This window comes from Vibrio sp. 1402 (assembly GCF_033340275.1).
This window is the reverse complement of the sequence record NZ_JAWOWE010000014.1, coordinates 1-57,671: the sequence shown is the minus strand read 5'-3', so window position 1 is coordinate 57,671 and position 57,671 is coordinate 1. Positions and strand designations below refer to the sequence as shown.

Genomic DNA, 57,671 nt, shown 5'->3' with positions numbered 1-57,671 from the left:
CCGCGATTCAGGGCGGTAAAGTGAACACAGCGAAATTGTTGTGGTATGGCGAGTTAGGTGATTTTCCTTACAAAGAACATAATGGCATGTTCCAAGCTTGGGTTGGATTAAAAGACGCGAAATTTAGCTTTGATACGGCATGGCCAACCATCACGGATTTGCAGCTAGACTTGCTGTTTGAAAATGATGCCATGTATTTGGATTCAAAATCAGCCACACTAAATGGCGTTCATGCCAAGCGTATCACTGGGCGAATCCCTGAGTTGGCAGAAGGTGGACACATCGAGATTGAAGCGAAAGCAAGCGCGCCGGGTAATGAAGTCCGTGACTACATGATGGCGACGCCATTAGTGGATTCAGTCGGTGCCGCATTGACAGCGCTGCAAGTGAGTGGGCCCGTTTACTCTGAGTTTCAACTCAACATACCGTTTGATTTTGAGAAAGACTCTCGCGCTTGGGGTTATGCCGATTTAACAGAAAATCGTGTTGATATTGAAGCGCCGCCAATGACGCTTGAAAACGCCACAGGACGTATCACCTTCGACAATGATGTGGTTACCACATCGGGTTTGTCGGCCGAATTATTACAACAGCCTATCTCTCTTGATTTCCATGGAGAGAGTGCGGAGCAAGGCTACAACGTGACAATTAATACACTAGGAGATTGGGATGTCGAGCCGCTCAAACCCTATGTCGGTGAGCGTTGGTTAAACCTTGTTTCTGGCCATGCGCCGTGGCAAATGGACATTGACTTGCAACTCAATGATGTTGGTTTCACTTATCAGCTTGAAGTGCTGGCGCAGCTAAATCGTCTGGCTAGTCAATATCCTTATCCTTTAGCGAAAAAAATTGGTGAGTCTGGGCAAGCGAAACTGCAAGCATCCGGCAACCAAGAGAGTATTTCAGCACGACTACAGATCCCAAATGTGAAGTATCAAACTGAGATAGATATCGCTGGCGATGTCCCGGTTCTGACTGCGACTCATTTAATGGTTGGCAAAGGTGGCTTCCGGATTAGTCCTATTGTCGGGCACGATGCTTCGGTGCGTGTCGAAGAACTGAATTTAGACCAATGGGCGGAGCTTGCGCAGGTCTCTGAGAGCAAGCCTTCATCGTCTGTTTTGGCAAGCATGAAAACGCCGACCATTCCATTGCCGACACGCATTGAAGTTGAAACGCCAAACTTGCAGCTCGGTGGGATTGAGTTTCATGATGTGGGTTTTTCAGCAAGCAAGAAAAATTTGAGTTGGCAACTCGATGTGGACAGTCAAGAGGTTAAAGGGAAAGCTAACTATCTGAAACCCTATGATCTATCGGTCTCTCTAGAGCACTTGCATCTGTACATCCCAGGGTTTGAAGAGATGACCAAAGAGCGCAGTTCAATCTTTGCGAGTGAAGATCAAAACGCACCTTTGATTACCAATTTTGACCGCAAGTTTCACGCAGAGATGCCAAACTTAACTTTGAACATCGATGATTTTTGGCTGCAAGGTTACAAAGTGGGCAAAGTTAATGTTGATTTGCAGCGTCGCGAGAACCGCTTGGAGTGGAAAAATATCACCTTTAGTAGCGGCAAAAACCGCATTGATATGAGTGGTTGGTGGGACCTGACGAAAGAGAGTAGTCATTCCAACTTAACCATGAAAATGAAAGGTGATAACAACACCGATCTTATGGAGCGCTTTGGTATTACATCAGGCATTCAACAAGCACCATTTGAGATCAATGCCAATATGGAATGGGACGGCGCACCTTGGTCAATGAAGACACAAACCTTGCAAGGAAACGTCTCAACGGAATTTGGTAAAGGCGTGATCAGTGAAGTTAGTGGTGCGGCACGCTTGTTAGGCTTGTTTAGCTTGGATTCTATCATCCGTAAGATGCAGCTCGACTTTACCGACGTATTCGATAAAGGCATGGCATTCAACTCGATCACGGGAACGGGCAAAATCCAAGACGGTGTGTTTATCACCAATGATATTGTAATGGATGCGTTAGCAGGGGAAATGCAAATCCGCGGCATCGCTAATATGAACAGCAGAATGGTTGATGCGGAAGTGAAATTCACACCAGACATCACATCAGGCCTACCAATGCTGACCGCGTTTGCCGTTGCGCCTCAAACTGCTTTGTATGTCTTGGCCATCTCTACGGTGATATCTCCGGTGGTTGAGGTCTTCACTCAAGTCAATTATGAAGTGAAAGGCCCACTAGATTCACCAACGGTGAAAGAAATTTCGCGAAGTAAAGGTGAATATAAGCTGCCAGAAAAACTGCGTGAACAGGCCAAATAACTCACCGAATATAATGGAATAGGGAGGAAACACATGGAGCGTGTTGGCATTATTCAAATGACTTCGGGTCCGGATATTAACGCGAATTTGGACTTCATTGAAAAACAGTGTGCTTTAGCGAGCAAGCAAGGTGCCAAACTTGTTCTTACTCCTGAAAATACAGTGCTATTTTCCAGTCGCGAAGCTTATCATCAACATGCAGAGCCACTTGGCAGTGGCATGATTCAACAGCGGCTCTGTGAAATCGCTAGAAAGAACCAGTTAACGCTAATTGTCGGAAGCATGCCCATTCAAACCGCAAAAGGTGTCACCACCACAACACTTGTATTTCCGCCGCACGGTAAATGCATTGCTCACTATGACAAACTGCATATGTTTGATGTCGACGTAGCCGATGGTTATGGTAGTTATCGTGAGTCGGATACGTTTATGGCGGGTAATCAAATAGTCGTTGCGGAAACTGATATCGGCAGTGTTGGATTGAGTATTTGTTATGATTTACGTTTCCCAGAACTTTATAAAGTATTGCGTCAAGAAGGGGCGGATATCATTGTGGTGCCCGCTGCGTTTACCGCTGTGACGGGGCAAGCTCACTGGGAAGTATTATTGCGAGCTAGAGCGATTGAGACACAATGTTGGATTTTGGCAAGCGGACAAACTGGAACGCATCCATGTGGACGAAAAACATGGGGACACTCAATGGTCGTTGACCCTTGGGGACGTATCCATAAACAGCTTCAGGATGAAGTAGGTTTATTGGTGACTGAGATAGATTTGTCACAAAGCCAACAAGTAAGGCAGAATATGCCGCTGACTCAACACAGTCGCTTTCAAAATGAATTGAGACGGAAATAAAAGAGCTAACTATGAGCACAAACCAAATAGAACAGGCACTCCTTGCCCCAAATGGTCTGACAGAACAAGACATTGCTGACACGCTTGCCAGCATTGCGACGCGCCAGATCGATTATGCGGACATTTACTTTCAGTCCAGCTGGCATGAGTCTCTGGTTCTAGAAGACAGCATCATCAAAGATGGCTCTTTTAACATTGATTGTGGTGTTGGTGTCCGTGCAGTAACTGGCGAGAAAACAGGCTTTGCCTACTCTGATCAAATCCAGCCTGAAGGCCTGAAGCAGAGTGCAATGGCGGCGCGCGGTATTGCTCAGCAAGGGCAAAATGGCAAAGTCCAAGCGTTTAAACGCACCGAAAACCAAGCGTACTACGCGGCTGTGAATCCACTAGCTGAATGGGAAAAGCAGCAAAAAACAGAATTACTCAAATCTCTAGATGCTTACATCCGCACTAAAGAACCATTGATTAAAGAAGTTTCGATCAGCATCAGCGGTGTGCATGAGCAGATGCTTGTTGCGGCAACAGACGGTACTTATGCAGGCGATATTCGTCCTTTGGTGCGTTTGTCTATTAGCGTGCTCGCACAAAAAGGTGAACGACGTGAACGCGGTAGTGCTGGTGGCGGCGGCCGTTTCGGTTACGATTTCTTTTTAACGGAAAGCAATGGTGTGAAACAAGCTTTTCATTACGCAGACGAAGCGATTCGCATGGCGTTAATCAACCTTGAAGCAGAAGCAGCACCAGCTGGCATGATGCCAGTGGTATTGGGTTCTGGCTGGCCTGGCGTGTTGCTACACGAAGCGGTAGGTCATGGCCTAGAAGGTGATTTTAACCGGAAGGAATCTTCGGTTTTCTCTGGCAAAATGGGTCAACAAGTGACGTCTTCGCTGTGTACCATCGTCGATGACGGCACGTTAAAAGACCTTCGTGGTTCACTGAATGTGGATGATGAAGGGGTAAACGGTCAGTACAACACGCTTATCGAAAATGGTGTGCTGAAAGGTTACATGCAAGACAAGCTAAACGCGCGGTTAATGGGTGTGAACCCAACAGGTAACGGTCGTCGTGAGTCTTATGCACATTTACCAATGCCGCGTATGACCAACACCTACATGCTACCAGGTGAACATACGCCAGAAGAAATAATCTCGACGGTCGAGAAAGGGTTGTATGCGCCAAACTTTGGTGGCGGCCAGGTGGACATTACTTCGGGTAAGTTTGTGTTCTCTGCATCCGAAGCATACTTGATTGAAAACGGTAAAATTACGCGCCCTGTTAAAGGTGCGACGTTGATTGGCTCAGGTATCGAAGCAATGCAGCAAGTCTCTATGGTCGGTAACGACCTAAGTATCGACAAGGGCGTTGGCGTATGTGGTAAAGCAGGTCAAAGTGTGCCAGTTGGTGTTGGTCAGCCGACCTTGAAGCTGGACTCACTGACAGTGGGTGGCACTGAGTAACTCAGTCGAATCGTTATAAAAAGAGCGCTCATTAGAGCGCTCTTTTGCTTTGCGAGTCGGTGTCAATTACAGGTTTTCTTCAGCAAATTCCGCCAAGCGGCTACGAACCACGCCGTTGAGGTGAATATTTGCGCTGCCTTCAAAGTTCTTGAAGCGCTCAACCATGTACGTCAATCCTGATGTCACTGGGGTGAGGTAATGAGAGTCAATCTGCGCCAAGTTACCGGAGCAGACGATTTTGGTTCCTTCACCACAGCGGGTAATGATGGTTTTGATTTGTGATGCAGTGAGGTTTTGACACTCATCAAGCAGTACAAACGCATTTTGAATCGAACGGCCACGCATAAAGTTGATCGATTTAAATTGAATGTTGGCTTTATCGCAGATGTACTTCAATGAGCCTTCAGTGCAGTGATCGTGTTTATGTAGTGCTTCCAAGGTATCGGTCACCGCCGCTAACCACGGCATCATTTTCTCCTCTTCGGATCCGGGTAAGAAGCCGATGGATTCACCGATATCTGGCGTGTTACGTGTTACGATAATTTTATCGAACATGCTTTTTTCAATGGTTTGTTCCAATGCTGCAGCCATTGCCAGTAATGTCTTACCACTACCCGCCGCACCCGTTAGAATCACCAAGTCAATTTCTGGATCGAGTAAGGCATCTAACGCCATTCCCTGGTAGATATTTTTAGGTGTGATGTCCCAAGCCTTGCGATGCATTAGGCGTTCGCGGCTCAGGTCGAGAAGCGTTAACTTGTCTTCATTGATGGTTTCTACGCGACCAGCAAAGTCACTGTCTTCATCAATAACGTATTGGTTGATAAAGGTTGGGTCGAAGGGTTCGCGACTGAGTTTATGGTAAGTTTTTCCACCCAGTGCATAGCTTTCTACTTCCTCAATACCGCTCCAGAAATCACCTTCACGCAATTGAAAGCCCTTGGTTAGGTATTGAATGTCGTCAATCAGTTGGTCGGTTCTATAATCCTCAACAAAGCGTACACCAGCCCCTTTGGCTCGCAGACGCATGTTGATGTCTTTCGTGATCAGTACCACTTCGCGTGGTGCACGTTTATTTTGCAGATAAAGCACCGCGTTGAGAATACGGTTGTCACCGGCTTTGTCGGCGAAGGCTTTGACGGTTTCCTGCAGTTCAAAATCCGCCAAAATGGAAATAGTACCTTGGTCGGGGTTGTCTTTAGAAACAGGAATGCCTTCAGAGATTTCATCTGGCGTTGCTTCTTTAAACAAATCTTCCAAGGTGCGAATAGCCACGCGCGCATCTCTTGCAACGTCGCGCTTACTGTCTTTGATTCGGTCGAGTTCTTCCAACACGGTCATGGGGATAACGACATCGTGTTCTTGGAAAGAGAAGATGGCAAAGGGTTCATGAAGAAGAATGTTGGTATCGAGTACAAACAGTTTCCGATCGGTATCGCCCATAGCGTCTCCTTGCCGTAGTACGGCTCTGCATGCGAGTTGTTAGGTCGTTTCCAAATAGGTGTGAAGTGACCTAACTCTGATTGCTTGCAATAGAGGTTGTCGGGCTGATGTCGGCTAGTGTGCAACCGAGTAGCAAGACAACTTACTGCAAACCCGTGTTGATCCTAATCGTGTACTAACGCGCTTAAATCATATGCAATGGTTTTAAACGCCCCTCATTAGAAGTATACGTAATATTTACGTTCTACAACTTAATAATTGGCATGAGTATTTTACAATTTGATTGCATTTAGAGTTTGGGAAAAAAAGTTTCTGCTTGGTGCGGTTTCGGCGTGACCTAAATCACAGCTTCAAGTAAGATTAGCGACCTTTTTCTGCGTATAGGCTACGTCCGATTTATCATGTTGAGCTGGCTTAAAAAATACTCAGTTCATACTGAAATGACGAATGCTATCGGCATAGCAGAAGCCAGAATCAGATCTAAACTATTATCCATGCCCACGGGCATGAGTAGACCAACAAGAAATACGAATCAAGAACTAATAACGAGGTAGTCAATTCATGACATTTGCTTTGGGGCAGCGCTGGATTAGCGATACGGAAAGCGATTTAGGTTTAGGTACCGTTGTAGCAATGGATGCTCGTACTGTGACATTGATGTTTGCAGCGTCAGAGGAAAACCGAGTTTACGCACGTAACGATGCACCTGTTACCCGAGTCACCTTTAATGTTGGGGATGTCATCGATTGCCAAGAAGGTTGGTCTCTAAAAGTAGAAGAAGTACTGGAAGATGAAGGTCTTTACACCTATTTCGGTACTCGTGAAGACACGCAAGAAACCGCTGTTGTTCTGCGTGAGATTTTCCTTAGCAACCAAATTCGTTTTAACAAACCTCAAGATAAGTTGTACGCCGGTCAAATCGACCGTATGGACAACTTTGTTCTGCGTTACCGTGCGCTAACCAACCAGTTTGAGCAGCATAAGAGCCCAATGCGTGGCCTATGTGGTATGCGTGCAGGTTTGATCCCTCATCAGCTTTACATCGCGCACGAAGTTGGCCGTCGTCACGCGCCACGCGTCTTATTGGCGGATGAGGTAGGTTTGGGTAAAACCATCGAAGCGGGCATGATCATCCACCAACAAGTTCTGTCTGGTCGTGCCGAACGCATTTTGATTGTGGTGCCTGAAACACTGCAGCATCAATGGCTGGTTGAGATGATGCGTCGTTTCAATCTGCATTTCTCTATCTTTGACGAAGAGCGCTGTATCGAAGCGTTTGCGGATGCAGAAAACCCATTTGATACTCAGCAATATGTGCTGTGTTCTTTGGATTTCCTACGCAAGAGCCGCAAGCGTTTTGAACAAGCACTGGAAGGTGAATGGGACCTACTGGTTGTCGATGAAGCGCATCACCTTGAATGGAGCCAAGATAAACCGAGCCGTGAATACCAAGTGGTAGAAGGCTTGGCTGAACGTACTCCAGGTGTGTTGCTACTGACTGCAACGCCAGAGCAGCTTGGTCGTGAGAGTCACTTTGCTCGTCTGCGTTTGTTGGATCCAGACCGCTTCTATGCTTACGAAGCATTCGTTGAGGAAGAAGAGCAATACGCGCCCGTAGCAGATGCGATTACTTCACTCTTTTCCGGTGAAAAGCTACCTAATGAAGCAAAAAACCAAATTACTGAACTGCTTTCTGAGCAAGACGTAGAACCACTTTTCCGTATTATTGAAAGTGAAGCGGACGAAGAAGCTAAAGCGTCGGCACGCCAAGAGCTGATCGATAACTTGATGGATCGTCATGGTACAGGGCGTGTTTTGTTCCGTAACACGCGCGCGGCCATCAAAGGCTTCCCTACGCGTAACGTGCATCTGATGCCAATGGATATTCCACCGCAATACACTACATCAATGCGTGTTGCTGGAATGATTGGCGGTAAGATGAGTTCTGAAGCACGTGCGATGAAGAACCTTTACCCGGAAGAAATTTTCCAAGAATTTGAAGGCGATGACGCGAGCTGGTGGCAGTTTGACTCGCGTGTTAATTGGTTGCTTGAAAAAGTAAAAGAGAAGCGCAGCGAGAAAATCCTCGTGATTGCTTCTCGTGCGAGTACCGCACTGCAATTGGAGCAAGCACTGCGTGAGCGTGAAGGTATCCGCGCCACCGTTTTCCACGAAGGTATGTCGATTCTTGAACGTGACAAAGCGGCGGCTTACTTTGCGCAAGAAGAAGGTGGAGCACAAGTTCTTATCTGTAGCGAAATCGGCTCTGAAGGTCGTAACTTCCAGTTTGCCAACCAACTTGTCATGTTCGACTTGCCATTTAACCCAGACTTGCTTGAGCAACGTATTGGTCGTTTGGACCGTATCGGTCAAAATCGCGATATCGACATTCATGTTCCTTACCTGAAAGGCACATCGCAAGCGATCCTAGCACGTTGGTTCGATGAAGGCCTGAGCGCTTTTGCGGAAACCTGCCCAACAGGCCGTGCTGTTTACGATAAGTACTCCGATGATCTGATTGAAATTCTTGCCTCTGGTGATACCAGCACGCTAGATGAGATCATTGAAGCGTCAGCAAAAATGAATAAAGAGCTGAAATCCCAATTGGAGCAAGGCCGTGATCGCCTATTAGAAATGCATTCAAATGGCGGGGAAAAAGCACAACAAATCGTTGAGAAAATTGAATCAACTGACGGCGATACCAATCTGGTCACCTTCGCACTTTCTCTTTTTGACACGATTGGCTTGAATCAAGACGATAAAGGTGAAAACGCCCTGATTGTGACCCCATCTGAGCACATGATGGTGCCAAGCTACCCAGGTCTGCCATACGAAGGAGCGACGATCACGTTTGATCGTGATACGGCTTTATCTCGTGAAGATATGCACTTTATCAGTTGGGAACACCCAATGATCCAGGGTGGTATCGATCTTCTTATGAGTGAAGGGGTGGGGACGTCTGCGGTATCTCTATTGAAAAACAAAGCGTTACCAGTCGGGACTATTCTTCTTGAGTTGATTTACGCGGTAGATGCGCAAGCGCCAAAACGCAGTGGTATCGCGCGCTTCTTACCGAAAACGCCAATCCGTTTAATGATGGACTCGCGTGGTAATGATTTGTCTGCTCAAGTGGAGTTTGAAAGCTTTAACCGCCAGCTCAGCCCTGTAAACCGTCACTTAGGTAGCAAGTTGGTTACGTCGGTACAGAAAGACGTACACCGCTTAATTGAAGCCGGTGATGTTCTTATTGAAGAGAAGGTCGAAGAAGTACGCAAACAAGCTCATCAAGATATGCAGCACAGTTTGAATGCAGAGCTTGAGCGTTTGCAAGCACTGAAAGCGGTGAACCCAAATATTCGTGACGAAGAAATTGAAGCTATCGACGCACAAATTAAAGAGCTCACTGGTTACATCAACCAAGCTCAGGTTCAGCTCGACTCGCTGCGTTTGATTGTGGTGAGCCACAACTAAGTAAGTATTTATTGCTCATTAAAAAAGGTCTTCAGTTGAAGACCTTTTTCTTTATTTACGGTTTAGTTTCTTTAAGCGGAATGCATTAATCACTGATAGCTATCTCATTTACATCAACCACTTCCACCAGATAAATACAGCCAAGAAGCCAAACAAGTAAATCAGGCCTGCAATCGACAACCACTTTAGTTTAGGTCCAACAGCCAAAGGCTCAGGTAACTCAGTTTTGCTCACTAATGTGTAATTTAGCAGAGCAAAGAATGGCGTGGTCATAAAGGCGAGGATCATCGCAAAGTTCAGCATAGGCAATAACGCAGAAGCCCAGAAAACCACAATACCCAATGCAAGTAAGGAGACTACCAGCATGATCGCTGAAGTGGTTTTAGGGTTAGTGTCTGGTTGTGAGCGCAGTAGGCGTTGAGAATCCGAAATAACGCGAGAATAGCCATCAATAACGGTAATCGTGCTGCCAAAGATACAGAAAAACGCAATTACCGCGATCAAGTAACGAGACCATTCGCCAATCGTTGCCGCATATAAGCCAACCAATTGGTGGGAGAAGCCAACACCAGAGCTTTCAAGCGCAACGCCAGATCCATAAAGCATCAAAGAGCCTAGCGATACAAAGATAATGGCAAGAAACGCCGTGCCAATATAACCGACATTAAAGTCAAATAGAGCAGAGCGGTATGTTACTTCTTGCTGGCTTGATTGGCGTTTTAGCCATGCTGAGGTTAAACAGGAGATCTCTATCGGTGCAGGCATCCACCCCATTGTCACAACGATAAAACCAATAGCCGCAATAGACCAAGGTGACGGTGGCTCGAAGTTGGCCACTTGTTCAACAGGGTTACCAAAGGCGATAGAAACAGCGAGTAAAGTCGCGATGGTTAACACCGACATGATCACTTTAGATAGCGTATCGAGCGCTTTGTAATGGCCAGCAAATAATATGAGCAGGCAGGTAACAATCACAATGATACTGAGTGATGCCATTGATAGTGAAAACGGAATGAAGTAGCCCAGCAAGCTAGCGCTAAACATCAACAAAGCGGCGGTATTGATGACGGCCGATACCACGCTCAGAAATAGAAATAGCCATAGATAAGGCCGGCCTAATTTCGCGTAGCCCTCAACCAAGGTGAGCCCTGTCCCCATGGTGTACTGTACGCCTGCTCGGAAAAAAGGGTATTTAAACAGGTTTACGAGCAGAATCAGTGCAGCCAATTGCCAACCATAAATCGCACCAGCCTTGGTTGATGCCACGAGGTGAGAGCCACCGACCGCAGCAGATGCCATTAATATGCCGGGGCCTAGCGAACGAAAAAATAAGGAAAGTTTGGATTGGGGTTTATCTATAACGGCGGAGTCCATTGCTTATTGTCCTTTTTATCTTATGTATCTTTCTAAAGAGATACATACCGCAGTACATGACAAGCTGAGCGATCGCCCTATACTGCGCAACGGTAATGTCTTTTAAATGCTGTGTTTTGGTGTATTTATTTTAAGTATTCTTTGCGAATATCATGCTGTGTGCATCTAGCACTCTATTCAGTTATGCGTCTTGTTGTCAAACTAAATTTACAACGTGCTATTTTTAGTTTTTATGCTAAAGGATTGACTTTGTTTTATTAGGTTGAACTTTTCTTCAGAATCCTGCATCTGGGTGCTATTTGGGTATATAATCGCGGCGTTTTTATTTTGTAGAGATCTCCCATGGCAATGCTTGAATATACCCCTCCCACCGACCCTTGGGTCGATATCGTTTTTGAGGATGACGACATTCTGGCAGTGAATAAGCCATCAGGGCTGCTGTCTGTCCCTGGTCGCCTTGCAGAGCATTACGACAGCATGTGGAGCCGCCTCAAAGAGTTGCATCCAGAAATTCAAGTTGTGCATCGCTTGGATATGTCGACATCAGGGTTGATGTTGCTGGCGAAAAACAAACCCGCGGAGCGAGCATTAAAAAAGCAGTTCCAATATCGCCTCACTCACAAGGTGTATTACGCACGTGTTTGGGGGCATGTTGAGCCGCAAGAAGGGAATATTGATCTTCCATTAATTTGTGATTGGCCAAATCGTCCACGACAAAAAGTATGTTTTGACGACGGCAAACCATCTCAAACTTTATTCCAAGTAGTGAAGCGTGAAGTGCACCCTGATGGCACCCATACGACCGTTGTGCGACTACTGCCCATTACTGGTCGATCGCATCAGTTACGCGTGCATTTGATGGCGATTGGTCATGCGATTATTGGTGATGAGTTTTATGCAACTGAAGAGGCGTATCAGTTTTCAGAGCGTTTAGAGTTGCACGCTGCGGAGTTAAGTTTTTATCACCCAGTCACAGAACAGTTGAGCAGTATTTTTGTACCCTGTGACTTTTCTCCTGAAGCCGAGGCGATGATCTTTAACTATTTTTCGCCAGAGCGTACATTGCCTGATTATAAAACGTTGCCACACCCTTAATGCCAATTGCACTCAACAGCGGTTCTTTCTAGTTCGCTATTTTTGGCTATTTCGTTACTGTGGTTGATGTATCCTGTCTTTCAGCCGTGAACAAGGAGTTGTTATGTCTTTGCCAAGCATCGTATTTTTAGACCGAGCGACCATCCCAGAACATATTGAGGTCCCACGACCTGGCTTTCCGCACCACTGGCGTGAGTACGACCTAACTGCGCCTGAGCAGGTAATAGAAAGGTTAGCAGATGCCGATATCGTGATTAGCAATAAAGTCCTGCTTGACCAACATGTATTAGAGCAACTACCAAAATTACGGATGATCGCGGTTGCCGCAACTGGTTTTAACAACGTCGATGTGAACTACTGTGCTAATCATGATATTGCGGTTGCTAATGTACGTGGTTACGCGACGCGTTCGGTGCCCGAGCATGTGATGTCAATGTTATTCGCTTTAAGACGGAATTTATTTGGGTACCACCAAGATATTGCCGCAGGTGAGTGGCAGCGTAACCAGCAGTTTTGTTTTTTTACGCACCCAATCGGGGATATTGGTGGTAGCACGTTAGGTGTTGTTGGTAGCGGGGCACTAGGGCAAGCGACGGCGAATCTGGCTCAAGCGTTAGGAATGACCGTGTTGTTTTCTGAGCGTAAAGGGGCGGCAGAATGTCGGCCTGGTTATGTGCCGTTTGAGGAAGTATTAAAACGCTCCGATGCGCTGACCTTGCATTGCCCGCTCAACGATCATACTCAGAATTTAATTGGTCAAGCAGAGTTGCAACAAATGAAGTCCAACTCCATTTTGATTAATACAGGGCGTGGAGGTTTGGTGGATGAGAGCGCACTGGTGGATGCCTTAAAACAGCAAGAAATTGCAGCGGCTGGTTTTGATGTTTTTACACAAGAACCGGCTGATGAGAGCAATCCGCTGATTGCCAATATGAGTTTACCTAATTTGTTACTGACACCGCATGTTGCATGGGGCAGCGACTCATCTATTCAACGTTTAGCGGAAATCTTGATTGAGAACATTAACGCTTTCGAGCGCGGAGACCGCGTTAATCGCTTAGTGTAACGCTGACTGTAAAACCAAAGATAAAAAAAGCAGACATTGACGTCTGCTTTTTGCGTTTAAATCGAATGCTCATTGCGTGAGCCCTCGAATTAAAACTCTTCTTCGTTTAGACCTTTAAGGAGCTGAAAGATTTCGCGGTACGCTTTTGCTGGTTTCCCAGATTTTTTCTCTTTCGCTGCTTGGCGAGCAAGTTGGCGTAGACGCTGACGATCCGCTTCTGGGTACATTTCCATTACGTCATCAATGGCTTTGTCACCTTCTTCCACTACGCGATCACGCAACGCTTCAAGTTTGTGGAATACCGCCGTTAATTGAGAGTGCTTATTACGAATTTTATCCAGTGCGGCTTGGATTGGCTCTGGATCTTCGTAACGCATCAATTTACCAATACGTTGTAATTGGCGACGACGCGCTTCATTTTTAAAACGTTGCGCGTCAGCAATTGCTTCTCGCAAATCTTCACTCAATGGAAACTTTTCTAGAACTGAAGGTTTGAGGCCGACAAGCTCCTCACCTAGCTTTTGCAGTTCTTCCATGTCTCGCTTCATCTCGGATTTACTTACCCAGATGATCTCTTCTTCTGGTTCCCATGGCGCTTTTTGATTCTTACGTGCCATTTCAGTTGCCTGTGTTTTGATTAATATTATGACTATTTTAACAAGAATCATGGGGAGAAAGCGAAATTCTTGTTATCCTATTGTTCATCAAAGACAAGATGTGAAAGACAATGGATATTAAACAGCAGGTTGCTGAGCAACGTACCGAGCTAGAGCAAGCCGTCGCAAGAGCCTTAAAGCTTGCATCGGCAAAATCTGACGCCGCCGAAGTCGCAATTACTAAAAGCACTGGTTTAAGTGTTTCAACTCGTATGGGTGAAGTAGAGAATGTCGAGTTCAACAGCGATGGTGCGCTGGGCATTACCGTTTACCGAGGTCAACGCAAAGGCAGTGCTTCCACGTCTGATTTAAGTGAAGCGGCAATCGAGCAAACCGTTATAGCGGCGCTAGATATTGCACATTACACATCTGAAGACCCATTTGCAGGCCCTGCAGCAAAAGAATACATGGTGCAAGAGATCCCTGAGCTTGATCTTTTCCACCCTGACGCACCCGATCCAGACTATGCTGCCAATGTGGCGATTGCAGCAGAAAAAGAGGCGCTAAGTTATGACAGTGCAATCAAGCAAAGTGATGGCGCGAGTTATGATAGTCATTACGGCGTGAAAGTGTATGGCAATAGCCATGGCTTATTAGCTAGTTATGCGTCTAGCCGCCATAGTACTAGCTGTTGTGTAATTGGCGTTGGTCAAAACGGCGAGATGGAACGTGATTACAGCTACACCGTGGCACGTCATCGTGATGACTTATGGACCCCAGAAACGGTGGGTCGTAAGGCGGCAGAGAATACGGTTAACCGCTTAGATGCGCAGCGTCTAAAAACAGGTCAATACCCAATCATGTTTGCGGCTGATGTTGCGACAGGCTTGATTGGCCATCTCGTTATGGCGATCAGCGGTGGTAACTTGTACCGAAAATCTTCTTTCTTACTTGACCATCTAGGCAAACAAGTGCTTCCTGAATGGTTCAATATCTCAGAACGTCCGCATGTATTGCGTGGTTTGGCATCAAGTCCATTCGATAGTGAAGGTGTGTACACTCAAGACCGTGAGATCATTACCGACGGTGTGCTAGCAACTTATCTGTTAACCAGTTATGCCGCACGTAAAATGAAGATGACGCCGACAGGTCACGCTGGTGGGATTCATAACTGGTACGTGAAGTCGACAGGCCAAAACTTCGAACAAATGCTTAAAGAGCTCGGTACTGGTCTTCTAGTGACAGAAGTCATGGGACAAGGTGTGAACGTGGTAACGGGTGATTACTCTCGCGGTGCCGCAGGCTTCTGGGTTGAGAATGGCGAAATCCAATACCCAGTATCAGAAATTACCATCGCAGGTAATCTAAAAGACATGTTCACCAAGATTGTGGCGGTTGGTAGTGATATTGAAACGCGCTCACAAATCCAAACGGGCTCTATCCTACTGGATAGCATGAAAGTGGCGGGTGAATAAGCTTTTCTAGCAATTCAGAATCAAAAAAGCCTGATGTGTTCATCAGGCTTTTTCGTTTTTTCTGTTAGGTAATCAGTATTGTGGCAAGCCCTAAGAAGACAGATAAACCAATCACATCCGTCACCGTTGTTAATGCCATACCACCAGCTAAAGCAGGATCGATGTTCATTTTTTTCAATAGGATTGGAATCGTTACTCCGGCAATACCTGCGACCAATAAGTTGGTCAGCATGGCGGCGGAAATGATTCCTCCGAGCATCCAGTTACCTTTCCAAGCAACAACAATACCACCAATAATCAGCGCCCACATGATACCGTTGAGTAAGCCGATCGAGGCTTCTTTCATTAACAGTTCACGTTTGTTTGAGTCACCGATATGACCAAGAGCAAGACCACGAATCACTAGTGCGACGGTTTGGTTACCAGCGACACCACCCATGGACGGAACAATCGTCATCAATACCGCAATGGCCGCCATTTGATCTAATGTGGCCTCAAACATATTAGAAACGGAAGCAGCAGCAAGGGCGGCTAATACGTTAGCGCCAAGCCAGATACTGCGTTTGCGAGCTGATTTTACAACAGGCGCGAAAGTATCTTCGTCATCGTCCATACCCGCCATACTCATCATCGAGTGTTCCGCGTCTTCACGAATAACGTCAACCACGTCATCGATGGTGATACGACCGACCAAATGCAAGTTTTCATCAACAACAGGTGCAGATACCCAATTACGGCGTTCGAACAGACTCGCAACATCTGAGTCGCTAGTATCGACGGTGATGGCCTCGTCCGCGTCTTCCATTACATCAATGATTTTTACGTCTGGCTGAGTGGTAATAAGCGTCGTGATCGGCAGTTCACCGATGAGCTTACTCTCTTCATCGATCACATACAGGGCATCTGTAGCTTCTGGAAGCTCGCCTTTCATACGTAGATAACGCAAAACTACGTCCACATCTACGTCACCACGAATTGTGATGACGTCGGTGTTCATCAGTCCACCCGCGGTGTCTTCTGGGTAGGATAGGGCGGTTTCGACCCGTAGGCGGTCAGATGAGTCCATTTGCGACAGGACTTCGCGTGACAGGTTGTCAGGCAAGCTACGCAGTACGTAAGCCACGTCATCGGTATCCATGCCTTCTGTCGCTTCTGCAAGCGCTTCTGGTGCCATTTTGGATACGAGGCTGTCTTTGACGTCTTCGTTCAGCTCGTCAAGGATTTCACCATAATCTTCAGGGTCGGTGAGTTGCCAAAGAACTTCACGGCTCTTACGTGGGGAGGCTTCTAAAAGGTGAGCGATATCCTCAGGTTCCATGTCCTGTAATTGACGACGAACATGGACGAAGCGGCCATTTTCTAGCGCTTCTGTGACTTCTTGGAGGGCTTGGTGAGCTTGGTCGAATTCAATTTGCTCTGCCATTCATTCCTCCCAATTCCTGATATTTACAATGCGTTGAATAATAACTTAATTCTAGGCGCCTTTTAATAACAACTTATGATACTAAGCAAATTTATTTATTAGGTCAGGGAAGAGAAAGATAATGGGAGGTAAGAAAAAAGCGAGTAAACTACTCGCCTTCATCAAATTTATCTTCGATCAAGTGGCAAACGGCATCCAGTGCTTCTTCCGCTTGCCCACCCGTTGCGTGGATCGTGACGTATTGTCCTTGAGCGGACTCTAGCATTAACAGGCCCATTACGCTGTCTGCTGTGGCGGTTTTGTCTTCTTCATTGTCGATGGTGATGACCGCTTCAAAGCTCTGTGCCAGTTCGACCAGTTTGACTGCTGCACGAGCATGTAAGCCAAGGCGGTTTTGAATCAATACTTTACGACTTAACTCCACGGCTATTCCTTAGCGTTTTTCTCTAGTGAGGTATGGCGAATTTGTACTTGGTGTCCTTTGTTGGCGAAGTATTCACCGATTTGCTGAGTTAAGTACACCGAGCGGTGCTTACCACCAGTACAACCGATTGCAACGGTCAGGTAGCTGCGGTTGTTTTTCTCAAGTAGAGGTAACCAATTCTCTATAAAGCTTTCAATTTGATATTTCAAACTTAACACCGATTGGTGTTGCTCTAAAAATGCGGCGATAGGAGCATCCAGACCTGTAAGCGGGCGTAGTGCTGGTTCCCAATGTGGGTTAGGTAAGAAGCGAACGTCGAATACGTAATCGGCATCGGAAGGCAGGCCGTATTTAAAACCAAAAGACTCAAATACCATCACGAGCCCTTTGCGATCTCTGCCTTCAACGCGCATACGCACAGTTTCACTCAATTCATGCAAAGACTGCCCACTACTATTTAGGACCAGATCTGCATGCGCTTTGAGTGGCGTCAAAATTTGCTTCTCACGCTCGATGGCTTGATCGAGCGAGAGGGAGGTGCCACCTAAAGATAACGGGTGAATTCGGCGTGTTTCGCTGTAGCGTTTGAGTAGCGTTTCTTTATTGGCGTCCAAGAAAAGCACGGTCACATCAAGCTCAGTTTTTAACTGTTCTAGTGTACTCGTCAGTTCTTTTAGCTTTTTAGGAATATTTCGAATATCAATGCTGACTGCAACATTCTGTTTGCTGTCAGCAACAGAATGAACAAATGCGTCCAGCAAGTTAACTGGTAGGTTATCAACACAGTAGTAACCTAAGTCTTCCAGTACACGAAGCGCAATACTTTTACCGGCACCTGAGTGCCCGCTAACAACGATTAGTCGCATGGAGTTAGTCCTGCTTATTGGTGAATCATGATGTCGTAAAGTTCTTCATCACTCTGAGCATTACGCAGTAGTTTCAATACTTGCTTATCGCTCAGACGTTCTGCCATAGAGGATAGAGTCTTGAGGTGCTCTTTGCACTGTTCTTCTGGTACAAGGAGCGCAAAAAGAAGATCGACAGGTCGATTGTCAATCGCATCAAATTCGATTGCTTCATCACATTGCAGTAAGACAGCAATGGCCTTGTCGCTTGATTGCATTCTCGCGTGAGGGATCGCAATACCGTTTCCGATACCGGTACTGCCCATTTTTTCTCTATTGAGCATGCATTCGAACAGCTCGGTAGAATCTTGGCCCGTTTGATCAGCCACGATACGGCTGATCATTTCAAGGGCGCGTTTTTTACTCGTGCAGTGGACCGCACTTTTGGTGCAGTCCAATGACAGTATTTCGCTCAGTTGCATGATTAATGACTGTTTAGTTTTTCTTTGTGCTTATTAAGTTGGCGAACCAATTTATCTACCAGCGAATCGATCGCGGCATACATATTTTCGTCATCGGCTGATGCGTGGATTTCGCCTTGATTTATGTGAAGCGTAGCTTCCGCGATTTGAGTAATTTTTTCAACTTTTAGTACAACATGCACTTGATTGATATGGTCGAAGAACCTTTCGAGCTTCTGAAACTTAGAATTTACATAGTCTTGCATTGAATCGGTAAGATCAACGTGATGGCCTTGAATATTGATTTGCATAGACTTTCCTTTTCAGTTAGTGCCTTATAATAGGCGTTTACGCTGACTTGAAGGGGCAATTCCCAAGGATTCGCGATATTTGGCTATCGTACGTCTTGCGACCTGAATCCCTTGGTCAGCCAGAAGAGCAGCAATCTTGCTATCACTCAGTGGTTTGGCAGTATTCTCTGCTGCGACCAGTTTTTTAATGAGTGCACGAATTGCTGTTGACGAACATTCTCCGCCGTTGTCAGTACTAACATGGCTAGAGAAGAAGTACTTCAATTCAAAAATACCACGTGGTGTATGCATAAATTTTTGCGTTGTTACACGAGAAATCGTGGATTCATGCATGTCCACAGCCAAAGCGACATCATTGAGTACCATTGGCTTCATGGCTTCCTCACCATACTCGAAGAAATCTTGTTGATGTTCAACAATACATCTTGCAACTTTGAGTAGCGTCTCGTTTCTACTCTCTAAGCTCTTAATTAACCATTTTGCCTCTTGCAAATTGCTGCGGATGTACTGGCTATCCGCGCTATTACCTTTGCCTAACTGAGCATATTGTTGATTTACTTTTAATTTTGGCACGCTATCCGGGTTTATAGAAACGGTCCATTTGCCATTGTCTTTAAAAACGGATACGTCTGGAATTACGTACTCGGTATCATCAGGAGTGATGCGACTACCTGGACGAGGATCTAACTGTTGGATAAGCTTTAAGACTTCACGCAGATCGGCTTCTTTCAGCTTAGTCTCTTTGATGACGAGCTTGTAGTCACGGTTGCCTAGGTGATCAATATGATCCGCAAGTATCATTTTGGCTTCAGCAAGCCATGGCGTGTCTTCTGGGAAGGTCGTCAGTTGCAGTAACAAACATTCTTGTAAGTTACGCGATGCAACGCCAAGAGGATCGAATTGTTGAATGCGTTTACGAACGGCTTCTACTTCGTCTAACTCTATCTCTTCATTATCGAAGCTCTCATGAATCTCTTCAGGCGACAAAGTTAAATAGCCGTAGTCGTCAACAGCGTCAATAATCGCTAATGCAATCGTGCGGTCGGTTTCACTGAATGGTGTTAGGTCAAGCTGCCACATGAGGTAATCATGTAATGATTCAGTGGTTTCGCCTTGGTAGACGGGCATATCATCATCAAGAGCTAAGCCAGTGCTACCAGTATTCGCGCTGTAGACGTCATCCCAAGTCGTGTCGATTTCAAGTTCAGAGCTAATTTCTGATTTCTCTATCACATCGGAGCTATCTGGAACGTCAATTTCTGTTGGTTCGCTAGCACTGTTGCTATCAGCAGCCTCGACCGCTGACTTATCTTCACCGTTTGCTAGAGGCTCGTCTTGGCCTTCTTCAACTTCCAATAATGGGTTTGAGTCCAACGCTTCTTGGATTTCTTGTTGAAGATCGAGTGTCGACAATTGCAATAAGCGAATCGCTTGCTGCAACTGTGGCGTCATGGCTAACTGCTGACCTAGCTTGAGTTGTAATGAAGGTTTCATTCAGTGTTACTTACCTTGTAATGCTCAGAATCTTACCGTTCCTAATATAATCATAGACGGAATTGTTCGCCGAGATAAACTTGTTTCACCTGTTCATTATTGAGAACTTCTGCCGGAGTTCCCGATGCAATTAGGTGCCCTTGGCTCACGATATAGGCTTTTTCACATACGTCCAGTGTTTCACGTACATTATGGTCAGTGATTAACACTCCGAGACCACGATCGCGCAGATGCTCAATGATTTTCTTGATGTCATTAACCGAAATTGGGTCAACACCAGCGAAAGGTTCATCCAATAAAATGAACTGAGGGTTGGCCGCTAAAGCTCGAGCGATTTCCACCCTGCGTCGCTCACCCCCTGATAGTGCCATACCAGCACTGGTTCTGATGTGCTGGATGTGGAATTCTTCCAACAAATCTTCCAGTTTATCTTGGCGCTCTTCCCTCGTCATTTCTTGACGAGTTTCAAGTACGGCCATGATGTTATCTTCTACTGAAAGCTTACGGAAAATCGACGCTTCTTGCGGAAGATAGCCAATGCCAAGTCGTGAACGGCTATGCATCGGCAAAATACTGATGTCATTGTCGTCAATGGTAATGGTGCCTTCATCGCGAGGTACTAAGCCGACAATCATGTAAAACGAGGTGGTTTTACCCGCACCGTTTGGACCGAGCAGCCCAACAATCTGACCAGATTCAACTTCTAAGCTAACATCAGTGACGACTTTGCGTTTTTTGTAGCTTTTCGCCAAGTTTTTCGCGCTCAGTACTGCCATATTAGTTCTCTATCTGATTGGGTTGCAAAATGGTCGTAACGCGCTCTTCCTTAGAGCTATCTGCGACTAGCTTTTGTTTACCAATTTGGTAACGAATCGAAGAACCTTTGATGGTGTTGTTGTCTTGCGCCAGCTGCGCTTGACCTTTCATGGTCAGTTCGTCTGTAGAAATACGGTAATCCAACTCCGTAGCTTGACCACTAAGTGTTTTACCATCGTCCATCAGCTGAGAAAACTTCGCAGGTTTACCAAATGCTTGAATCTGTTTAATTGCTTCGGTTTTAGGATCGCGAGTTACCACGATTCTATCAGCATCGATATTGATGCTCCCTTGCTTAAGAGATACATCGCCTTCAAAAACAACCTGGTTACTCTTCATATCCACCTGTTGGGTGTCAGAGTTTATGTAAACCGGCTGTTGAGTATCCGACTTGAGTGCCAGCGCTTGAGGCGCCGCCAATACCAGTGCCAGTAGGCTAAGGTGTAACGGTTTCATATCGACCTTGAACTTCATCTGTCAGAGTCGCAGTATGCTGTTTTAAGTTGCCTTGCATTGCGCCTCCAGTAGTTTCAAATTGTGGTCCAACCAACATCACTTGTTGGTCAGCTTTAAAATCACGATTGGTTAGATTAATGACCAATTTGTCTGTTGCCATGGTATCAAAACTCGCACCAGGCAGAAGATTTTGCATTAAGACTTTGTCATATAAAGTCAAAACTTGGTCTTCATCTAACACTGCTCTTGTGGCAGTCACCTTCCATTCAATGACGCTACCTTCACGGTAAACCATCAAAGTCGGGTTATTAAAAATAGTATCTCCACTCTTAGCATAATGGTCTAAGTTAGTGGAGCGAATGATGTAACTGCGGACACCATCTTCACCGTAGGTGATATTTTCTAATCCAGAACCACTGAACATGGGCAGTTCAGAATCTGGTGCTACTTGAATTGCGTCGTTGCCTTTAGGGGTTAGTAGGTAATAACCGCACCACGCTACAACGAAGATCAAGAGCAAATAAATAAGGCGAGTAAAACTCATATAATGAAGGCCTATCGTTTAGCTCAGTACTTCCCTGACCATTGCCTTTATTCGTCTAATAAATGGTTTAAATGTTTGTGCTGATATTACATCACGCCAGCTTTTAGTAAATCGTGCATGTTCAGTGCACCCACAATTTTTTCGTCTTTACATAAAATCAGAGCGTTAATGTTTTTATTCTGCATCAAGTTCAAACCTTCAACCGCCAGCATATCAGGGTGCGCTGTGGTTGGGTTTGTCGTCATGACCTCGCCAATTGCCGTCGTATGAATATCGATACGCTTGTCTAGGGTACGACGTAAATCACCATCGGTGAATATACCAAGCATAGCATCGTGCTCATCGACGATGGCTGTCATGCCTAACCCCTTTTCTGAAATTTCAAGCAGGGCATCGCGAATTAATGCGTCAGGAGAAACTTTAGGTAGCGCTTCTCCAAAGTGCATAATATCAGACAACTTAAGTAGCAGTTTTCTCCCCAGTGCACCACCTGGGTGAGACAGGGCAAAATCTTCGGCAGAAAAACCACGAGCTTGAAGCAGAGCTACGGCTAATGCATCTCCCATCACTAATGTGGCAGTCGTACTGCTAGTTGGCGCCAGGCCTAACGGACAAGCTTCTTGAGGTACCGTAATTTGCAGGTGTAAGTCAGACAGCTTGGCCATATTTGATTCTGGCTTACCTGTCATGCTGATGATCTTAATATTCAGGCGCTTTAATACTGGAAATAGAGACAGAATTTCGTTTGATTCACCAGAGTTAGAAATTGCCAGCACAATGTCACCAGGGCTAATCATACCCAAGTCACCATGTGCGGCTTCGCCTGGATGAACGAAAAACGCCGAAGTCCCAGTGCTTGCCAGAGTGGCGGCAATCTTGTTACCAATATGGCCTGACTTGCCAATACCCATAACGACAACTTTGCCGTTGTTGGAAAGGATAAGTTCACACGCTTTTTCAAATTGATCATCAAAGTAGGTATCTAGCTCTTGCAGAGCAGCAACTTCGATATCAAGAACTTGTTTAGCAGCAGCGCGAAAATCAAATTGATTGGACATATCAGATCTCTACTTATTGATCGTGGTAATTAAGCGGTCATGTTTGCGAATAAGTACACTTGGTAACCTAAGAAGCACACAAACAAGATGGCACCTTCAATACGGTTAATACTGCGTGATTTACCCAAACACATCGCGACAAGTAACAATGAAACGCCTAACATGACCCAGAAGTCACGTCCCATCGCGTACTCACTGAGCACCGATGGATTAATGATGCCAGGAATCCCCATTACCGCCAGAATGTTAAACACATTCGAACCGATAATGTTACCGACAGCCATGTCGTCTTCACCCTTTAAAACTCCCGCAAGTGATGCGGCCAGTTCAGGCAGGCTAGTGCCAATGGCGATAATAGTTAGACCGATAACAAGGTCGCTCATACCAAAGTGTTTAGCAATAATTACCGCGTTATCAACCAGCATGCTGGCTGCCAAAGGAAGCAGTATCAAGCCAATAACCACCCACATGATTGCTTTAGGGTTACTGACGCCTTCAGGGATCTCTGACTCTTGGTCATCAAGAAAAACATCACCTGATTTTTGCTCTTTGCGGCTGATTTGCAACATAGCAAATAAAAATGCCCCAAAGAGTACAAACAATAAGACACCCTCATAAAAACCGAGATGGCTATTCCAAAGCAGAATACCAGCGAGTACGGTTACGGCTATCATGAGTGGAAGTTCTCGGCGGATGACGGCGGAGCTAATCGACAAAGGCTTGATCAGCGCTGTAATACCTAGGATTAACGCAATGTTCGCTATGTTTGAGCCTAATACGTTACCCACCGCTGTATCTGTTTTGCCATCCCAAGCAGCGGTTGCAGATACCATCATCTCAGGGGCGGATGAGCCCATCGCGAGGATTGTCATGCCGATGACAAGCGGGGAAATACCGACGTTGCGGGCTATCGCTGCAGAGCCAAAAACAAGTTTATCTGCACTCCAAACAAGCAAAACAAGACCGACTATAAGCAACGCAACGGCTTCGAGCATGAGAATTCCTAAGTATTAAATAAGTAAAATGAATAACCGCTAATTTTGACCTTTTGCGGCCTAAAATGGAAGATAAACGAAGAATAAATTAAAGGTTAGTAACGAAAATGTATGTAAATCTCACTCATTTAAATGAGCAATTCTGGTCTAGGATTTAAACACTTCGTGCTAATTCGGTCATAAACCATGAGAAATTGCAGGGATATACTCGACTTTATTTAATTGAACAGTGCTTTAAATTCAACGCCAATGTGCTTATGATTGCAGCCTAATAAATGTACCGACGTTACTTTATTAAACGTAGAATTCAACTCCGATGAGTATCTGCTTGATGATTCCGTGAGTTGCAACGCTCCTACAGTAGAAGAGATGATATGTCGAACAACGATTTAGTCACCGTGAACAACCTCACTTTTTCACGGGGAGAACGCATGATCTTTGATGATATTGATCTGCATGTTCCTGAGGGCAAAGTGACGGCCATTATGGGACCATCGGGAATTGGTAAAACAACACTGCTGCGTTTGATTGGTGGTCAGTTGTATCCCGAGCAAGGAGAGATCTGGTTTGATGGCGACAATATTCCCTCTCTCTCGCGTAAAAAACTCTACCACGCTCGAAAGAAAATGAGCATGTTGTTCCAGTCAGGGGCTTTATTCACTGATTTGAATGTTTTTGATAATGTCGCCTTTCCATTAAGAGAGCATACCGATTTATCGGAAGATTTGATTCGCACCATGGTGTTACTCAAGCTCGAAGCTGTCGGTCTGCGCGGCGCGGCGCAATTAATGCCGAGTGAGCTTTCAGGTGGTATGGCAAGACGCGCTGCTTTGGCTCGGGCAATCGCACTTGACCCTGACTTGATCATGTACGATGAGCCGTTTGTGGGGCAAGACCCAATCACTATGGGCGTTTTGGTTGAGCTAATTAGCAATCTAAACCAAGCGTTAGGTTTGACCTCTATTGTGGTTTCTCACGACGTACCTGAAGTCATGAGTATTGCTGACTGGGTATACCTGATGGCCGATGGAAAAATCATCGCCTATGGTACGCCAGAAGAGCTGACTCAAAACTCTGATCCTCGTGTCCAGCAGTTCTTACAAGGTGATGCCGACGGTCCTGTACCGTTTCGTTTCCCCTCTCAAAGTATCGAAAAGGACTTATTTGATGGTCGATAACTTCATTCACTTTGTCGCCTCGTTGGGTCGACGCACGCTTTCTATTTGCGGAGCATTTGGTCGTGCGACTTTCATGTTGATTGGGGCGCTATTTTCTAAGCCACAACCGATCAGAAGCTTTCCTCTGCTTGTTAAGCAACTTTATTCTGTTGGTGTTCAGTCGCTGGCGATCATCGTCGTATCTGGTCTGTTCATTGGAATGGTTTTGAGTCTACAAGGCTATGTTGTGTTGGTGGATTACGGCGCAGAAGGCAGTTTGGGGCAAATGGTAGCGCTTTCGTTACTCCGTGAATTAGGACCCGTTGTTACTGCACTTTTGTTTGCTGGTCGTGCCGGTTCTGCGTTAACCGCAGAGATAGGTCTAATGAAAGCAACGGAACAACTGTCTAGCCTTGAAATGATGGCGGTAGACCCATTGAAACGAGTGATTGCACCACGGTTTTGGGCTGGGGTTATCTCAATGCCTTTACTGGCTATGATTTTCATGGCAGTGGGAATTTGGGGCGCTCAGCTTGTTGGTGTTGACTGGAAAGGCGTTGATTACGGCAGTTTTTGGTCAGCGATGCAGTCCTCTGTTGAGCTAGGACAAGACATTGGTAACAGTATGATCAAATGTTTTGCGTTTGCAATTACGGTTACTTGGGTCGCTCTATTTAACGGTTATGATGCTATTCCAACATCGGAAGGGATCAGCCGAGCAACTACGCGCACTGTTGTGCATTCTTCTTTAGCAGTACTAGGATTAGACTTTGTACTGACCGCATTGATGTTTGGGAATTAATCATGCAACAAACACGTAAAACTGAATTATGGGTTGGCAGCTTTGTATTAGCGGGAATTTGCGCGATTCTTGTGATGATTTTTCAAGTTGCTGACGTAAAAAGCATTGGCTCTGGTGATACTTATACCCTCAAAGCCGAGTTCGATAATATTGGCAGTTTAAAAGTTCGTTCGCCCGTAAAAGTGGGGGGCGTTGTGATTGGTCGAGTAAGTAGTATTTCGCTTAACCCAGACAACTTATTGCCAGTTGTAACACTATCTATCAATAGCAAATACAATCAGTTCCCAGAAACGTCGAGCGTACAAATTTTGACATCTGGCCTGATTGGTGAGCAATACATTGGTTTAGTACCTGGCTTCGTTTTTGATGATGAAGTCATGCTGGTGGATGGTGATACCATCGAAGACACCAAATCGGCGCTTGTGCTTGAAGACTTAATTGGTCAAGTACTATACAGCGTAGGTGGTTCAGACGACTCAAGTAAGGAATAACTATGTTAGCGAGATTACTACTTTCAGTTTGTGCTGTGTTTAGCGTCTTTGGAACAACAGCAGCAGAGGTGGATAAAACTGAACCTTATAAGATGATGAAGCAGGTAGCTGAAGTCACGTTCGAAAGATTGAAAGCCGAACAGCCGAAAATCAAACAAGATCCAAATTTACTTAAAGTGATCGTTGAAGAAGAGCTAATGCCTTACGTCAACTACCGCTATGCAGGGTTAAAACTTCTTGGTCCAAACTTAAAAGGTGCTAAGCGTGAAGATGTACTTGAGTTTATCGATGCATTTCGTGCTTACCTGATTGCGTCTTATGCACAAGTGTTGACGCAATACTCTGACCAAAAAATTGAGTTTGGTCCTGAGCCTAGCATTGATGACTCTAAGCGTATTACAAGCATTAAAGTTGATATCATCGATACTCCGCGTCCAAACATCAAACTTGAGTTTAAACTGCGTAAAGACAACCAGTCTGGTGAGTGGGAAGCATTCGATATGATTGCAGAGGGCATTAGTTTGCTTTCTAGTAAACAATCCGAATGGAACAGTAAAATTCGTCAAGAAGGCATTCTATCTGTTGCTAAAGACTTAGAAAAATTGGCCGCAGAACCGATCCGCTTCGAGGCGAAGAAATAATGGCCCAGACTCCCGCTCAGTGGCAATTGGATCAAAACATTCTTAAGCTAACAGGGGCACTTGATAGAGATACAGTGCCTTCATTGTGGGCGTATGCACAGCAATGGCAACCTGCTCAATCGGAGCTGGAATGCTCGCTAAAAGAGATAGAGCGCGTCGACTCTGCAGGAATGGTGATGTTAATCCACTTATTAGAGCATGCAAAAAAGCAAAACTGTCATATAATGCTCAGTTTCGTGCCGGCGCAACTGCGCACTTTGTTTCAACTGAGCAATGTTGAATCTTTAGTGGCCAAACACATACAGAATTATCAGGGGTAAATTGTGGATAGCGCAAAAGTACAACAGTTATTAGAAGAAGCACTAAACCTTCAAGAAGTGCATGTGAAAGGTGAAGGTAGCCACTATGAAGTGGTTGCTGTTGATGCTTGTTTCGATGGAATGAGCCGCGTTAAGAAGCAGCAGCTAATTTATGCTCCTCTGATGGAATACATCCAGCGTAACGACATTCACGCATTATCAATCAAAGCGTTCACACCAGAAGAGTGGGCTCGTGATAAGAAATTGATGTCGCTTTAAGGTTTATTGATGGAAAAGTTTCGAGTTATTGGGTCAGATAAACCACTAGTTGGTGAAGTGACCATTTCAGGTGCAAAAAACGCAGCACTGCCGATTTTATTTGCGTCTATCTTGGCGGAAGAGCCAGTAGAAGTGGCAAACGTACCACACCTTCGTGATATCGATACAACCATGGAATTGCTTAAGCGTTTAGGCGCGAAAGTAAGCCGCAATGGCTCTGTTCATGTTGATCCAAGCAGTATTACAGAATACTGTGCGCCTTATGACTTGGTGAAAACCATGCGTGCTTCTATTTGGGCTTTGGGTCCTTTGGTGGCGCGCTTTGGTCAAGGTCAGGTTTCTTTACCAGGCGGTTGTGCTATTGGCGCTCGTCCTGTGGATCTACATATTTCTGGTTTAGAGCAGCTTGGCGCAACCATTACATTAGAAGATGGTTATGTGAAAGCAGAAGTGGATGGTCGTCTAAAAGGCGCGCACATCGTGATGGATAAAGTCAGCGTAGGCGCGACGATTACCATCATGTGTGCCGCAGCGCTGGCGGAAGGCACAACAACACTAGATAACGCTGCGCGTGAGCCTGAAATCGTCGATACCGCTGATTTCCTAAATAAGCTTGGCGCAAAAATCTCTGGCGCTGGCACAGATACCATTACGATTGAAGGTGTTGAGCGCCTAGGCGGTTGTAAACACAACGTGGTTGCTGACCGTATTGAGACGGGAACATTCCTTGTCGCAGCAGCAGTATCTGGCGGTAAAGTGGTATGTCGCAACACTAATGCTCATTTGCTTGAAGCGGTTCTCGCCAAGCTGGAAGAAGCTGGCGCGCTTGTCGAAACGGGTGAAGATTGGATCTCCGTTGATATGACCGACCGCGAGCTAAAAGCGGTAAGTGTACGTACTGCGCCACATCCTGGTTTTCCGACGGATATGCAAGCTCAATTTACGCTTCTGAATATGATGGCGAAAGGTGGCGGCGTGATCACAGAGACTATCTTTGAAAACCGCTTTATGCACGTACCAGAACTCATGCGTATGGGCGCTAAAGCTGAGATCGAAGGCAATACGGTTATCTGTGGTGATGTTGAGTCACTCAGCGGTGCGCAAGTGATGGCAACCGATCTACGAGCTTCGGCTAGTTTGGTTATTGCAGGTTGCATTGCTAAAGGCGAAACCGTCGTTGATCGTATTTACCATATCGACCGTGGTTACGACAAAATCGAAAATAAACTGGCTGCACTTGGCGCAAATATTGAGCGAGTGAGCTAGGCAAGTTAAACTGCACCGCAGGTAACTTGGATATCAAGAGAGCCGAAACCTGAGTTTCGGCTTTTTTATATCACTCTCATGACCATATTTTCCCTTTATGGAAAGAGAGATATTAATAGCTGTATCTGGCAAAAGCCGGTTCCTGGAGAACAAGAATGATTGCACTGTTACGTGTATTTGCTGTCGCTATCTTTGCGATTGTTATGTTTATTGGTGGTTGTGGTTACTGCCTATTAAGCCCTAGAAACCCTAAGCACGTTTTCACTTTTGGCCGTTTGTTTGCCAAGATGTCTCGTGTGTTTGGGATTAAGTTAGAGTTGCGTATCCCTGAAGATGCGTATTCACGCGGCCAACATGTTTACATTGCTAACCACCAGAACAACTGGGACATGTTTACTGTTTCTGCGGCTGTGACTCCGAAAGTTGTGACAGTAGGTAAAAAGAGCTTGGCTTGGATGCCACTGTTTGGTCAGCTTTACTGGCTTACGGGTAACATTCTGATTGACCGAGCGAATCGCTCTAAAGCAAAAGGTACTATCGATCAGGTCGTGAGCAGCATGAAAGAAAGTGATGTTTCGGTGTGGATGTTCCCAGAAGGCACGCGTTCTCGTGGGCGTGGTTTGCTGCCATTCAAAACAGGTGCTTTTCATGCGGCAATTGGTGCAGGTGTGCCAATCATTCCTATCGTATGTAGCTCGACGAATAAAATTAAGCTGAACCGTTGGAACAATGGTCATGTGATTGTTGAAATGCTACCTCCAATCAGCACTGAAGGCTATGGTAAAGAGGGCATTCGCGAGTTAGCGAATATCTGTCGTGAACAGATGAAAGAGAAGCTTGAATCGTTAGATGAAGAAGTCAAACAGCGCAACGCTGCTTAAGTTTTACTGCGATATCATCACGAGAAAACAATAAAAAACGGGTAGCCTGAGCTACCCGTTTTTTTATGTTTGTCAGCAAGTGCAATTATTTGCGAACAGCGATTGCTTCAATCTCGATGCCAACATCTTTTGGTAGGCGAGCCACTTCTACACAAGAGCGTGCAGGGTAGTTTGCTACGCCGTGCTCATCAAAGAACTTGCCGTAAACTTCGTTCACTGTGCCAAAGTCATTTAGGTCTTTAACAAAAACCGTTAGCTTTACAATATCAGATACTTTAAGACCTGAAGATTCAACTACAGCCTTTACGTTTTCTAGAGACTGACGAGCTTGTTCTGCGATATCAGCAGACACTTCACCTGTCGCTGGGTTTACTGGGATTTGGCCTGAAGTAAGAACCATGTTACCTAGATCTACGCCTTGAACGTAAGGACCGATTGCTGCTGGTGCAGACTCAGTGTGAAGTACTTTCGTCATTTGATTTTTTCCATCAGTTGTAGGGAATAAAGATTCTCAGTTTGCCTCTAAACCCTCGGTAGGTAAAGAGCAAAATACCCCGACATTGCAGGGTATTTTAAACGTATCAAAGCCTAGTCGTGCGGCGTGTTTATCGCTCGGTTACGATCTCGCGTGAGAACACTTTCTCGCAGTATTTACACTTTAGGCGGATTTCTTGTTTCTTCTCGAACACGCTAAAGCTGCTTTCTACTGGTTCATTATGAGAAATACAGTTTGAATTCGGGCATTCAAATACATCATTGATGCGCTCAGGAAGCTCTAACGCTAGCTTTTTCACCACTTCATAATTCTCGATTTGATTCACGGTCGCGTGAGGAGCATACAACGCTAGCTTGCTCGCTTGCTCTTCATTGATAAACACATTTTCGATTTTGAGTAGATCTTTATGACCGAGTGCTGATGATGGCAAGTTCAGTCCAATCGTTACGCGTTGTGATGAATTGTGCATATCGAACAGTCTTAATACTTTGATACCGATTTGCGCAGGGATGTGGTCGATGACCGTACCATTTTTGATTGCTTCTACCTGCAATTGAGTTTCTTTAGCCATGATTTTTCCCCTCGATTACAGTGTTTCGTTTAGAACAAGCGCCAGCAGTGCTTGGCGAGCATACACGCCATTTTGAGCTTGCTGGAAGAAGTAAGCATGAGGCGTTTTATCAACATCAGTTGTGATTTCATCCACACGTGGTAGTGGGTGCAGTACTTTCAAGTTCTCACGCGCGCCTTCTAGTAGTGCCGCCGTTAGGATGTAAGCCGACTTAATATGTGCGTATTCCGATTCGTCAAAGCGTTCTTTCTGTACGCGTGTCATGTACAGAATATCCAGTTCAGGAATCACACTTTCCATGTCTGTGTGTAGGCTATATTGAATGCCAGCTTCGTCTAGTTCTTCGCAGATGTAATCTGGCATTGCCAGCGCATCTGGTGCAACAAAGAAGAAGCGGATGTTGTTAAACTTTGCTAAGGCTTGAGTCAGTGAGTGCACTGTGCGGCCATATTTTAGGTCACCTACGAATGCGACGTTCAGGTTGTCTAGACGCCCTTGTGTTTCCGCGATGGTGTATAGGTCGAGTAGCGTTTGAGTTGGGTGTTGGTTTGCACCGTCGCCCGCGTTGATCACTGGCACGCCATTTGAAAATTCAGAGGCCAAGCGAGCGGCGCCTTCTTGTGGATGACGCATCACAAAGGCATCGACGTAAGAAGAGATGACTTGTACTGAATCTGCGAGTGTTTCGCCTTTTTTCGCCAGAGAGGTATTACCATCATTATCAAAGCCAATCACGTCACCACCAATGCGCTGAATCGCTGTTTCAAACGATAAACGTGTACGTGTTGATGGTTCAAAGAAACAACTTGCAACGACTTTGTTTTTAATCAGTTCTGGTCGAGGTGCTTTTTTAAGGCTACCTGCTGTTTCTACGATAAGTTCCAGTTCTTCGCGTGAAAGCTCTGGAATAGAGATGATGTGCTTCTGGTAAAGCGAGTTCGCCATGATCTTCTTCCCTATAACATTGATGACTACATCCAAATAACCGAAAGGAATTTTGGACATAAAAAAACCTCCCCAATGGGGAGGTTTTAAAATTCAATAGAATTAACGAAAATAACACCACGTAAGCGTAGTCGCTTAGCGAGAGCAAATCGCGTTTTTACGTCAGCAATCAGCGTGGTCATTTCTTAATCCTCAGACAAATTGCCGAGCATTATACGCTTAACTTTCGTGAGCGCAAGCGATTACATCATGGTTTTTATCGGCTGTTTTTGCGCACTGGTTTAGCTTCCTAGCGTCGCAACCATCACGGCTTTGATGGTATGCATACGGTTTTCAGCTTCGTCGAATACGATGGAGTATTCCGATTCAAATACCTCTTCTGTTACTTCAAGGCCTTTCATACCGTATTTTTCAGCGACTTCTTTGCCGACGGTGGTTTCATCATTGTGGAAAGCTGGAAGGCAGTGCATGAATTTCACATGTGGATTACCCGTTTGCTTAATCACGTCCATATTGATTTGATAAGGTGTCATTAACGCTACACGTTCATCCCATGCCTCGGCAGACTCACCCATAGACACCCAAACGTCGGTGTATAGGAAGTCACAACCTTTCACACCTTCCTCAACGCTTTCTGTTAACGTGATTTTTGCACCGGTTTGTTGCGCGATAGTTTGACAAGTTGCCACGAGCTCTTCTTCAGGCCAGAACGCTTTTGGCGCGACAAGGCGAATATCCATGCCCATTTTCGCTGCGCCCACCATAAGTGAGTTACCCATGTTGTTGCGCGCATCACCTAGGTAAGCGAAGGTTATTTCATGTAGCTGTTTACCACGGCTGTGCTCTTGCATGGTCAGGAAGTCAGCAAGGATCTGGGTTGGGTGGAACTCATCCGTTAAACCATTCCACACTGGAACACCAGCATAAGTACCAAGCTCTTCAACAATGGATTGGCCAAAGCCTCGGTATTCAATCCCGTCGTACATACGACCAAGGACGCGAGCGGTGTCTTTCATCGATTCCTTATGACCGATTTGCGAGCCAGAAGGGCCGATGTAAGAGACTTGAGCACCTTGGTCAAAGGCAGCGACTTCAAACGCACATCGGGTACGAGTCGAAGATTTCTCAAAGATTAGTGCGATGTTTTTACCTTGAAGTGTCTTCTGCTCTGTTCCTGCATATTTAGCTTTTTTCAGCTCTGCAGACAGTTCGAGCAAAAACTGGATTTCTTTGGTTGAGAAGTCCAATAGCTTCAAAAAGTTGCGGTTACGTAAATTGAAAGCCATAGCTCGTCCCTTAGTACATGTGATTAGATTAATAGAATTCATTAAAACATATAAATGCTTTTATTGTGAATAATTATTTTTAATTAAAGCTAAAAAAGGTTGATGTATTCACATCAACCTTAGTTTTGATTCACCTAATGTAAAGGGACGAGTAAGTTATATATCGTCTCGTTCTATTGGACAGCTCATACAGCGAGCGCCACCGCGACCACGACCAAGCTCGTTACCAGGTACTGTCAGTACTTTGATGCCAGCTTTATCGTATTTTTCGTTGGTGTATACGTTGCGTTCGTAACCAATTACTACGCCCGGTTTTACAGTTAGAACGTTATTGGCGTCATTCCATTGTTCGCGTTCCGCTTCATAGCTGTCGCCACCAGTGGTGATGATTTTCAGCTGATCTAAGCCAAGAGCGGACTCAATCGCGTGCAGATAGTTATGTGAGGCTTCAACATGCATTTCACCGTTGCCTTTTGGTGTTAAGCGCCATGTGTCGAGATCTTTGCGCATGATCTCAGGGTAGACAGAGAAAGTATCTACATCCATATGGGTCATCACGGTGTCTAAATGCATACATGAGCGGTGTTTAGGCAGATCAATTGCAATCACTTCGGTCGCTTGGCCTGCTTTAAATAGGCTTGCTGCAAGGTTCTCTACACCTTGTGCAGTCGTACGCTCAGACATACCGATAAGAACTGCACCTTTACCAATAACCAACACATCACCGCCTTCGACATTCGCATTATCATAATGCAGATCATCGTCACCGAAGTATTTGATAAAATCTTGGCCAGCAAAAATTGGGTGCCAACGATAAATCGCACGTAAGTGGTTTGTTTCACGTTGGCGTGCAGGCATCATCATCGGGTTAAGAGAAACGCCGCCATAAACCCAGCATGAGGTATCACGAGTAAAGAGGTGATTAGGCAGTGGCTCAATAACAAAGTCGAGAGGACGCTTCATTTTTGGCAGCATAGAAGATGAGGAGATCGGTAGCTCTGAGTAAGCTAAGCCACCTAAAAAGATGCAGGCAAGGTGTTCATCATCCATTTCTGAAAAGTATTGGCGTAGGTCTCGCGCAAAGGTTGGCCCGTAACGAAAGTCAGAAATCTGAGTGTTCAGCAGCCATTGTTTTGCATCTGGAACAGCGAGGGTTTCGACCAGTAAATCGTGGAGGAGAAGCACTTCAACGTCTTGCTCGCGCAGCGTACGTGCGAATGCATCGTGCTCTTCACCTGCCGCTTCTACAGCAAGAACGTCATCAAATAGCAACTCATGACAGTTTGACGGAGTTAAGTGGGTTAGGGCGCGTTCAGGGCGATTTAATAGAACTCGTCGAAGTTGACCAACTTCTGATCCAACGTACAGCTTGCTCATTTTGTATCCTTACAAATTTTCCAGCCATTAGTTATGACAAGCTTCCTAGAAAGATGCAAGTTATCAAGCTTTGTTTATATTCTGGTGTTTCTGGTTTTGTGAGTTTTTTATTTTTATTTTGATTCTTATTAAATTTATTATTAGATATAAATGCTATTTTGCTAAAATTAGAGTGCGTGCGTTTTTATTCTAATTTTCCCGTTGAGAAAGAATACATGCACAGTGCATAAAACGTGCATTTTTATTCTAAATTATGCATTATTAAAGTGAATTTATTCGTTATGCATCTTCGTTTTACACGTGAGTGTATTCAAGAAAGCATCATAAACACGCATAGAAAGAGAAAATAACCACATTAAGTGTCAATTAGGATGTTCTGAATATTAAAAAATGCCATTCTTTGTTAATTTTTTGTTTCTTTGTGTGGTCGGTTTAATATTTAGATTCAAATAACCGATAAGAATCGCAGTGGTATGATGTTTGTTTGTGGCTTTTCATCGCAATCCATGCCATATTTCACCGGATCAGCATACTCAGTATCGGGTATTGTGTTTCCATCAAGTAACTAATCTGGAGCCAAAACATGTCTCACGAAGATGAATATCTATCAGTAGAAGAATTAATTGAGATTCAAAAGGAAGAGACTCGCGATATCATTGCAGCATTGCTAGAAGATGGCAGCGATCCAGATTCGCTATACGAAATTGAGCACCACCTGTTTGCAGAAGATTTTGACACGCTAGAAAAAGCGGTAGTTGAAGCATTCAAGATGGGCTTTGAAGTTCTTGAAGCAGAAGAAACTGAAGATGAAGATGGTAACAAGTTGCTTTGCTGTGATGCGACTATGGAGTCCGCACTAGACGCAGAAGCGATTGATGCGCAAGTTGAAAAATTGATTCACTTGGCAGAAAAATACGACATCATCTATGACGGTTGGGGTACGTACTACGAAGGCGAAGATGCGCTTTACCCTGAAGAAGATGAAGACGACGAGTAATCAAAGCTCACTACTTTTGGAAAAACCAGCGTTTAACGCTGGTTTTTTTATTCCTTGAAAAACTGACGAATGTGGAGGCGATAAATAATTCACATTGAGTTTATAGGGGATTTCTCCCTATAATGCGTGAAAATTGATCTAGCTCAAGGTGTATATGCAACTCTCACTCGCCGGTTTATGGCAAGTCTCTCCACTGACGGACCTTTCTATCCCACAGGATGACATTACTTTCCCTGCTCCTTTGAGTCAGGTATTGCCAGCTGAACTGACAGAAGAAGCAATTCGTCAGCAAGAGTGGCACCTGATGCATGACATTGAAGTGGACGAATCCATGATGGCATTCCCAGCGGTAGAAATGGTGTTGGGTGGTGTGGATTACCATGCAGAAGTGCGTTTGAACGGAGTAGCATTGTTCGACTGTGACGGTTCTCAAAATGTCTACAAGAAAGACATTCGTCCGTTCATGCAAATGGGGCGTAACCGCTTTGAAATCTTGTTCTTAGAGGAAGAAGAGGATCTTCTGTTTGATGAAGATAAACCTGAGCTGTGCTCTCTGTCCGATCATGAATATAAAAAAAGTGATGAGCGCTTAGGGGTATGGCAAGAACCGTATCTGCAGTTCATTCGCAATGTACGTTTAGACCGCGTGGCAACCGAGCAGATTTGGCACCACGGTGGTGGTTGCGAGTTTAAAGTAGACTTGTACTATCAAACTTTTGCGCCGGGTCTGGTCTCTGCATCGGTTAAGTTTAATGGTATGACTTACCATATTCCTATTGATGTCCGAGCGGAGCATGCGAGCGCTTTATTCCAGATCGAAGCGCCAAAGTATGCCGATCTTACTGATCCTGATCCAAGTGATCTCTACCAATTGTCTGTTGAGTTGGATGGGCAGCACCAAAACTTCACTGTTGCCTTGAGCCAGGAGCTTTGTGTTACCCATGTTGTGCTTTAACTTCTAATAATATTATCTATTACAGCATCTTAAGCATTACGACTTCACATGCATCATGCCCTGTTTGTCCAAGCGGGGCATCGAGATGCTCAAAGCCTAGCTTTTCATACAAGCTTACCGCTTCTCTCAGACATTCAGTTGTCTCTAAATAGCACTGCTGATACCCAAATTGTTCCGCCAATTGTAAGCTCAATGCGACGATGCGTTTGGCTAAACCGTGTCCTCGTGTTTGAGGTAAGAAGTACATCTTTTGTAGTTCACACACATTTGGCTCGCCAGCTAAAGGGGCAAAGCCACCGCCACCAACGATCTCTCCGCGATGTTCAATGACCCAATAGGCGGCCCCGCATTGATTGTAAACCGAATACATATCATCAAGCGTTGGATCGGCCACACCATAACCTTTGTCTGCGGTTAAGCCGTATTCTGCAGAGACTTTACGAATCACATCTGCGACTTGCGGGTTGTCTGCTTTAGTAAGAGGCCGAAGAACGTATTCCTCAGACTGACACACTTTTGTTAGCCCTTTTAGGTAAGTCTCTAGACCAAGTTTGAGTTGCTCTTGCTCGCTGTCATCGAGTTGGGTAAGCAGTTGTTCAAAGAAGTGGTTTTGCTGTTGGTCCAGTTGTGATAACGCCTGTTGGCCTTGCTCTGTAATCGCTACGAGTTGACTACGTTTGTCTTTTGGGTTTTCGATGCTCTCGACCAAACCTAATTTAATCAAACCAGTAACGGTTCGGCTCGCGTTGGACTTGTCGACATTAAGCTGCTGTGCCAGCTGATTGATGGTCAATGGCTGCAATTGGATTTCACCCAATGCGTGCGCTTGCACTGGAGTGAGAGCGACATCGCCGCATTGTTTATCAAGCATACCAAGCAATCGGACGGCTTGACGGGAGTAGTGTCGAAGTTGACGAGCGTTCATTATCACTTACCTCTAAAAATAAAGTTGCGCACCGCAATTAAATTAATTGCGGTGCGCAACCTTGTCAATGGTAAATGTCATTTTTCTCGTTAGGAGACGTAGTGAGCCTCCATGTTTAAGCGTGGTGATGTAAACAAAACTGCGGTGCTGGAGCTTTTTCTGATGATTTACGCATCCATACTTTCTCGTGGAAGTAGTAAGCCACCGTGTTCAAACTCGGCTCTAGCATCGCCATTACGCCGCCGACAAATGCATCACCTGTTAGTAAGTAAACCACGGTAAAAGCGACGCTGAAGTGCACGGTCGCAAAGCTTGCGGTTTTTAATTTGGTCATCCACTGACGAGCTTTAAGTGCTGGGACTTTTGCCCATGCCTTTTCATGAAAGTAGAAGGCTACGGTGTTCACTGAAGGCTCAATCATGGCAATTAAACTACCAATTAGAATGTCGCCTGTGAGTACGTAAGCGACACTAAATGCGATAGTAAAATGCAGTGCTGCGAAAGTTAGTGTCTTTTTCATGATAATTACTCAATCGTGTTTGTTTCGATGAGTTCATTATCGATAATAATTCTCATTAATGCTAATGGGTAATGAGTATTGTTGTGATAGGGGGAAGCTATTGATGATGGTTTTGGTGAAATGTATACAAAAAAGGTTGGCCATGATGACCAACCTTTGAACCAAAAGTGAGAAGTGTTAATTCTTCTCTTTCACTGAGGCTTAAAGCGCAGCGATCGTTGTCTTCTGCTCTTCTAGCTTAGCTAGTGTCTCTTTGTAGCCTTCAAGCTTCTCACGCTCTTTAGCAACAACTGCTTCAGGTGCTTTCGCTACGAAGCCTTCGTTACCTAGTTTGCCTTCGATACGCTTGATTTCGCCGTGAGTCTTCTTGATTTCGCCATCTAGACGAGCAAGCTCAGCATCTTTGTCGATCAGACCTGCCATTGGGATCATCAACTCAGACTTACCAACCAGTGCTGTCGCACATGCAGGAGTTTGTTCGCCAGTTTCAAGCACGCGTACTGCTTCTAGCTTCGCTAGTGACATCAGTACTTGCTTGCTTGCTTCTAGACGAGAGGCATCTTCTGCATTTGCTGCTTTCAGCATAACGTCAAGCGGCTTACCAGGGTTGATGTCGTATTCAGCACGTAGGTTACGGATGCTGGTAATGAACGCCTTCACCCATTCGATATCATCTAGCGCTTCTTGGTTGAAGTTTGCTTCGTCGAATTGAGGAAGTGTTTGTAGCATGATTGTCTCGCCTTCTACACCTTCAACTAATGGCTTGATGCTTTGCCAGATAGTTTCAGTGATGTAAGGAATCACTGGGTGAGCTAGACGTAGAGTCTTCTCAAGAACCGTGATTAATGTACGACGAGTACCACGCTGTTGTGCTTCAGTACCTTTCCATAGAACTGGCTTAGTAAGCTCTAGGTACCAGTCACAGAATTGGTTCCAGATGAATTCGTAAAGCGTGTTCGCAGCCATATCTAGACGGAAGTTGTCGATATGGTTGTTGAACGCTTTCGCTGCTAGTTCAAACTGAGACTCGATCCACTTGTCTGCTAGTGAGTATTCAATCTCACCACCGTTGAAGCCACAATCTTGCTCTTCTGTGTTCATCATTACGTAACGGCTTGCGTTCCATAGCTTGTTACAGAAGTTACGGTAACCCTCAAGACGCTTCATATCCCAGTTGATATCACGACCTGTCGATGCCATTGCTGCAAGAGTGAAACGCAGTGCGTCTGTACCGTATGCTTCGATACCGTTTTCAAACGTCTTACGAGTGTTCTTCTCGATCTTCTTCGCTAGTTGAGGCTGCATCATGTTGCCACAACGCTTCTCTACGAGAGACTCTAGGTCGATACCATCGATCATGTCGATTGGATCAAGGACGTTACCTTTCGACTTAGACATCTTGTCGCCGTTTTCGTCACGGATTAGACCAGTAACGTAAACTGTCTTAAATGGTACTTGTGGTTTGCCGTTTTCGTCTTTCACGAAGTGCATGGTCATCATGATCATGCGCGCAACCCAGAAGAAGATAATGTCGAAACCAGTTACTAGTACGTCTGAAGGGTGGAATACTTTCAGATCGTCAGTTTGCTCTGGCCAACCTTGAGTACCGAACGTCCATAGTGCAGAAGAGAACCATGTATCCAGTACGTCTTCGTCTTGGTGCAGTTCAATGACTGACTCTAGGTTGTTGTTCTTACGAACTTCTTCTTCAGTGCGACCTACGTAAACATTACCTTGGTTGTCGTACCAAGCTGGGATGCGGTGACCCCACCATAGCTGACGAGAGATACACCAGTCTTGAACGTCACGCATCCAAGAGAAGTACATGTTTTCGTATTGCTTAGGAACGAATTGGATGTCGCCGTTTTCTACTGCTTCAACTGCAGTTTTCGCTAGAGGCGCAGTACGCACGTACCATTGGTCAGTTAGCATTGGTTCGATAACCACGCCACCACGGTCGCCGTAAGGAACTTGTAGATCGTGATCTTTCACTTCTTCAAGTAGACCTAGCTCGTCGAATTCAGCAACGATAGCTTTACGAGCGGCAAAACGCTCCATACCGTGGTATTTAGCTGGTAGTTCAGTGCTGTAAGCTTCGCTTGCTTCGCCGTTAGTGTTGAATACTTCTGCTGAGTCGCGGATGTTCGCGTCGAAAGTCAGAATGTTGATCATTGGTAGCTGGTGGCGCTTACCTACTTCGTAGTCGTTGAAGTCGTGCGCAGGTGTGATTTTCACACAGCCAGTACCTTTTTCCATATCTGCGTGCTCATCGCCCACGATTGGGATGCGACGATCAACGATAGGAAGGATGATTTCTTTACCGATAAGATCTTTGTAACGTGGATCTTCTGGGTTAACTGCAACACCTGTATCGCCTAGCACGGTCTCTGGACGAGTCGTTGCAACAACGATGTAGTCTTTGCCATCCGCTGTTTTTGCGCCATCTGCTAGTGGGTAGCGGAAGTGCCACATGTTGCCTTTAGTGTCTTTGTTCTCTACTTCTAGATCTGAAATCGCGGTGTGTAGCTTTGGATCCCAGTTAACTAGACGCTTACCGCGGTAGATTAGATCGTCTTCGTATAGACGTACGAACACTTCTTGAACGGCGTTAGATAGACCATCGTCCATCGTGAAGCGTTCACGATCCCAGTCTACAGATGCGCCAAGACGACGAAGCTGCTTAGTGATAGTGCCGCCAGATTCGCCTTTCCATTCCCAGATTTTGTCGATGAAAGCTTCACGACCGTAATCGTGTTTTGTTTTGCCTTCTTCTGCAGCGATCTTACGCTCAACAACCATCTGAGTTGCGATACCAGCGTGGTCAGTACCTACTTGCCAAAGGGTGTTTTTACCCTTCATACGTTCACAACGGATAAGCGTATCCATGATCGTATCTTGGAACGCGTGGCCCATGTGTAGGCTACCAGTGACGTTCGGTGGCGGGATCATGATGCTGTATGATTCTTTAGTAGTGTCACCGTGTGGCTTAAAGTAGCCTTTCTCTTCCCAAGTCTGATACAGAGCTTGTTCGATTGAAGTTGGGTTGTATGTCTTTTCCATAGCGCTCTTTTAATGGATACGTTGATGGTTGAATCTTAGTCAATCTTTATAAGTGAGGGATCTTAACAAGATCGCCTTAACTATAAGGATTGACCGTTAAGGATATTGAATTTCGATCGTTTGCAGCTGGTAACCTGCTTGACGGTAAATTTTATATCTTTCTCTTGCGAGTTGTTTAGCTTTTTCTTCGCAGGGCACGAAGTCTACCACTTGAGCAAACTTGTTCGCAAAGGTTGTCTCATTTTCCGCCAAATTAATTACCAGCTGACGGTTCCAATTAGGTTTTACACCTTCATGGCCGATTTCAATGTTGGTGGCGTATTTCGGTCCCTCGCCTACGAGGTTATGTGCCATGAACTTGTCTGCATCAACTTGCCAAAAGGCTTCAGCGAGCTGCTCGGCGTGTGGTTTGTCTTGGCAGTTTAAATACACTTTAGCGCCTTGGCGAGCAAAGTGCTGAGCCAAAAACACGATGTATTCTTCAAAGCCAGCCACCGTTGCTTGCGGGCTCTCTTCGTTAATGATGTAGAAGGTTGCAGTTTGCATCATTCTCTCACTTGCCTTGGGTCTCTTCCTAAGACCATCTTAAGTCCCACTTTCATTTTAGAAAATTAGGATAATAAAAAAGGGCCTTGCGGCCCTTTTAGATGTTGTTCAGAAATTACTCTTCTGTCTCTTGGCCGCTGCGGTTCAAAAGGAATTGGACAAGCATTGAGACAGGACGGCCCGTTGAGCCTTTCGCTGCGCCTGATTTCCACGCGGTACCTGCGATATCGACGTGTGCCCAGTTGTACTTCTTCGCGAACTTAGATAAGAAGCAACCCGCAGTAATTGTGCCACCAGGGCGACCACCAATGTTTGCCATATCCGCAAACGGGCTTTTCAACTGTTCGTGGTACTCGTCTGCCATTGGTAGACGCCATGCACGGTCACTCGCTTGCTCAGAAGCGTTTACTAGCTCATGAGAAAGAGGGTTGTGGTTAGAGATTACGCCGCTGATATGGTGGCCTAGTGCGATAACACAAGCACCAGTTAGCGTTGCAACGTCAACCACGCAGTCTGGTTCGAAACGCTCTACGTAAGTCAGTGCGTCACAAAGAACAAGACGGCCTTCAGCATCCGTGTTCAGAACTTCTACAGTTTGACCAGACATGGTCGTTAGGATGTCACCTGGACGGTAAGCGTTGCTGCCAGGCATGTTTTCACAACCCGCTAGAACACCAATAACGTTGATTGGTAGGTTTAGCTTCGCCAGCGCTTTCATTGTACCGAATACCGATGCCGCACCACACATGTCGTACTTCATCTCATCCATACCTTCGCCCGGCTTTAGAGAGATACCGCCTGAGTCGAAGGTTAGACCTTTACCTACGAGCACAATCGGTTTTGCATCTGAGTCAGGGTTACCTTTGTACTCGATGATAGACATCATAGATTCGTTTTTAGAACCACGGCCTACTGCTAGGTAAGAGGTCATACCCAGTTTTTCCATCTCTTGCTCACCAATAATTTTGGTGGTTACGGTTTCGTAGTCGTCCGCTAGACGACGAGCTTGAGAAGCAAGGTAAGCTGGATTAGCTACGTTTGGCGGCATGTTGCCAAGGTCTTTTGAGGCTTTGACACCTGATGCGATAGCAAGACCATGAGTGATTGCTTTTTCACCCAAGTTCAATTCACGACGCGTTGGTACGTTGAAAACAAGCTTGCGCAGTGGGCGGCGAGTCTCAGGTTTCACGCTCTTGAATTGATTAAATGTGTATAGACCATCTTTAGTCGCTTCTACAGCCTGGCGCACTTTCCAGTATGTATCACGACCCTTAACATGCAGTTCAGTTAGGAAACATACCGCTTCCATTGAGCCTGTCTCGTTAAGTGTGCTGATCGTCTTTTGAATGATTTCCTTGTACTGGCGCTCGCCAAGTTCACGCTCTTTGCCGCAACCGACAAGTAAAACGCGCTCTGACAAAACACCTGGTACTTGATGCAGTAGCAGCATCTGACCAGGTTTACCCTCTAGATCACCACGGCGAAGTAGTGAACTGATGTAACCGTCACTGATTTTATCAAGTTGTTCGGCTACTGGAGAAAGGCGACGTGGTTCAAACACACCAACAACGATACATGCGCTACGTTGTTTCTCTGGACTGCCACTTTTTACACTGAACTCCATGCGTACTCCTACATCCTGAAGACAAATTGCTCTAAATGTTAGATAATGATCGCTTACTTGTTGAATTTTAGCTCCAGGCTTACATGCAGAGCTGATTAAGCGACTAACATCTAGTTTATAATTTTTAAAAAAATAAATGGTTCAACGGGAAACTATAGTGATTCGACCAAAAAAACAAGTTTTGTATAGGTAATTTCAGCGTGATTATTGTTAGATATTTGATCCGCGAAACACTCAAGAGCCAATTTGCGATTTTTTTCGTACTTTTTTTGGTGTTTGTAAGCCAGAAATTCATAAGTGTTCTTGCTGATGCTTCTGATGGGGATATTCCTGCTGGATTGATTTTCTCGATTGTTGGTTTGAACATGCCAGCAATGGGTCTGTTAATGCTGCCTTTAAGTCTGTATATCGGCATATTGATCACATTTGGTCGTCTGTATGCAGAGAGCGAAATTGTCGTAATGAACGCGACAGGTATTGGTAATAAATTCTTGGTTCAAGCGGCCTTATACCTAGCGTTGATTACTTCAGCGGTGGCGGCTTTCAATGCGTTGTGGCTATCGCCGTGGTCTCAAGACCGCGTTGAGCAGCTTTATGAGCAGGTAGCGTCAGAAAACAGCGTTGACCTACTTAAAAAAGGTCAGTTCCAAGGTACACCAGACGGTTCATCGGTTGTGTTCATCGATGACATTAAAGACAATACCTTGAGCAACGTTTTTGTTGCGCAGATGCGCCCTCGAGATTCAGTGTTACCGAGTGTGATGTTCTCATCTTCTGGTGAAGTAAAAGAGCTTTCGGACGGTCGTCAGATCATCACTATGAAAGAAGGTACGCGTTATGAAGGTGTGCCTACTCGCGTTGAATATATGATCACGAAATTCGATGAATACGAAGGTGTTATCGGCCAACGTGAGGTCAAAAAGAAAGGGCGAGACTGGGAAGCATACCCAACGGTTGACTTGATAGGTCACCCAGATCCAGAGGCGCAAGCGGAGCTACAATGGCGAATTTCGTTATTTGTGTGTATTCCACTCTTAACAATGCTCGTTATTCCTTTGTCTGCGGTGAATCCGCGTCAGGGACGGTTTGCCAAAATGGGGCCTGCGATTCTGATCTATCTAGCGTATTTCTTGGCGATCAGTGCAACCAAATCTGCATTAGAAGATGGTGACATCCCGGCTGCTATTGGTATGTGGCCAATCAATGCGATGTTGCTGATTGTTGCTATCATGGCGAATATGATGGACAGCGTTGCTGCTAGACGAATAAAAGACAAATTCCGCAAGAAGAGGCTCGCGTAAGCTGTGTTCAAAATCTTAGACCTTTACATCGGTAGAACCATCATCTCTACCACTGCCTTGGTTTTAGCGACGTTTGTTGGCTTATCGGGCATCATCAAATATGTAGAACAGCTACGTAAAGTAGGGCGAGGTGTGTACGACCTCACTCATGCGTTGTACTTTGTGTTACTCAGTGTGCCGCGTGATATCGAAATGTTCTTTCCAATGGCGGCATTACTCGGTGCCCTGATCGGCTTAGGTATGTTGGCTTCAAGCTCTGAGCTGGTGGTGATGCAAGCTGCTGGTTTCTCTAAGCTGGATATCGGGTTATCGGTACTAAAAACGGCCGTCCCGCTCATGATTGTCGTTATGGCGTTAGGTCAATGGGGCGCTCCTGAGGCCCAGAAGATGGCCCGTGACTTACGTGCGTTTGCGATATCAGGTGGTAGCATTGTGTCTGTGCGCTCAGGTGTGTGGGCTCGTGACGCAAACGACTTTATCTTTATAGGTAAAGTCGAAGACGACAAGCTTCATGCTTTAAATATGTGGCGTTTTGATGATGATAAGAATCTACAAAAAGTTATTTTCGCCGAAGAAGTCGACTACCAACAAGATAACAACTGGCTGATGCGCTACGTACAAATTACGGACATGGAAAATGAAAACGTAATTTCAAAGCAAGACATCGAACAGATGGAGTGGCACACCTCTTTGGCACCAGATAAGTTAGCTGTGGTGACCGTGAAGCCAGAAGAACTGTCGCTGAGCGGTTTGTATGATTATGTGACTTACCTAAAAGCATCGGAACAAGATGCATCTCGCTATGAGTTGGCGTTTTGGCGTAAGTTGACTCAGCCGCTTTCAATTGCTGTGATGATGTTAATGGCGCTATCTTTTGTTTTCGGTCCACTCAGAAGCGTGACCATGGGGGCAAGGGTATTGTCGGGCGTGGTTGCCGGGTTTACTTTTTACATATCCAGTGAGTTCTTTGGCCCATTAAGCTTGGTGTATGGCATATCCCCAGTGTTTGGTGCTTTGGCCCCGAGTTTGGTGTTCTTAGCTATTGCGATTGCATTGCTACGAAGAAAGCTATGACTGAAGCATCATCGAATAAACCAAGTTTTACCGAACCAAATGTAAAAGGAAGGCATTTCGCCTTCCTTTTTTGTGTTCCTAGACAAGTTAGTTTGCCTTGGGTAATACAACTACCTCTGTTTTGGCCCAAATGTCGTGGAAACCACGTTTCTTCGGATCAATCGGTACAGTCAGATTTGCCAAGCCAAAGCCAGATGTCGAAATACGAATCAGAGCTTGAGTTACCGTAATTGGTGCACCGTCTTTGGCATTGCGAACTCGAAGCTTCCAAGCGCGCATCCCAAGAGTTTGTCCTGCTCGCGTCCAGAAGAACACAAAGAAATATATCCACACACCCGCAAGATAAAGTGTAAATAGAGGGCTCAATACAGGGTGCTTTCCGAGCATATCTGCGGCATCTGCGTACTCGCCATAGCTCAACAATCCTGCTGCATTTAGTGCAAACACAACGGCCATAACAATACCAGCGGCCATCATTTCAATTGCGATAATAATCAATGTGTCGTAAATCAACGCTGCAAGTCGACGAAAGAGACCAGCAGGTGGAAGAGTTGTAGACGTTGCCATTATTCCATCACTTACCTTAAAAATTGTGCGTCAGAATATAGATTCCCTCACCAAGAGAAAAGAGACCTAACGCACAGAGTCTTTAATTGTGTATAAACTAAGTGACTTTTCTGCCCTACGTTATCAGCACATGTCATGATACACGAGGCCGTGCAGCAATATGTTTCAACTGAATTCGACTCTCTTAACCATTGGCTCTTTGGTCTGTGACCAGATTAGATAGCTGAGAGAGTTGGTGTTTCTCATCTTCGGTATAATGTTGGCTTAACGAAAGCTCTAAAGCTTTTTCTGACAGCTTGATTGCTGGTGACAAAAATAACTTAGGGTGCATACTAGAGAGAGCTAGCAAGGCCTTTTGTAGGCGAATCTGTATTTGGAGTTGCGCTGCACCATCGTGTGCTATCGGCAAAAAGACATCATCAAACAAATCCTGGCAGCTCAATGCGGGCACAAATAGTCTAGGATATCGAGTTTTGGTAGGAGGCTCACTGAGTAGGTCTCCCCATAATGAAAGTGCTCGTACAGAACGCCCAAGAACGTCAATTGCGGTGCCATTATCATTTACAGCCGGAGATAGTGCTCGTGAGGCGATTTCCGCCATAACGACTAAACCAAAGCGAGGGTCCTGATCATATGAACGCTCCGTTCGAATCGTGAAGGCTGCCGTTACTTCGCTTTCGTCTGGCAATTCTCCACAAACCCAAGCCAATGGTTGACCTACGTACACAAAACTTCCCGGTTGTCGCTCAAGGTAGATGGTGCATTGGTTTGCTTCAGCAATACTATCGAGATGATGCATATCAACATGCTGTAAGTAGCCAATTTCTTGGCTCAAAATAGGTTTACTTCCTCTGGGTTTATGTTCTGGGTGGCTCCACGGGTGAGCACCTAGCCAACGCTCTTTGCCCCGTTTTCTTATCGCATCTAACAAGGCTTGCTCCACGTATGAAGTGGTTTCACTGACCCTTCCTAGTACGGAAAGGTGCTGAATCCAACGTAGCAGAGTGAGTATGATCATCACGATTACGGCGATAGTTACGATGAACAGATAAATTTGTGCTTGTTGATGATAGGCCCCAATACCTAGCGCGATAATTCCTACCAAACTAAATAGAAAAGAGCCAAGAAAGGTTGCTAAGGCATTTTGTGTTGTGCTGTCTTCCATCAACAGTTTTGTCGCTCGTGGCGTTACCCCCGCACTAGCGGCACTGTATGCTGAGACCATAATATTGAGAGAGAATGTAGTCACTGCAAGCATGGAGGTTGCGAGGATATTTAATATGTTGTTCAACAAATCCTTGCTGACGTTGATGGCAGGGGGCAGAGTAATGAACTGGTTTAAAACAATCGACATTAAGGCGGTAGCAACAGCTAGTAATGCGTAGAGTGACGTCCGGACCCACAGTTTTCGTGTCATCTGTTTCAGTAACCACTGCCATTTTGACCCAGTCATTCTTTGCTCCTATTCAGTTCTCACTAGAAAGTCGATAGAAAATTCAGAAAGTTATTCTTGCTTAAGCATAGGTTAAATGCCCGTCGTTCTGCTTGATATTTCATGCATCACGAAAGTAAGAAAGCTGCTTGCTTCAAAGAATGGTGCTCTTGAGGTGTGAATTACCACGATTCTGTTACCTTAATTGATAGATGAATTAAAAGTATGTGATTGAAAAGAGGTAGCGCATGATTGTAATTACAGGTGCAAGTAGCGGCTTAGGGGCGGAACTAGCAAAGCGTTATGATGCGGAAGGCAAAGAGACGTATGTAATAGGAAGAAATACAGAAAAACTATCCGCACTAGCAAAACAACTCTCTCATAACGTCGGCTATCAAGCTTGCAACCTCTCATTACATCAAGGTGTGAAACAGCTCTTTGATGGGATGAAACAGCCTCCTGAAATGGTCATTCATAGTGCAGGAAGTGGTTATTTTGGCTTACTGGAAGAGCAGGAGCCGGAAGAGATTCAAAAGTTGATTGATAACAACCTGAATTCTGCGATTCATGTGTTAAGAGAGTTAGTAAAGCGTTACAAAGATCATCCAATAAAAGTGGTCATGATCATGTCCACAGCCGCGCAACAACCTAAAGCGCAAGAGTCTACGTATTGTGCAGTGAAATGGGCCGTCAAAGGATTAATTGAGTCGGTTCGTTTGGAGCTAAAAGGAAAACCTATGAAAATTATCGCGGTTTATCCTGGTGGAATGGATACGGAATTCTGGAAAACAAGCGGCAATACGATGGACACGAGTCACTTCATGCAAGCAGAAGATGCCGCAGAGATGCTCCATAATGCGTTGTCGAGCATTGGGAATGGTTATGTTTCTGATATTACAGTGAATAGAATTTAAAAAGAGTTTCGTATACTCACTTTCATCTGGAAGAGTAGTAGAAAATGGAGCGTACGTTTCTTATGAGTACAGCTTTGTCACACTTTGTGGCGAAATTATCAGCAAACGATAGTTATTTAAGGTATTTCTGCTTGCGCAGGTCAAAAGCTTACGTATAATGCCAACCATCAAAGGGCAATAGCCCAAAGATGCCGGTGTGGTGAAATTGGTATACACGACGGATTCAAAATCCGTTGCCTTCGGGCGTGGCGGTTCAAGTCCGCCCACCGGTACCATATTAGAAAGGTCGCTTTTATAGCGGCCTTTCGTCGTTTTAGGTGTTCGTAAATATCAAAAGAAAGTTAGCGTTGCCTTCGCGGTGGCGGCAGGAATGCCAGTCCAATCAACTCCGTCCACCGGTACCATATTTTAAGACAGAGCCTCGATGAAAGTCGGGGCTTTGTTGTATCTGGATCTTCAAAACAAAAAAAGCGCGAGGGGTATGCCTCGCGCAAACTACTACATGGTGATAGTAGGAACAGCCTATAGAGCTGTGAACAAGGTATTTTGAGTGTTCGGAGTCCAGTCTGCTTGGGACACGTGCGGTACATCAACTAGATAACGCAAACCTTGATAAGTCACCACATCACCTTGTTTATAGGAAACATTCTGAGTCCAGTTAGTGGCTGGGTCTGCATTTGTCCAAAGGCTAGAGGTTAGAGACGGTGCCCAATCTTGTTGCGCAGTATGGTTTGTTACAGCCTGGTATACAGTACCTAGGTGTAAGACGTAATCGCCAGCGTCGTAGTTATGACCAACTTGCCAGTTCGGTGTGTAGTTATCCATTGTGTCGAAGTCATAACCCGCTTGTTTTGCTAACTGTATAAACTTAGCGAGCTTAGGTAGGTTTTGCGTTGCCCCCATGCCACGCTTACCATCTTCAAATAGGAACTCGTGAGTTAATACGATAACTTTATCTGCGTGTAAAGGTGTACCACATGGGAACTCTTGAGCTTTGGAGTTGATCGGGTTAATCGTTGTTGGTGCACAAGTGTTTAACGCGGAATCCACATATCCAAGAAATGCTTCTGCTTCTGTAAGGCTGTTTGCTGGCATTTCAATGCCCCAATTTTCGGGTGCCCAGTCCACATCCCAACCGTGAGTTTGATAGCCGTTATTCGCTAGGATATTTTGAACCTCGATAGCTGCTTTTACACTGTTGGATGGGTTGGATGTATCGCATACATATCCTGGTTCCCAAGGTTTCAGGTCATCAGACGTGGCACATAACCCATCTGCTTTGAAGTCTTTCGTCACGCGCCAACCGTTGGTGTAGGGCAGTCTAGCAAACTCTGTTGCCTTGTAGTTCGGGTAGCTTGTAATGTTCGGCAAATACTTTGCTAACACAGATAAGTTTTCCGTAAACATTGAGGCATCGTAAACAGGGTCTTGATACGAGTTAAGCTGGTGGTCCCCGGTCGCATTACACTCCGCAGCACTGTTCGGTCCAAACTCATCCACGCAGTTGTGCACCATGTGATCGTAACTGTGGTTCGCAACAATATGACCAGTGTCTAATGCGAGCTTTAAGGCTTCTAGGGAACGGTCTTCATTTTCATCACCAATTCCATCTAAATGCCAAGCATTAAAGTAAAACGTCGCTTTGATATCTTCCTGGTTAAGTACTTGAATAACGTCAATAGATGCATTGATTGGTCCATCATCAAACGTTAGATAAATGGTGCCTTTAGAGTCGGTTTGAGCAAATGAGTGTTGTGATAGTGCGGCACTTACAAGCGTTGCAATAGCCAATTTATTAAATTTCATTCTCTATTCCTTTTAAGAAATTAATAACGACGTTGTCAGTAGTAAAATATTGATAATTTGAAACTTAATGTGATGTCTTAAATTATTTTATGACTTTTATCCTAGACCTAAATAATTACAAAAAAATAGGTGGTATTTTCTAAATTGGGATTGTGTTCACGAATAATGCAACCGGTTGCGCTTTTTTGTCTTGGTTATTTTTGCTACAGTTTTTACAGGTTGAAATTTACACAACGGGAGTAAGGCTATGAAAAAGATCCTTTTATGCTGTAGCGCAGGGATGTCCACCAGTATGCTTGTTAAGAAAATGGAGCAAGCTGCTGAAAATAAAGGAATTGAGTGCAAAATTGATGCAATGTCAGTGAATGCGTTTGAAGATGCAATTAAAGAGTACGATGTTTGTCTTCTCGGGCCTCAAGTACGTTTTCAGCTAGAAGAGCTAAGAAAAACGGCGCAAGAGCATGGTAAAAACATTGATGCTATTTCTCCTCAGCATTATGGAATGATGAAGGGAGAAGAAGTACTAGAGCAAGCATTAGAATTAATTAACTAAACTATAGTTTTAAATTAAAAAGATAACTGTACATCAAATATAAATATTTGATGCGGGATTCTTTTGCCTAAAATAAGGATGGATTCTATGAAGCTTTATGACGCAATTATAGGCGCAGTCGAAAAGCATATAGCCCCTATAGCAGCTAAAGTGGGGAATCAGCCCCATGTTCGCGCAATGAGAGACGGTTTTATTGTCGCAATGCCGTTTATTATTGTCGGTAGTTTCATTTTGATTTTTGCATTCCCCCCATTTGCCGAAGATACAACCTTTACTTTTGGTCGAATTTGGCTCGATTTCGCCACTACACATTTTGATACCATAATGATGCCCTACAACATGTCGATGGGGATCATGACCATTTTTGTTTCGCTGGGCGTTGCTTATAGTTTAGCGAAGGCTTACAAGATGGATGGGATCACGAGTGCTGTATTGTCACTAATGTCTTTTTTACTCATTGCGGCCCCAGCTAAAGATGGCGCGTTGTCTATGTCTCACATGGGCGGAACCGGGATCTTCACCGCAGTGATGTGTGCATTTTTCTCGGTGGAGCTCTACCGTTTTATGAAAAAGCACAATATTACGATTCGCATGCCAGAGCAGGTGCCACCGGCGATTGCGCGATCATTTGAAGTATTGCTACCAGTCTTAGCGATATTCATTACCTTATATCCACTTAGCCTTTTCGTACAAACCCAGTACGACATGCTGATTCCAGACGCTGTTATGGCTATCTTTAAACCGCTAATTAGTGCGTCTAACTCATTGCCTGCCATTATTGGCGCTTTATTGCTTTGCCAGCTACTTTGGTTTGCGGGTATTCATGGTGCTGCAATTGTTGTTGGACTGCTTTCTCCAATCTTTTTGACCAACATTGGTGCCAACATTGAAGCCTTTGTTGCAGGTGAACCGATTCCAAACGTATTTACTCAACCGTTCTGGGATTTTTACATCTTTATTGGCGGCTCTGGTGCAACACTTGCTCTTGTTATGCTGATGTCGTTTAGCCGTTCTGTTCACCTTAAGAGCATTGGTCGAATGAGTGCGGTGCCTGGCTTTTTCCAAATCAACGAACCTGTGATCTTCGGTAGCCCAGTTGTGATGAACCCGACCTTGTTTATCCCGTTCGTCTTCGCTCCAGTCATCAACGCTACGATTGCGTACTTTGCTGTGCATGTCGGCTTTGTGGGTATGGGTGTCGCTACAACACCTTGGACAACACCGGCACTGATAGGTGCTTCGTGGGGTAGCGGTTGGACCTTTGCGCCAGTATTGCTCGTCATTGGTTTATTAATTCTTGATCTAATCATCTACTTCCCATTCTTCAAAATGTTTGAGAAGCAAATGTTGGAGCAAGAACTACCAACGACGAAGGAAACTAAAGGTGACACGCAGCCGTCAGGCGAAGGCGTTACTGCTTAACTGTGCTTAATGGGCCGCAATTACCGCGGCCCGATTTTCGGAGAGAAAATGATGGAACAAGAATTGGTTGTAATGGAGATCATTTGCAATGCTGGTGAAGCCAGAAGTTTAAGCTACGAGGCATTGCGTTTATCTCGAGAACAAGATTTTGAAGCGGCTGATGAGAAGCTCTCTCAAGCAAGAGAGTGTATTAATAAAGCCCACTTAATACAGACTCAGCTTATTGAAGAAGATCAGGGAGAAGGGAAAGTCCCGATGACGTTAGTGATGGTGCATGCTCAAGATCACCTAATGACTACGATTTTGGCTCAAGAGATGGCTGTAGAAATCGTCGCACTGAACAAAAAAATCTCGAACAAATAAAGGGGGATGAAAATGTCTAGAGAGGCGATCAAACTTGCCATTATTGGCGGTGGTAGTAGCTATACCCCGGAATTGGTTGAAGGGGTTATTAAGCGCTTAGAATATTTACCCGTTAAGAAGATTCATTTTGTGGACATTGAGTCAGGAGCTGAGAAGCTTGAGATCATCAAAGGATTGGCTCAGCGAATGGTCGATAAAGCCGGCGCAAAAATTGAGATAAAAGCCGGTTTCGATCGCCGTGCTGCGATAAAAGATGCAGATTTTGTGATGACGCAGTTTCGTGTTGGTGGCCTTGCTGCACGCGCTAACGATGAGCGAATCCCAATCAAGTACGACGTCATCGGCCAAGAAACAACGGGCCCTGGTGGTTTTGCTAAAGCACTGCGAACCATTCCGGTCATTCTTGATATCTGTAAAGACATTGAAGAGTTGGCTCCAAACGCATGGATGCTCAATTTCACCAACCCAGCGGGTTTAGTTTCCGAAGCGGTCAGTAAGTACACCAAAGTAAAGAGTATTGGTTTATGCAATGTGCCCGTTTCAATGGAAATGATGATTGCAGAAATGATGGAGTGCGAGCCAAAAGAGCTACAACTTGAGTTTGCTGGGTTAAACCATCTCGTGTGGGTACACAAAGCATGGCTCAATGGGGAAGATATTACTCAAACGGTATTAGAGAAAGTCGGTGATGGTGCCAACTTCAGTATGAAGAATATCTGGGAAGAACCGTGGGATCCGGCATTTCTAAAAGCACTGGGGGCGATACCATGTCCTTATCATCGCTACTTCTATCAAACTGATGCCATGCTTGCTGAAGAGAAACAAAGTGCCGATGAAAAAGGCACTCGTGCTGAGCAGGTAATGGAAACAGAAAATGCGCTATTTAAGCTCTATCAAGATCCTACCCTCGATCATAAGCCGAAAGAGTTAGAGGAGCGGGGTGGTGCTTATTATTCTGATGCATCACTGAACCTAGTTGATTCAATTTATAACAATCGTAATAGTATTCATGTTGTTAACGTTTTAAATAATGGAGCGATCAACGGCCTACCTGACGATGCTGTGATTGAATGTAGTGCCGTGATTGGTAGCTGGGGGGCGAAACCTCTTGCGGTTGGCGAGTTGTCAAACAATATCAAAGGATTACTCCATCAAGTTAAAGCGTATGAGCAGCTAACAATAGAAGCTGCTGTCGAAGGTAATTATAACAAGGCGCTTATGGCATTAACCAATAACCCATTGGTGCCTGACATTGGCCGCGCCAAGTCAATCCTGGATGATATTCTGGCGGTGAACGCTCCGTATTTACCTCAATTTAAACTAACGACGTTGTAAAACTAAGGAAGGGCGCCGATGAAAGTCATTTTTAATGCTGATGATTTTGGTTTAACGAGAGGTGTAAATAGCGGCATCGTTAAAGCTCATCAGCAAGGTGTGGTTCATTCAACCACCATGATGGTGGGTATGGATGCTGAGCAACATGCCTTAGAACTAGCTCGCCATAATCCAGACTTGAAAACTGGCGTTCATCTTAGGTTTACAGCAGGTGTGCCTATAACGAAGCATCCTAACTTGACCAACGGCCGATCGCACTTTATCAACTATGACGAACTTTGGAGTAAGCAGGACTTCGAAACTCAGGTCGTTTATGATGAAGCAAAAGCTCAGGTGGAACATTTTTTATCGCTTGGGTTAGAGCTAAGCCACTTAGATAGCCATCATCACGCGCATACTCACCCTCAAATTTTGCCCGTTATTAAAGAAGTAGCGAATGAATACCGAGTGCCACTGCGGGGCACTGGCTTGTGTCAAGAATCGATGACAATCAGGTATATCTTTACTGATGAGTTTTATGACCAAAAAGTGAGCTTGGATGGTTTAATGACACATTTATTGAGCTTAAAAGCTGACTATGACTTGGTTGAGGTGATGTGCCACCCGGCAGAGGCCGATCAGGCGCTTATCTTAAAGAGTGGCTATGCGCTTCAGCGAGAGCTAGAGTTACAAGTTCTTACCTCTCCCATTTTAAAAGAACAGTTAGCTCATCATGGTATAGCTGTCACGGATTACTCTGAGCTCGTTTCTACCAATCAAATGGTCGGTGTATGATTAAAGGCTGCCAGCTTCGCCCCCTATAAGCACCTTACGAATTGCTGGCAGCCGTTCTACACAAACGGATATTTAATAACAATTGCAGTTGGACCCAATAGCATTATGGCAAGGATTAAAGATGTCGCCGAACTCGCCGGTGTAAATCGCTCTACCGTTTCTCGAATCATTAATGGGGAGGGGAAGTTTCGCGAAGAAACTCGAAAAAAAGTAGAGCAAGCTATGGCGCAACTGAATTATCGTCCCAGTGCAATTGCTCGTTCACTCGCAACCTCATCCAGTAATATGGTTGGGTTATTGGTGACTTACTATACGGGGGGCTTCTTTGGCGAGATGATGGAGCAGGTTCAAACCGAGCTGGATATTCATAAGAAGTTTTTGATTACAGCTCAAGGCCATCATTCTGCACAAGGTGAAAAAGAGGCAATTCAGCGTTTTAATGATTTACGTTGTGACGGCTATGTACTTCATAGTCGTTATTTGTCAGATGATGACTTACGTGAATTAGCTAAACAACCAACACCTTTCGTTCTCCTGGATCGCTACGTGGAAGGAATAGAAGAGCGTTGTGTTACCTTTAACCATCATCATGCAAGCCGTATTGCCGTTGAGCACCTTTTAGCTGGTGGTCATCGAAAGATTGCTTGTATTACCGGTCCATCCCAACGTCATAACAGTGTATTGAGAAAGCTTGGGTATATTGATGCAATGAAGGATGCTGGTATAGATATTGATGAAAGCTGGTGTGAAGAAGGGAATTATGGTCGGCAAAGTGGTTATGATGCAATGGCTGCAATTTTACAACGACACCCTGATGTGACGGCTGTCTTTTCGTGCAGTGAAGAAATGACGGTTGGCGCAATGCAGTACTTACACGAGCACAGTATTTCTGTACCAGAGCAAATCTCATTAACTAGCTTTGACAGTGTTGATCTTTGTGAAAGTCTTTACCCTACAGTATCAGCAGTGCACTTTCCTATCAGTGACATGGCCCGTGTAGCGGTACAAACGTTAATGGGGCTAGTCAAAGAGCAAGAAGTAATAGACAAGCCAGTGTTCGAGGCCAAGCTTAAAATACGCAAAGCAGATCGCTCCTTAAAGTAGCTTACTTCTATCTAATTAAGTGAGTCGCTTAGAAATAACGGTTTGATGTTTTGCTAGTTACTGATGAATTTATTCACAAAATTTACTAGTATTCTAACTCTCTTAAGAAATATAAATCAGTAGTGAATAAGTGGCAGCCATTAAACTAACGGTCGATCGTATTCAACCCGGATTACATATCCGTCTTCCGCTAAAGTGGAACGATCACCCCTTTCTACTCAATAGCTTTAAGATTAAAGACCAAGAGCAAGTCGAGATGATCCGCCACCTCGGCGTAAAGTTCGTTTACTTTAATCCAGAGCAAAGCGATGCCGTTCCACTCCCTGTTGATCAAAGACAAGCTGACAGAGTAACAAATGAAGCGTCGTTAGATCATGAAACTCAAAAAATGTGGCAAGAAAAACAGAACCGCATAGAAAAGTTAAGTGCATACCGTCGACGCGTGATTCAGTGTGAAAAAGAGTTTGAGCGCTCTCTGGCACGTATGCGTTCAGTCATGACTAAAATCCGTAACCGTCCGACAGCAGCAGTTGATGAAGCAAAGCTTCTTATTGAAGATATCGTCGAGAAGTTAATGTGCGATGATAATGTTACGTTACATCTGATGAACGGAAAAAATGAGTTTGAAGATATTTATTTCCACTCATTGAACGTGGCTGTTATCTCGATGATGATTGGCCGTGCTAAAGGGTACTCAGCAGCACAGTTGAAAGAGCTTTCCTTCTCCGCACTATTCCATGATATCGGGAAAATAAAAATCCCGACTGCAATATTAAGAAAGCAACTACCTCTAACAGAGCCAGAAACCAACTACTTAAAGTTGCACACTAAATATGGCGTCGATCTTGCGAGTCAAATCGAGGCTTTTCCCGAAGTCGCGAGAATTGTGATCGCGCAGCACCATGAGCTAAGAGATGGGTCTGGTTATCCTAAAGGCCTGAAAGGAGATGAGATCAACGAGTTTGCTCAAATTATTGCTGTAGCCAATGCGTTTGATAACTTGTGTCATACACCGATAGTCTCAGATCAAAAGATTCCTTATACCGCACTCTCTCATTTATATAAGAACTGTAAACACCTATATAAAGAAGAGAACCTGAACATCCTAATTAAGTTTATGGGCGTGTTTCCTCCGGGTACCGTAGTTCAGCTTTCTAATAATATGGTCGGCCTGGTTATCTCAGTGAATGCATCGCATTTATTATTCCCGAATGTCTTGGTTTACGATCCATCAGTACCAAGGACGCAAGCGCCAATCATTGATCTTGCCTCAAAAGATATAAAGATAGTTAACGCGATTCATCCGTCAAAATTACCGGATAAAGTAAAAGAGTATCTAAATCCGCGTTCGCGTATTTCTTATTTCTTTGATAGTGATGAGTAGTTATCCACAGCTTTTTGTGGGTAAATTGTATAAATCCTGAGTGTTATTTCTGGGTAATTTTAGGGTTGGATGGAAAGTATCCATTTGGCATGTTTTTTTAGAAAAAATGCATTTTTAGTATTGCCAAAGAAAATCTTCTCCCTATAATGCGCATCCATCGACACGGCAGACGCCACAAGGCTTTAGCAGGGTCGAAGAGGTAAAAAGCTTCTACAAAAAATTAGTTTAAAAAAGTGTTTGACACTAACAACTAAATCGCTAGAATGCACCTCCGCTTTGAGAGAAAAACTTCTCGCAAAGCAAGCTCTTTAACAATATAGACCTATCAATCTGTGTGGGCACTCGTTGATGATAATCCAATTAGATACCTCGGTATCAAATTAGGTTTCAATGAAACGAAGTGACCATTTGAATTGGGAAGCAGCCTTGAGCTGTTTTGTTTTACTTTTTCAAAAGTAAAAACCAATAAGAGCACAGTCAATTCAAACATTACTTTATGTAATGTTCAGTATTCATTGAGCCGAACAAAATCTTAAATTGAAGAGTTTGATCATGGCTCAGATTGAACGCT

General features: G+C 44.9%; 54 protein-coding genes and 1 tRNA gene (1 of these 55 running past the window's edge). 28 read left to right on the top strand and 27 right to left on the bottom strand.

What is annotated here, in order from left to right:
* The 3 genes in view from R7044_RS20585 to tldD are tightly spaced (at most 33 nt apart) and all read left to right on the top strand, a layout consistent with a single transcriptional unit that may run on beyond the window.
* Nucleotides 1–2,294: the 3' portion of a YhdP family protein gene (locus R7044_RS20585; RefSeq protein WP_225455786.1), read on the top strand. It extends 1,588 nt beyond the left edge of the window; the window shows 2,294 of its 3,882 coding nt (coding positions 1,589–3,882); its start codon lies off the left edge, out of view; it ends in the stop codon at nt 2,292–2,294.
* Nucleotides 2,295–2,327: 33 nt separating this feature from the next.
* On the top strand, nt 2,328–3,149 hold the full coding sequence (locus R7044_RS20580; RefSeq protein ID WP_005381136.1) for a carbon-nitrogen hydrolase family protein: 822 nt from the start codon (nt 2,328–2,330) through the stop codon (nt 3,147–3,149).
* A gap of 11 nt (nt 3,150–3,160) precedes the next feature.
* Nucleotides 3,161–4,606 (top strand): metalloprotease TldD, encoded by a 1,446-nt coding sequence (gene tldD, locus R7044_RS20575; protein WP_005381134.1) that lies wholly within the window; start codon nt 3,161–3,163, stop codon nt 4,604–4,606.
* 66 nt (nt 4,607–4,672) lie between these two features.
* Here tldD and R7044_RS20570 read toward each other — a convergent pair whose 3' ends face one another.
* On the bottom strand, nt 4,673–6,049 hold the full coding sequence (locus tag R7044_RS20570; RefSeq protein ID WP_005381133.1) for a PhoH family protein: 1,377 nt from the start codon (nt 6,047–6,049) through the stop codon (nt 4,673–4,675).
* Nucleotides 6,050–6,610: 561 nt separating this feature from the next.
* On the opposite strand from R7044_RS20570, the gene rapA reads away from it, so the two are divergent.
* Nucleotides 6,611–9,520 carry an RNA polymerase-associated protein RapA gene (rapA, locus tag R7044_RS20565; protein WP_064377046.1) on the top strand — a complete coding sequence of 970 codons (2,910 nt, stop codon included), beginning with the start codon at nt 6,611–6,613 and terminating at the stop codon, nt 9,518–9,520.
* Between the two features lie 108 nt (nt 9,521–9,628).
* Here rapA and R7044_RS20560 read toward each other — a convergent pair whose 3' ends face one another.
* Complete coding sequence (locus tag R7044_RS20560) at nt 9,629–10,894, bottom strand: NRAMP family divalent metal transporter (RefSeq protein WP_064377045.1); 1,266 nt, start codon at nt 10,892–10,894, stop codon at nt 9,629–9,631.
* 342 nt (nt 10,895–11,236) lie between these two features.
* On the opposite strand from R7044_RS20560, the gene R7044_RS20555 reads away from it, so the two are divergent.
* Together R7044_RS20555 and R7044_RS20550 are read left to right on the top strand one after the other, a co-directional pair.
* On the top strand, nt 11,237–11,989 hold the full coding sequence (locus R7044_RS20555; protein WP_017821305.1) for a pseudouridine synthase: 753 nt from the start codon (nt 11,237–11,239) through the stop codon (nt 11,987–11,989).
* 103 nt (nt 11,990–12,092) lie between these two features.
* The gene (locus R7044_RS20550; RefSeq protein ID WP_017636188.1) at nt 12,093–13,055 is read left to right on the top strand and encodes a D-2-hydroxyacid dehydrogenase; all 963 of its coding nucleotides are present in this window, start codon (nt 12,093–12,095) and stop codon (nt 13,053–13,055) included.
* A gap of 89 nt (nt 13,056–13,144) precedes the next feature.
* Here R7044_RS20550 and yjgA read toward each other — a convergent pair whose 3' ends face one another.
* Nucleotides 13,145–13,672 carry a ribosome biogenesis factor YjgA gene (gene yjgA / locus R7044_RS20545; RefSeq protein WP_033907410.1) on the bottom strand — a complete coding sequence of 176 codons (528 nt, stop codon included), beginning with the start codon at nt 13,670–13,672 and terminating at the stop codon, nt 13,145–13,147.
* Between the two features lie 110 nt (nt 13,673–13,782).
* Here yjgA and pmbA point away from each other — a divergent pair, with 110 nt between their 5' ends.
* Nucleotides 13,783–15,126 carry a metalloprotease PmbA gene (pmbA, locus tag R7044_RS20540; protein ID WP_033907409.1) on the top strand — a complete coding sequence of 448 codons (1,344 nt, stop codon included), beginning with the start codon at nt 13,783–13,785 and terminating at the stop codon, nt 15,124–15,126.
* Nucleotides 15,127–15,190: 64 nt separating this feature from the next.
* Here the strand turns inward: pmbA and mgtE are convergent, their stop codons facing one another.
* The 11 genes from mgtE to R7044_RS20485 form a co-directional block, all read right to left on the bottom strand.
* Nucleotides 15,191–16,549, bottom strand: a complete 1,359-nt coding sequence (mgtE, locus tag R7044_RS20535; protein ID WP_005381121.1) for a magnesium transporter — start codon at nt 16,547–16,549, stop codon at nt 15,191–15,193.
* Nucleotides 16,550–16,697: 148 nt separating this feature from the next.
* Nucleotides 16,698–16,973, bottom strand: coding sequence for an HPr family phosphocarrier protein (locus R7044_RS20530; RefSeq protein WP_005381120.1), 276 nt, complete (start codon nt 16,971–16,973; stop codon nt 16,698–16,700).
* A 2-nt stretch (nt 16,974–16,975) separates the two neighbouring features.
* Nucleotides 16,976–17,839 carry an RNase adapter RapZ gene (rapZ, locus tag R7044_RS20525; RefSeq protein WP_005381118.1) on the bottom strand — a complete coding sequence of 288 codons (864 nt, stop codon included), beginning with the start codon at nt 17,837–17,839 and terminating at the stop codon, nt 16,976–16,978.
* A gap of 14 nt (nt 17,840–17,853) precedes the next feature.
* A complete protein-coding gene (gene ptsN / locus R7044_RS20520; protein WP_005381116.1) occupies nt 17,854–18,300 on the bottom strand; it encodes a PTS IIA-like nitrogen regulatory protein PtsN in 447 nt (148 codons plus the stop codon).
* 2 nt (nt 18,301–18,302) lie between these two features.
* Entirely contained in the window at nt 18,303–18,590 is a 288-nt protein-coding gene (gene hpf, locus R7044_RS20515) for a ribosome hibernation promoting factor (protein WP_005381114.1), read from the bottom strand.
* Between the two features lie 24 nt (nt 18,591–18,614).
* Entirely contained in the window at nt 18,615–20,084 is a 1,470-nt protein-coding gene (locus R7044_RS20510) for an RNA polymerase factor sigma-54 (RefSeq protein ID WP_005381112.1), read from the bottom strand.
* A gap of 50 nt (nt 20,085–20,134) precedes the next feature.
* Nucleotides 20,135–20,860, bottom strand: a complete 726-nt coding sequence (gene lptB, locus R7044_RS20505) for an LPS export ABC transporter ATP-binding protein (protein WP_005381111.1) — start codon at nt 20,858–20,860, stop codon at nt 20,135–20,137.
* Nucleotide 20,861: 1 nt separating this feature from the next.
* On the bottom strand, nt 20,862–21,356 hold the full coding sequence (lptA, locus tag R7044_RS20500) for a lipopolysaccharide transport periplasmic protein LptA (RefSeq protein ID WP_005381109.1): 495 nt from the start codon (nt 21,354–21,356) through the stop codon (nt 20,862–20,864).
* Nucleotides 21,337–21,900 (bottom strand): LPS export ABC transporter periplasmic protein LptC, encoded by a 564-nt coding sequence (gene lptC, locus R7044_RS20495; protein ID WP_005381106.1) that lies wholly within the window; start codon nt 21,898–21,900, stop codon nt 21,337–21,339. The genes lptA and lptC overlap by 20 nt, the downstream gene beginning before the upstream one ends.
* Nucleotides 21,901–21,986: 86 nt before the next feature.
* Nucleotides 21,987–22,958, bottom strand: coding sequence for an arabinose-5-phosphate isomerase KdsD (gene kdsD, locus R7044_RS20490; RefSeq protein WP_005381104.1), 972 nt, complete (start codon nt 22,956–22,958; stop codon nt 21,987–21,989).
* Nucleotides 22,959–22,987: 29 nt separating this feature from the next.
* Nucleotides 22,988–23,953, bottom strand: coding sequence for a calcium/sodium antiporter (locus tag R7044_RS20485; protein WP_005381102.1), 966 nt, complete (start codon nt 23,951–23,953; stop codon nt 22,988–22,990).
* A gap of 374 nt (nt 23,954–24,327) precedes the next feature.
* Here R7044_RS20485 and mlaF point away from each other — a divergent pair, with 374 nt between their 5' ends.
* The 8 genes from mlaF (at nt 24,328) to R7044_RS20445 (ending at nt 29,769) form a co-directional block, all read left to right on the top strand.
* On the top strand, nt 24,328–25,131 hold the full coding sequence (gene mlaF, locus R7044_RS20480) for a phospholipid ABC transporter ATP-binding protein MlaF (RefSeq protein WP_005388422.1): 804 nt from the start codon (nt 24,328–24,330) through the stop codon (nt 25,129–25,131).
* Nucleotides 25,121–25,912: a lipid asymmetry maintenance ABC transporter permease subunit MlaE gene (gene mlaE, locus R7044_RS20475; RefSeq protein WP_206949690.1), complete on the top strand. Its 792-nt coding sequence runs from the start codon at nt 25,121–25,123 to the stop codon at nt 25,910–25,912. The genes mlaF and mlaE overlap by 11 nt, the downstream gene beginning before the upstream one ends.
* A 2-nt stretch (nt 25,913–25,914) precedes the next feature.
* Nucleotides 25,915–26,403: an outer membrane lipid asymmetry maintenance protein MlaD gene (mlaD, locus tag R7044_RS20470; RefSeq protein ID WP_005381099.1), complete on the top strand. Its 489-nt coding sequence runs from the start codon at nt 25,915–25,917 to the stop codon at nt 26,401–26,403.
* A gap of 2 nt (nt 26,404–26,405) precedes the next feature.
* A complete protein-coding gene (gene mlaC / locus R7044_RS20465) occupies nt 26,406–27,044 on the top strand; it encodes a phospholipid-binding protein MlaC (RefSeq protein ID WP_033907408.1) in 639 nt (212 codons plus the stop codon).
* Nucleotides 27,044–27,364: a lipid asymmetry maintenance protein MlaB gene (locus tag R7044_RS20460; protein ID WP_005381093.1), complete on the top strand. Its 321-nt coding sequence runs from the start codon at nt 27,044–27,046 to the stop codon at nt 27,362–27,364. Before mlaC ends, R7044_RS20460 begins: the two co-directional genes overlap by 1 nt.
* 3 nt (nt 27,365–27,367) lie before the next feature.
* The gene (gene ibaG, locus R7044_RS20455; protein ID WP_005381092.1) at nt 27,368–27,622 is read left to right on the top strand and encodes a BolA family iron metabolism protein IbaG; all 255 of its coding nucleotides are present in this window, start codon (nt 27,368–27,370) and stop codon (nt 27,620–27,622) included.
* Nucleotides 27,623–27,631: 9 nt separating this feature from the next.
* Nucleotides 27,632–28,888 carry a UDP-N-acetylglucosamine 1-carboxyvinyltransferase gene (gene murA / locus R7044_RS20450; protein ID WP_005388419.1) on the top strand — a complete coding sequence of 419 codons (1,257 nt, stop codon included), beginning with the start codon at nt 27,632–27,634 and terminating at the stop codon, nt 28,886–28,888.
* 155 nt (nt 28,889–29,043) lie between these two features.
* On the top strand, nt 29,044–29,769 hold the full coding sequence (locus tag R7044_RS20445; protein WP_005381088.1) for a 1-acylglycerol-3-phosphate O-acyltransferase: 726 nt from the start codon (nt 29,044–29,046) through the stop codon (nt 29,767–29,769).
* A gap of 85 nt (nt 29,770–29,854) precedes the next feature.
* On the opposite strand, the gene R7044_RS20440 is transcribed toward R7044_RS20445, so the two are convergent.
* From R7044_RS20440 to arcA, 5 genes are all read right to left on the bottom strand, one after another.
* The gene (locus tag R7044_RS20440) at nt 29,855–30,244 is read right to left on the bottom strand and encodes a RidA family protein (protein ID WP_005381087.1); all 390 of its coding nucleotides are present in this window, start codon (nt 30,242–30,244) and stop codon (nt 29,855–29,857) included.
* Nucleotides 30,245–30,374: 130 nt separating this feature from the next.
* Nucleotides 30,375–30,836: an aspartate carbamoyltransferase regulatory subunit gene (gene pyrI / locus R7044_RS20435; RefSeq protein WP_005381086.1), complete on the bottom strand. Its 462-nt coding sequence runs from the start codon at nt 30,834–30,836 to the stop codon at nt 30,375–30,377.
* Between the two features lie 15 nt (nt 30,837–30,851).
* A complete protein-coding gene (gene pyrB, locus R7044_RS20430; protein ID WP_005381085.1) occupies nt 30,852–31,781 on the bottom strand; it encodes an aspartate carbamoyltransferase in 930 nt (309 codons plus the stop codon).
* 281 nt (nt 31,782–32,062) lie between these two features.
* The gene (locus R7044_RS20425) at nt 32,063–33,067 is read right to left on the bottom strand and encodes an ornithine carbamoyltransferase (RefSeq protein WP_225455785.1); all 1,005 of its coding nucleotides are present in this window, start codon (nt 33,065–33,067) and stop codon (nt 32,063–32,065) included.
* A gap of 156 nt (nt 33,068–33,223) precedes the next feature.
* Complete coding sequence (gene arcA, locus R7044_RS20420) at nt 33,224–34,444, bottom strand: arginine deiminase (protein WP_225455784.1); 1,221 nt, start codon at nt 34,442–34,444, stop codon at nt 33,224–33,226.
* Between the two features lie 583 nt (nt 34,445–35,027).
* Here arcA and rraB point away from each other — a divergent pair.
* A complete protein-coding gene (rraB, locus tag R7044_RS20415; RefSeq protein WP_005381081.1) occupies nt 35,028–35,441 on the top strand; it encodes a ribonuclease E inhibitor RraB in 414 nt (137 codons plus the stop codon).
* A gap of 154 nt (nt 35,442–35,595) precedes the next feature.
* Nucleotides 35,596–36,396, top strand: coding sequence for a glycosyl hydrolase 2 galactose-binding domain-containing protein (locus R7044_RS20410; RefSeq protein WP_033906208.1), 801 nt, complete (start codon nt 35,596–35,598; stop codon nt 36,394–36,396).
* 19 nt (nt 36,397–36,415) lie between these two features.
* Here R7044_RS20410 and R7044_RS20405 read toward each other — a convergent pair whose 3' ends face one another.
* The 5 genes from R7044_RS20405 to pepA all read right to left on the bottom strand — a co-directional run bounded on the left by R7044_RS20405 (nt 36,416) and on the right by pepA (nt 43,071).
* Nucleotides 36,416–37,321 (bottom strand): bifunctional helix-turn-helix transcriptional regulator/GNAT family N-acetyltransferase, encoded by a 906-nt coding sequence (locus tag R7044_RS20405; protein ID WP_080996865.1) that lies wholly within the window; start codon nt 37,319–37,321, stop codon nt 36,416–36,418.
* Between the two features lie 115 nt (nt 37,322–37,436).
* Entirely contained in the window at nt 37,437–37,841 is a 405-nt protein-coding gene (locus R7044_RS20400; protein ID WP_005381078.1) for a DUF2061 domain-containing protein, read from the bottom strand.
* A 201-nt stretch (nt 37,842–38,042) separates the two neighbouring features.
* Nucleotides 38,043–40,901 (bottom strand): valine--tRNA ligase, encoded by a 2,859-nt coding sequence (locus tag R7044_RS20395; RefSeq protein WP_064377290.1) that lies wholly within the window; start codon nt 40,899–40,901, stop codon nt 38,043–38,045.
* A gap of 96 nt (nt 40,902–40,997) precedes the next feature.
* Complete coding sequence (locus R7044_RS20390; protein WP_031777270.1) at nt 40,998–41,447, bottom strand: DNA polymerase III subunit chi; 450 nt, start codon at nt 41,445–41,447, stop codon at nt 40,998–41,000.
* A 115-nt stretch (nt 41,448–41,562) separates the two neighbouring features.
* On the bottom strand, nt 41,563–43,071 hold the full coding sequence (gene pepA, locus R7044_RS20385; protein ID WP_005381073.1) for a leucyl aminopeptidase: 1,509 nt from the start codon (nt 43,069–43,071) through the stop codon (nt 41,563–41,565).
* 200 nt (nt 43,072–43,271) lie between these two features.
* On the opposite strand from pepA, the gene lptF reads away from it, so the two are divergent.
* Nucleotides 43,272–44,372 carry an LPS export ABC transporter permease LptF gene (gene lptF / locus R7044_RS20380; protein WP_005381072.1) on the top strand — a complete coding sequence of 367 codons (1,101 nt, stop codon included), beginning with the start codon at nt 43,272–43,274 and terminating at the stop codon, nt 44,370–44,372.
* A 3-nt stretch (nt 44,373–44,375) separates the two neighbouring features.
* Entirely contained in the window at nt 44,376–45,446 is a 1,071-nt protein-coding gene (lptG, locus tag R7044_RS20375; protein ID WP_033906211.1) for an LPS export ABC transporter permease LptG, read from the top strand.
* An 87-nt stretch (nt 45,447–45,533) separates the two neighbouring features.
* Here lptG and R7044_RS20370 read toward each other — a convergent pair whose 3' ends face one another.
* The gene (locus R7044_RS20370; RefSeq protein ID WP_033906212.1) at nt 45,534–46,013 is read right to left on the bottom strand and encodes an RDD family protein; all 480 of its coding nucleotides are present in this window, start codon (nt 46,011–46,013) and stop codon (nt 45,534–45,536) included.
* A gap of 184 nt (nt 46,014–46,197) precedes the next feature.
* Entirely contained in the window at nt 46,198–47,466 is a 1,269-nt protein-coding gene (locus tag R7044_RS20365) for a DUF2254 domain-containing protein (RefSeq protein WP_017636178.1), read from the bottom strand.
* A 227-nt stretch (nt 47,467–47,693) separates the two neighbouring features.
* Between R7044_RS20365 and R7044_RS20360 the strand changes: the two genes are divergently transcribed.
* Entirely contained in the window at nt 47,694–48,359 is a 666-nt protein-coding gene (locus R7044_RS20360) for an SDR family NAD(P)-dependent oxidoreductase (RefSeq protein ID WP_033906213.1), read from the top strand.
* Between the two features lie 190 nt (nt 48,360–48,549).
* Nucleotides 48,550–48,634: transfer RNA gene (locus R7044_RS20355), tRNA-Leu, on the top strand.
* Between the two features lie 247 nt (nt 48,635–48,881).
* Here R7044_RS20355 and R7044_RS20350 read toward each other — a convergent pair.
* Nucleotides 48,882–50,165 carry a carbohydrate-binding protein gene (locus R7044_RS20350; RefSeq protein ID WP_033906214.1) on the bottom strand — a complete coding sequence of 428 codons (1,284 nt, stop codon included), beginning with the start codon at nt 50,163–50,165 and terminating at the stop codon, nt 48,882–48,884.
* A 247-nt stretch (nt 50,166–50,412) separates the two neighbouring features.
* Between R7044_RS20350 and R7044_RS20345 the strand changes: the two genes are divergently transcribed.
* From R7044_RS20345 to R7044_RS20315, 7 genes are all read left to right on the top strand, one after another.
* Nucleotides 50,413–50,718, top strand: coding sequence for a PTS sugar transporter subunit IIB (locus R7044_RS20345; protein ID WP_025767645.1), 306 nt, complete (start codon nt 50,413–50,415; stop codon nt 50,716–50,718).
* 87 nt (nt 50,719–50,805) lie between these two features.
* A complete protein-coding gene (locus tag R7044_RS20340) occupies nt 50,806–52,140 on the top strand; it encodes a PTS sugar transporter subunit IIC (RefSeq protein ID WP_005381064.1) in 1,335 nt (444 codons plus the stop codon).
* Nucleotides 52,141–52,191: 51 nt separating this feature from the next.
* The gene (locus tag R7044_RS20335; RefSeq protein WP_031777269.1) at nt 52,192–52,503 is read left to right on the top strand and encodes a PTS lactose/cellobiose transporter subunit IIA; all 312 of its coding nucleotides are present in this window, start codon (nt 52,192–52,194) and stop codon (nt 52,501–52,503) included.
* 12 nt (nt 52,504–52,515) lie between these two features.
* Nucleotides 52,516–53,838 carry a 6-phospho-beta-glucosidase gene (locus R7044_RS20330; protein ID WP_033906216.1) on the top strand — a complete coding sequence of 441 codons (1,323 nt, stop codon included), beginning with the start codon at nt 52,516–52,518 and terminating at the stop codon, nt 53,836–53,838.
* Between the two features lie 18 nt (nt 53,839–53,856).
* Entirely contained in the window at nt 53,857–54,612 is a 756-nt protein-coding gene (gene chbG, locus R7044_RS20325) for a chitin disaccharide deacetylase (RefSeq protein ID WP_033906217.1), read from the top strand.
* Nucleotides 54,613–54,717: 105 nt separating this feature from the next.
* Complete coding sequence (locus tag R7044_RS20320) at nt 54,718–55,716, top strand: LacI family DNA-binding transcriptional regulator (RefSeq protein WP_033906218.1); 999 nt, start codon at nt 54,718–54,720, stop codon at nt 55,714–55,716.
* A gap of 130 nt (nt 55,717–55,846) precedes the next feature.
* On the top strand, nt 55,847–57,100 hold the full coding sequence (locus tag R7044_RS20315) for an HD-GYP domain-containing protein (protein WP_005381029.1): 1,254 nt from the start codon (nt 55,847–55,849) through the stop codon (nt 57,098–57,100).
* The last annotated feature ends 571 nt before the right edge of the window (nt 57,101–57,671 follow it).

What these genes read in the sequence shown, in the direction of transcription:
- ptsN (WP_005381116.1), bottom strand. Translation starts at nt 18,300, where the DNA reads ATGCAACTGAGCGAAATACTGTCATTGGACTGCACCAAAAGTGCGGTC.
- R7044_RS20510 (WP_005381112.1), bottom strand. Translation starts at nt 20,084, where the DNA reads ATGAAACCTTCATTACAACTCAAGCTAGGTCAGCAGTTAGCCATGACG.
- R7044_RS20440 (WP_005381087.1), bottom strand. Translation starts at nt 30,244, where the DNA reads ATGACGAAAGTACTTCACACTGAGTCTGCACCAGCAGCAATCGGTCCT.
- rapZ (WP_005381118.1), bottom strand. Translation starts at nt 17,839, where the DNA reads ATGCGACTAATCGTTGTTAGCGGGCACTCAGGTGCCGGTAAAAGTATT.
- R7044_RS20340 (WP_005381064.1), top strand. Translation starts at nt 50,806, where the DNA reads ATGAAGCTTTATGACGCAATTATAGGCGCAGTCGAAAAGCATATAGCC.
- R7044_RS20350 (WP_033906214.1), bottom strand. Translation starts at nt 50,165, where the DNA reads ATGAAATTTAATAAATTGGCTATTGCAACGCTTGTAAGTGCCGCACTA.
- rapA (WP_064377046.1), top strand. Translation starts at nt 6,611, where the DNA reads ATGACATTTGCTTTGGGGCAGCGCTGGATTAGCGATACGGAAAGCGAT.
- chbG (WP_033906217.1), top strand. Translation starts at nt 53,857, where the DNA reads ATGAAAGTCATTTTTAATGCTGATGATTTTGGTTTAACGAGAGGTGTA.
- pyrI (WP_005381086.1), bottom strand. Translation starts at nt 30,836, where the DNA reads ATGGCTAAAGAAACTCAATTGCAGGTAGAAGCAATCAAAAATGGTACG.
- R7044_RS20550 (WP_017636188.1), top strand. Translation starts at nt 12,093, where the DNA reads ATGTCTTTGCCAAGCATCGTATTTTTAGACCGAGCGACCATCCCAGAA.
- R7044_RS20335 (WP_031777269.1), top strand. Translation starts at nt 52,192, where the DNA reads ATGGAACAAGAATTGGTTGTAATGGAGATCATTTGCAATGCTGGTGAA.
- R7044_RS20410 (WP_033906208.1), top strand. Translation starts at nt 35,596, where the DNA reads ATGCAACTCTCACTCGCCGGTTTATGGCAAGTCTCTCCACTGACGGAC.
- R7044_RS20400 (WP_005381078.1), bottom strand. Translation starts at nt 37,841, where the DNA reads ATGAAAAAGACACTAACTTTCGCAGCACTGCATTTTACTATCGCATTT.
- pmbA (WP_033907409.1), top strand. Translation starts at nt 13,783, where the DNA reads ATGGATATTAAACAGCAGGTTGCTGAGCAACGTACCGAGCTAGAGCAA.
- R7044_RS20395 (WP_064377290.1), bottom strand. Translation starts at nt 40,901, where the DNA reads ATGGAAAAGACATACAACCCAACTTCAATCGAACAAGCTCTGTATCAG.
- R7044_RS20360 (WP_033906213.1), top strand. Translation starts at nt 47,694, where the DNA reads ATGATTGTAATTACAGGTGCAAGTAGCGGCTTAGGGGCGGAACTAGCA.
- mlaE (WP_206949690.1), top strand. Translation starts at nt 25,121, where the DNA reads ATGGTCGATAACTTCATTCACTTTGTCGCCTCGTTGGGTCGACGCACG.
- R7044_RS20320 (WP_033906218.1), top strand. Translation starts at nt 54,718, where the DNA reads ATGGCAAGGATTAAAGATGTCGCCGAACTCGCCGGTGTAAATCGCTCT.
- kdsD (WP_005381104.1), bottom strand. Translation starts at nt 22,958, where the DNA reads ATGTCCAATCAATTTGATTTTCGCGCTGCTGCTAAACAAGTTCTTGAT.
- R7044_RS20365 (WP_017636178.1), bottom strand. Translation starts at nt 47,466, where the DNA reads ATGACTGGGTCAAAATGGCAGTGGTTACTGAAACAGATGACACGAAAA.
- rraB (WP_005381081.1), top strand. Translation starts at nt 35,028, where the DNA reads ATGTCTCACGAAGATGAATATCTATCAGTAGAAGAATTAATTGAGATT.
- yjgA (WP_033907410.1), bottom strand. Translation starts at nt 13,672, where the DNA reads ATGGCACGTAAGAATCAAAAAGCGCCATGGGAACCAGAAGAAGAGATC.
- mlaD (WP_005381099.1), top strand. Translation starts at nt 25,915, where the DNA reads ATGCAACAAACACGTAAAACTGAATTATGGGTTGGCAGCTTTGTATTA.
- mlaC (WP_033907408.1), top strand. Translation starts at nt 26,406, where the DNA reads ATGTTAGCGAGATTACTACTTTCAGTTTGTGCTGTGTTTAGCGTCTTT.
- R7044_RS20370 (WP_033906212.1), bottom strand. Translation starts at nt 46,013, where the DNA reads ATGGCAACGTCTACAACTCTTCCACCTGCTGGTCTCTTTCGTCGACTT.
- lptC (WP_005381106.1), bottom strand. Translation starts at nt 21,900, where the DNA reads ATGAGTTTTACTCGCCTTATTTATTTGCTCTTGATCTTCGTTGTAGCG.
- R7044_RS20485 (WP_005381102.1), bottom strand. Translation starts at nt 23,953, where the DNA reads ATGCTCGAAGCCGTTGCGTTGCTTATAGTCGGTCTTGTTTTGCTTGTT.
- pyrB (WP_005381085.1), bottom strand. Translation starts at nt 31,781, where the DNA reads ATGGCGAACTCGCTTTACCAGAAGCACATCATCTCTATTCCAGAGCTT.
- lptA (WP_005381109.1), bottom strand. Translation starts at nt 21,356, where the DNA reads ATGAAACCGTTACACCTTAGCCTACTGGCACTGGTATTGGCGGCGCCT.
- R7044_RS20555 (WP_017821305.1), top strand. Translation starts at nt 11,237, where the DNA reads ATGGCAATGCTTGAATATACCCCTCCCACCGACCCTTGGGTCGATATC.
- R7044_RS20560 (WP_064377045.1), bottom strand. Translation starts at nt 10,894, where the DNA reads ATGGACTCCGCCGTTATAGATAAACCCCAATCCAAACTTTCCTTATTT.
- mlaF (WP_005388422.1), top strand. Translation starts at nt 24,328, where the DNA reads ATGTCGAACAACGATTTAGTCACCGTGAACAACCTCACTTTTTCACGG.
- mgtE (WP_005381121.1), bottom strand. Translation starts at nt 16,549, where the DNA reads ATGGCAGAGCAAATTGAATTCGACCAAGCTCACCAAGCCCTCCAAGAA.
- murA (WP_005388419.1), top strand. Translation starts at nt 27,632, where the DNA reads ATGGAAAAGTTTCGAGTTATTGGGTCAGATAAACCACTAGTTGGTGAA.
- R7044_RS20390 (WP_031777270.1), bottom strand. Translation starts at nt 41,447, where the DNA reads ATGCAAACTGCAACCTTCTACATCATTAACGAAGAGAGCCCGCAAGCA.
- R7044_RS20580 (WP_005381136.1), top strand. Translation starts at nt 2,328, where the DNA reads ATGGAGCGTGTTGGCATTATTCAAATGACTTCGGGTCCGGATATTAAC.
- R7044_RS20425 (WP_225455785.1), bottom strand. Translation starts at nt 33,067, where the DNA reads ATGGCTTTCAATTTACGTAACCGCAACTTTTTGAAGCTATTGGACTTC.
- arcA (WP_225455784.1), bottom strand. Translation starts at nt 34,444, where the DNA reads ATGAGCAAGCTGTACGTTGGATCAGAAGTTGGTCAACTTCGACGAGTT.
- lptB (WP_005381111.1), bottom strand. Translation starts at nt 20,860, where the DNA reads ATGGCAGTACTGAGCGCGAAAAACTTGGCGAAAAGCTACAAAAAACGC.
- pepA (WP_005381073.1), bottom strand. Translation starts at nt 43,071, where the DNA reads ATGGAGTTCAGTGTAAAAAGTGGCAGTCCAGAGAAACAACGTAGCGCA.
- R7044_RS20405 (WP_080996865.1), bottom strand. Translation starts at nt 37,321, where the DNA reads ATGAACGCTCGTCAACTTCGACACTACTCCCGTCAAGCCGTCCGATTG.
- R7044_RS20460 (WP_005381093.1), top strand. Translation starts at nt 27,044, where the DNA reads ATGGCCCAGACTCCCGCTCAGTGGCAATTGGATCAAAACATTCTTAAG.
- R7044_RS20330 (WP_033906216.1), top strand. Translation starts at nt 52,516, where the DNA reads ATGTCTAGAGAGGCGATCAAACTTGCCATTATTGGCGGTGGTAGTAGC.
- tldD (WP_005381134.1), top strand. Translation starts at nt 3,161, where the DNA reads ATGAGCACAAACCAAATAGAACAGGCACTCCTTGCCCCAAATGGTCTG.
- hpf (WP_005381114.1), bottom strand. Translation starts at nt 18,590, where the DNA reads ATGCAAATCAATATTCAAGGCCATCACGTTGATCTTACCGATTCAATG.
- R7044_RS20345 (WP_025767645.1), top strand. Translation starts at nt 50,413, where the DNA reads ATGAAAAAGATCCTTTTATGCTGTAGCGCAGGGATGTCCACCAGTATG.
- R7044_RS20570 (WP_005381133.1), bottom strand. Translation starts at nt 6,049, where the DNA reads ATGGGCGATACCGATCGGAAACTGTTTGTACTCGATACCAACATTCTT.
- R7044_RS20445 (WP_005381088.1), top strand. Translation starts at nt 29,044, where the DNA reads ATGATTGCACTGTTACGTGTATTTGCTGTCGCTATCTTTGCGATTGTT.